Origin of the sequence: Flavobacterium hercynium, assembly GCF_002217285.1 — a bacterium.
In the GTDB taxonomy this organism is placed as follows: domain Bacteria; phylum Bacteroidota; class Bacteroidia; order Flavobacteriales; family Flavobacteriaceae; genus Flavobacterium; species Flavobacterium hercynium.
In genome coordinates, this window is record NZ_MUGW01000025.1 from 115,344 (window position 1) to 173,014 (window position 57,671).

The window sequence follows — 57,671 nt, forward strand, 5'->3', positions numbered from 1 at the left end:
CACACTTAAAGTGCCGTACGGAAAAAGATTCAAACTTACTCTTTCAGACGGAACGATTGTAAGTCTTAATTCAGGAACTACATTTCGCTATCCGGAACAATTTGGTATCAACGGAAAAAGAAATGTGTACCTAACCGGAGAAGCTTTTTTTGAAGTTGCCAAAGACAAAGCGCATCCCTTTGTAGTAAACGCAAATCAGGTTGATATTGAAGTTTTGGGAACTAAATTTAACGTAAGCGCTTATCCTGAAAACCCTACCGTAAATAGTACTTTGGTCGAAGGAAGCATTCAAATGAGCGAAGTCGAAAACAAACAAAATACTGTTTTGCTTCAACCTAATCAAATGGCGACCTGGCAAACCAATTCAAAAAAAATAACAACCAAAGAAGTTGATCCTGTCTTTTATGCTGCATGGACAAAAGGAGAACTTGCTTTTAAAGATACCCCATTTTCAACTATTGCTAAAATGATTCAGCGTACCTACGACGTTGAAATAGTAAACGAAAATTCTAATTTGGCCAAACAGAATTTTACGGGAACTATTAAAATTAGCGAAGCGAGCGTAGAAAATATTTTAGAACTTCTAAAACGTGATACGCCATTTAATTACACGATTAAACAAAAAACCATCACCATTTCCAATCTTCCAAACTAAATAAAACATGACTTTTACTGTACCCCTATTAAGGAAAATTTTATTTTTCTTAGCTCTACTCATATCCAGTTTTAAAGGTTTTTCTCAAAATAAAACGATTACTTTAAATCTAAAAAATAAACCTATAAGTTTGATTATCAAATCGATTGAAGAACAAACCGATTTTAGAATTATTTACAATGCCCGAAAAATAGATACAGAACAGCTTACTGATATTAATGTGACAAATGCTAGTTTAGAAACCGCTTTAACGCAAGTTTTAAAAGGCACAAACATTTCGTTCTACATTCAGAAAAAACAAGTTTTATTAACCAATACACCGGATGCTTCTCTGGCGCCTCAGCAGGAAACAGAGCGTTTTATTATCGGAACTGTTTATGATGCTAACAGCAAATTGCCACTTCCGGGTGCTTCTATTCGTATCAAAGGTACGGGAATGGGCGCTATAACAGACTTTAACGGAAAGTTTGCTTATACCTTAAAAGGAAATAACATTGCTAATCTTGTACTTGAAGTGGGGTTTTTAGGAATGCAAATGCAATCGCAGAGAGCTGAAAATAAAACTGTTTTTACTTTTAATCTTCAAGAATCTACGGATGAATTAAATCCGGTAATCATAACGTCATCTTACGGAACTAAAAAACTAAAAGAGGAAATTGTGGGAAGTATTTCGACTTTAACCGCTAAGGACATTGCTGTAGAACAAGCTTCTGAAAGTATTGATAAAATGGTCGAAGGACAAATTGCAGGGGTATTAGTCGAAAATACATCCGGAGTAGGAACGCCTGTAAAAATGAATATTCGTGGTCAGGGAACTTTAAAACCTTTGAATGGAAATCTTGTAGGAACATCAACTCAACCTTTGATTATTGTTGATGGTATTATTATGAATGAGCAAAAAGGTATTGACAATGATTCTTTTGATGCCGGTGGTGCTTTCGGCGAAAAATTAGCAAACCCATTAGCTTTTATCTCACCGGATAATATTGAAAGTTTTACTGTCCTAAAAGATGCAGCAGCAGTTGGTATCTATGGTGCCGATGGAGCAAATGGTGTTATTTTAATTACAACCAAAAAAGGTAAAGAGGGAAAAACAAAATTTCAGTTTTCTAATCAATTGGGAGTTTCAAGTGCTATTAATCAAATTAAATATTTAAGCGGAGAACAGTTTAATGAACTAAATAATGCTTACAACGCCGCTACGACACCGACTTCTACTCCTATTCCTTATAATGGTGTAAACACCAATTGGTTTGATCTTTTAAACAAAACCGGTATTTACAATAAATATAATTTTAGTGTTTCTGGAGGAACTTCAAAAATTACTTATCGTACCAATCTTACCTATTTGAATATTGATGAGCCGCAATTGGGTAATACGACAAAACAATTAAATGGTGGAATTAATTTAGGCTACAAACAATCTAAATGGGATATTAGCTTATCATTCAATCCAAGCTACGTTAAAAAAGATGCGCCTAATATTTATTATGATTTCGCTTATCTGCCTACTATTTCGCCATACAATGCAGACGGAACTTATTCTAAATTAGGTTTAACAGGTGCCAGCGGAGGAAACCCTTTAGCAGCTATTGAGCAGAACAAAAACGAAGCAGAATCAAAAGCCCTTTTAACAAGTTTAAATGTTGGTTATGAACTGAACAGCCATATCAGATTCAATACCTTATTTGGTTTAGATTATTTAGACAAAGTACAGGATCGTTATTTCTCAGGCGAGAATGAAAGCGGACAGCAAAATGGTACTTTTATATTAGATGGCGTTACCTATCCTACTTGGGGAAGACGATTGTTTAATAAACGAAATTCTACGAAATGGAACTGGCAGGGACAAATGTTATTTGACAAAGAAATTAGTAAGAACAGCACAATTGATGGTGTTGTTGGCTTTGAACTTTCTGAGGAAAAAAACAATTTAAGTTCCGCAAATGCAGCCGGATTTACAAATCCTAATAGTATCAATAATATCGAAGATGCCCTTCGTGATGATGATCCTATAACTCAAATAGATGAGACTAGATCAAGACAGATTTTTAGAAATGAAATAAATTATAGTTCACGTGTTTCTGCTTTCGGGCAACTGAATTATAACTACAAAAAAAAATATTTTGTTTTAGGGAATTTACGACGCGATCAAAGCTCTGTTTTTGGAGATGACAGCAACGTAGCGTTAAACAGCGGTGCAGGTTTGGCATGGATATTAACTAATGAAAATTTCTTAAATGAATCATCCTGGATTGATTTCTTAAAACTGAAAGTAAGTTACGGATCTACCGGAAATTCCAGAATTGGTTCTTACCGTTCTAAAGGATTGTATGGTGTACTGCAAAACGGTTACAATGGTGGCTCGTATGCTACTCCAAGCGTATCTCCTAACGGTCACCTAAGCTGGGAGAAAAATAAAAAATTTAATGCCGGTATCGATTTTAATGTCTTTAAATTTATCGACCTGACACTAGAATATTACTATGATGACTTAAATGACTTAATTGTAAGCCGCGATATTCCAACAGAAACGGGTTACGGATTAATGCAGTTAAATGGTGCCAGTATGTACAATAAAGGTTTTGAATTGACTACGAGATTTAGATGGTTTCAAAAAGGAAACTTTAAATGGTCTTCGTCTTTTAACATTTCAACCGTAGAGAACAAAGTAACCGATTTAGTTGGTTTAGGAAGTGATTACTCGCAATCCAATCTTGCTCTTGCTCAAAAAATCGGGTACAGTACTACTACTATATGGGGAATAAACTGGGCTGGTATTGATCCTGCTACAGGACGTGATTTAGTTCGAAAAAACGGTCAGGTTTATGACTATGCTAATTACAGAACACTTTTTAACGAAACAGACTGGGAACCAATTGGAGACACGCAACCAACAGCTTTTGGAGGTTTTAGCAATACATTTTCATACAAAGGTCTTACTTTGTCTGTAAACGGATCTTTTCAGTTGGGTGGAGATAAATTAGTATCTAATGAAATCATATCTAAATATACGATCATTGTAAACCGAAATATGTCTGTTAATGCCAACGATTACTGGAGAAACCAAGGTGATGTTGTTTCGCAGCCGGCACCAAGCTTAAATGTTGGTGTAGCAAACCTCAGTAAATATGTTTACGATGCTACCTATTTAAAAATTAACAATATAAACTTAAGTTATAGCATACCTGTCAAAAAAACGTTCTTTGATTCTTTGGTTGTTTTTGCCAATGTCTCTAATGCTTTCTACTGGTATAAAGAAAAGAGTCCGGAAGGCATGAACGGAATTAGAGAATTTAGCTTTAATTACCCTCAATCCAGAACAGTTTCATGTGGAATTAATACAAAATTTTAAAAGATGAAAAACTTCAAATACAATATAAAAATTAAATTCGCTTTGCTTTTAGTGTCGGTGTTTTTAATGCAAAGCTGTAGTGATTTCCTTGAACAGGAACCAGGTATGCAAACTTCTATAACAGAACAGTTAAAGAACAAAGAAGGCGTTTTTCAAGCTATGCGTGGTATGTATGGTGAAATCGAAGCGGCTCTTCGTTTTGCCCCTTTTGCTACTTATGCTGACTTACAGGGAGGAAATTTAAAATTTTCACCTTCACCAGAGGGTACCAATAAAAATCAAATTATTGTCCCGACAGGTATAGCAGGAATCTATGGTTTTAATGATTTATCTGAACAGTCTAATTTAGCTTCTTTTTATTCTGCTTGTTATGATATCATCAATCAGACGAATTTATTTTTAGAATTTGCTGATGCATTGCCAGATGCAACGACAGCTGAAAAAAATCAAATCAAAGCTGAAGCCTTAACAGTTAGAGCGTACGCACACTTTTTGTTGAGTCAAGTATATACTCAAAATTATGATTTCACTGCTGATGCTTCTCATCCGGGACTTGTTTACAGTAAGCAATCTATCAATGCAAAACTTACTTATCCTGCTCGTGAAACCGTTGCCACTACATATTCCTTTATTATTGATGATATTACGACTGCAATAAATTTATATTCTGATACTCCATTAATGGCTGGACCCGTTTATTCTTATTTTAATAAAACAAGTACAAAAGCTTTATTAGCACGTGTGTATTTATCTAAAAAAGACTGGAAAAATGCTTACGATACAGCTAATGATATTATCGAAAACTCTGGTGTAGCATTAATGACTTCAGAAAACTACATCGCACAATGGGAACAACCTGATCTTCCGGTTTCAGAAGTTTTGTTAGAATTTTCTATTCCAAGAAGCAGCGAAGGAACGGTTAGCGGTTCTATGGCTTCAACATACGGTTATACTTCTGCTACCATCTATGGTAGTTATGTTGCTTCTGATGATTTATTCAACCTTTATGAAGCAGATGATATTAGAAAAAAACTGTTTCTGGAGCACACCATTGCGACAATCAATAATTTAGTATCAACTCCCGTAAAATACAACTTTACTAAAAAATTTCAGGATAATCCGGGTTACGTAGCTTTTAGATTAAGTGAACAATATTTAATTCGTGCCGAAGCTGCTCTTGGACTTAATAATCCGGAACAGGCAAAAACAGATATTAATACCATTAGAGCAAGAGCAAACGCTACGCTGCTTAATGATACCGATAATCTACAAGAAGCTGTGTTTTTGGAACGCAGAAAAGAACTTTGTTTTGAAGGACATTTATTCCATGATATTGCCAGAAATAAAAGAAATGTTTCCCGTGTTGATGGTTGTGTCTCTGCTAATTGCAGTTTGACTTATCCATCGCCAAAATTTATATTACCTATACCACGCTCCAATATTAATCTTAATTCAAACTTAACACAAAATGAATCGTATTAAAATTATATCCGTATTAAGTATTGTAATAGCCTTATTGGCATCTTGTTCTAAGGATGATTACAGACTAGATAATTCAAATGTTGATCCGTATGTTCGTTTCAATTTTTTAGTGAACAGCAACAACACGCCACTAGAATATCCTGCTGTGAGTACGACTTTAGTACCTGCTAACACCTATGACAATAAATCTATCAAAAAACTAAAAGTTCCGGTAACGTTAAGTTCTCCTACTCTAAAATCTGCCGTAAGTGTAAATTTCAGTGCTGCAACTTCCGGAGATGCCAATAGTTTTAGCGTAGAACCAGCAAGCGAATTATTATTTGCAGGCAATCAGTTAACCGATACTATTTATCTTTCGTTTGATAAAAGGTGGAAAGACAAACAAATGATTACATTAAAATTAGAAAATGCTTCTGATCCTGCAATTCATATCGGAAATCTAAATACTTCGGCACTTAATGATGCTTTTACTATTAATTTAGAAGAAATAGTTACATCGTATTCCTTATCGGCTAATCTTATGAATGTCAAAGGAGAAGTAGGCGAAACAATCGATTTTAAGGTAAACTTCCCTAACGGATTTATTCCTTCTGAAATGGAGAATTTGGACATCTTTAAATTTGATAATGGTTTTGAGTACAAACTAACTCATGACGATTATGGGGACAACAGAAGCTCGATTACTTATCATTTAACGCTTTTAGAGGACATTCAAAACGATGATATTCCGTATGACACAACCATTACATTAGTTAGCACAACCAATTACATCGCAACAGGAAATCCAACACTGCAAATTTCTAAACCAATTAAATCACAAAGGGATATTTTAGCCAATCCGGCTGCTAAATTCTATGATTTATCCAATAAATTTTATTTGACGTATGGAGAATGCTGGTTCGACAAAAGTGGTGTTTGTGCATGGCAGGCTTACAATGCCTTTACGTTTCCGGTTGTAGTACAAAAAAACAGCACCAATGCTATTTTGTATAGTGATAACGGAACTGCCGATCCTAATGATGATATCTACCACGATGCGTTTAAAATTGGATTCAATGTAGCTTCAGGTACCAGTACAACAAACTCGTTTAACTTAAAAAGATGGTTTAGTAACGAAAGTACAGCATCAGCAAGTTCTCCGGGCTTTAACATTACCTCAGCAATTGAATTTTTCCCAGAAAACGGAAACAGTACCACCAACGGAAGTGTGCTGATCATTCCACAATCTATTGCTATTACCGCATCGAGTACGAGTGCAGAAACGGCAGCAGGTGTTAAAAAAGATGCTCATATCATTAAAATTTCCGGTGAAGGAAAATACAAAGAAATCAGCGCAGGCTTGTTCGAAATCAGTTTTGTATTAACCTTAGAAAATGACCTGCTGTTTGGTGGAGAAGTTTCTACGCAATACAGAATGTATAATAATAAAGTATATCCTAAATTAGATCCAATTAACGACGCTTGTCCTAAAGAAGTTACGTTACCGGCTAAAATTTAGTAACATTAAAACAGAAGAACGCCTAAGCATCTTTTTTATTCTCGAATAATCAGGATGCTTAGGTGTTTACCATTATCACAAAGCATTGATTGAAACTAAAATGAAATTGAAAAAACTAATTTTACCCCTTGTTCTCTTATTGAGTTTAACTGCTTACAAAAGCATTGAAGAACCCGAATATATTGATATTCAAGAATTAAGGAAATTGTATTCCAGTGGTGATCCTTCGACATGGCCGGCAGCACAATTACATGAAAATGTAGACAAAACAACATTCCAGGATATTGGAGTGCTTCCTGCTATGCCCTATCCTGCTTACAATCCGTATTCTGAAGAAAAACAAAGTTTGGGTAAAGTACTTTTTTTTGATCCCAGATTATCTTCAAGCGGTCAGATTGCCTGCGCTTCCTGTCATAATCCTGAGTTGGGCTGGACGGATAATCTAACGCGTTCTTTTGGACACGATCGCCAAACAGGAAAACGAAACTCCATGACTATTTTGAACTCTGGTTACGCCACTTCTCTTTTTTGGGACGGACGTGCAAAAAGCCTTGAAGATCAGGCACAGTTTCCTATTGGTGATCCTTTAGAAATGAATGAAAAACTAACGATTGCTGTTGATAAAATAGCAAAGGTAAAAGGATATAAACCTTTATTTGAAGCTGCTTTTGGTGATTCAAAAGTTTCGCTGCAAAGAATTCAATATGCTATTGCTACTTTTGAGAGATCAATTAAAAGCCCAAAAAGTAAGTTTGATCATTTTGTGAGCGGAAAATCAGAAGCTTATACAGATCAGCAGGTAAAAGGATTGCATTTATTTAGAACCAAAGCGCAATGCATCAATTGTCATAACACGCCTTATTTTAGCGACAATCAATTTCATAATGATGGTCAGACTTTATTTGGAACTAAGTTTGAAGATTTCGGACGTTACAATGTTACCAAAGATGTAAAAGATATTGGAAAATTCAGGACACCAACATTACGTGAAGTTGCCAATACAAAACCATGGATGCATCACGGTCATTTTCCGTCATTGCTCGATGTAGTTGAATTATATAATTTAGGAAATCCATCTCCGGTACAAAAAAGATATCTGGGAACAGCACGCGATTCTCTAATTCCTAAATCTGATCCAATGCTTCAAAAACTTAGCTTAAGCAAAGAAGAAATTGGTGATCTTTTGGCTTTTATAGAAACATTGAGCACACCAAATCAAAGAATTATGATACCAGCATTGCCTAAATAATATTGTTTATCCAACTGAAAAAATGTGAATTATCCCCAAAATTCACTTTATAAAAGTCTGTTTCATTAATTTGAAATAGGCTTTTTTCAAACCTAATTATTCAGAATCATTTATCATTTATCTCTATGAACAATCTAGTTGAAAATTTTGCCGTAAGTCTTTACGTGTATCAAATCGCATTTTTAATGCATCTTATTCTGGTTTCATTTTCTATACATTATATTTTAAAAAACAGACAACGATTAAAAAATCCTTACGTTATTATTGTACTATCGATTTTGTTTCCTTTTGTAGTTTCAATTCCGGCTATTGTAATCCTTAGGAGAAAGGAATAATTTTTAACAAGCACAAAATATCGGTCGATCCTATGGATCTTTTTCTACCTATCTATATCTAAAAAAAACCGGATTAAAATCCGGCCCTACGATATCTATCGAGCCACTGGCTCTTTTTTCTATTACAATACCTAAAAGCGGGATTAAAATCTAAACCTATAATATTGGTCGAGCCACTGACTCTTTTTTAGGAAACTTGCTTCTCTTTATAACAACTATAAAAGTTCCGGAGGAACGAATAATTTTGTAGTAACGGATTTTAATCCGTTGATATTAGAACGATCGCAACTAAAGTTCCAGAGGAACGGTCGATATTATATTGTAATCTCATTTCTTTTTTAGTTTGCAAAAATTCATCATTTTTAATTATTCCTTCATCGAGGTATAGAATGTTCATTGGCCACTTCTAAAAACGATATTCATTAAATTTGATTCAGTCGAATATTTAAAAATAGTATTACCATGAAATTAGAACATATTCAAATTCAAACCAACGATATTCAAAAAACAGCTGACTTTTACAGCAATGTATTAGAGTTGCAAATTCTTGAACAAAATTCCAAATCAGTAACAATTCAGGCAGGAGCTTCAATCCTGAAATTTACCGAAAATACCCAATTTGATTCTACGTATCATTTTGCTTTCAATATTCCCGAAAATAAATTGAAAGAGGCAATTCAGTGGTGCCAAAACAAAGTCGGTTTACTTTTAATTGAAGATCAAAGCGTTGTTGCCACTTTTGAAAACTGGAATGCCAATGCCGTTTATTTTTATGATAACAATAAAAATTTACTAGAGTTTATTGCCCGAAATGATCTTAATAATTCTTCAACAGCAATATTCAATTCTAAATTGATTTTGAATATCAGCGAAATTGGTATTGTTGACGAAAATCCATTTCAACTAGGACAAAAATTAAATACAAAACACGGTTTGGATTTCTTTACTAAAAATCAAAATAGTGAATTCTTCTCTGCTTTAGGAGATGATGAAGGCTTGCTTATCATCGTACAACCAAAACGAAACTGGTATCCTACGCAAATTCCATCTGAAAGTAATCCGACTGAAATTCGCATTCAGAACAATAATGAAGTTGCTACTCTAATCTTTAAATAAAAAATAATCGGTCGATCCTCTTCTTCTTTTACTAAGCCGGATTAAAATCCGGCTCTACAATATTTATCGAGCCGATGGCTCTTTTTTTCAGCAACCTAATTCGCTTTTCAATAATTATAAAAGTTTCGGAGGAACGATTCATATTATGTTCAACATGTTTTTAGAATCAGCAAAAAATATCGGTCGATCCTATGGATCTTTTTTCTACTACTATACCTAAAAAAACTGGATTAAAATCCAGCCCTACAATATCGATCGAGCCGATGGCTCTTTTTTATAGTAACCTAATTCTCTTCAAAATAACAATAAAAGTTTCGTAGGAACGATTTATTTTGTAACAACGGATTTTAATCCGTTGATTTTAAAACGGTCAATATTTTATAGCACATTTATTTTGCGAAAAATTTATTTATTACTATAAATCATTATTCAAAATTTAGTTTATTTTTAATCTTCAAATACCACTCGCTTAGGTGAGAATGATCATTATTATTAAAATATAACCTCAACGCAAAAAAATTATGGTAACTCTTAAAACCTGGAAGGAAAAACCAACAGAAGCTGAAGCACAAAAAGTAGTCGAAGACTTTTTTGATTATTTGAAAAAAGGAGAATTAGATAATGCTAAAAACCTAGTAGATCATGTTTATGATGATTGGAATGAATCTATTCACGTAATCTGGCGTGATCACTATCTTATTCATGAATCAGCACAAGATGAATCTTTTGAAGGTAATGAATGGCTAAACAACTTAGAATGGACTCAAAATCTGGGTATTTTAGATGATTTTATGTGGGGTGAAGAAAAAAATGATTCAACATATTTTGATGTCAGTGTAACCTATCTTGGTGAACCTTCCGGATTTGCTGCCCAATTTTATCTGGTACATAAAGACGATCTGTACTTTGTAAAAAGAGATTTAATAGATATGCAATAGCAAAAATCAATTGCAATGACAATGGCAATGGCAAAAATCAATGACAATGGCAATGACAATGGTAAATAGCAATGGTAATATCAATGGTAAATAGTAATAGTAAAATTCAATAGCAATGTCAATGTCAATATAAATAATAATTGTAAATAGCAATGCCAAGAGAAATAGAAATAGAATCATTTATGACAAAGTTCCGGAGGAACGATTTATTTTGTAGCAACGGATTTTAATCCGTTGATTTTAGAACGATCCATATTATGTTCAATATGTCTCTTAGTACAAACATAAAATATCGATCAGCCGCTGGCTCTTAAAAAGCTAAATAATCAAAATAAAAAAACTGTCCGAAAATTACTTTTCGGACAGTTTTAAACAACAATAACTAACTCAATTTAAAACTATTTCTTTATAAAACGCTTGATTGTTTGTTTGCCTTCTTTATCTAAAACCAGAAAATAAATTCCTGTTCTTAAGGCTGAAACATCAAGGCTGTTATCTGTAACGGTTTGTAGCTTTAATACGCTTCCTGTTTGAGAATCGATTACGCTTACATTTCCTCCCGTAGCATTTGTGGTAAAGAAAAGTGTATTCGCTACAGGATTTGGATATATGTTTAAACTAACATCTTTAGCTGTTTCCTCTAAACTTGCCCTTGCTGTCACTGGTTCTATTGCCGAAGGAGCAGCAGTACCAATTCTTGTTATTCTAATCCAGTTGATGTTTACACCACTGTTCTGAATATAGATTCCAAAATTGTACGTTCCGGCATTTACAGTAACGGTTTGTGTAACCGTTTGCCAATTTTGCCAGCCTCCAGTATTCGGAATCGTTACTTCACCCAGAATAATTGTTCCGCCATTCAAATCAGAAGAAATTCTTGCTCCGGTTACGCCACTCGCAATTCTGTATTCAATTAAATACGAACCTGTAGTTGGAAAATTTATGTTATTATACGCAAGCCAGTCACCTGTATCTGTGTATGCCACGTTTAGACCTCCACCACTATCTGTAGTTGCTTCCGTTTCGATTCCGTTCATAGCCGAATAATTTTCTGCCTGAATAAGTGTCGTAGTCTGCATTGTAGAAGTCGAAATCAATTTCCATTGTCCACAAGTTTGACCGTTATCATCCCATTGCTGTACATTAGCACCATTGGCTGTACTTGCTCCGGCAACCTCAACAATTCTACCGCTGTGTCTGGCAATAATTTTATAGAAACCATCACCTGCAGCAACTAATATAAATTGCTGATTTGTTGTTCCGTTATACGGATACTGCTCTACATTGGCACCATTTGCTTTATTGAAGTTGTTTACATCAAGCGATTGCCCACTATGATTGGCAATAATCTTATACAGTCCGTCACCAAGATGTGTAAACGTATATTTTTGATTGGCTGCTGAATTTGCATTTCCCTGCGCTATGTTGGCACCATTTGCAGTACTGGCATTCCAAACATCCATATTAAGTCCGCTGTTTCTGTTTTGCAAAAAGTATGTTGCGTTTCCTAAGTTTGTCACTCCATTTGCAATAACCCGAATAGAACTCACTTTATCATTCCATGTGGTATTAAGGCAAGTATTATTAGAATTAATTACGGTCGAAGCTCCTGCAAAGTTATCATCCTGATACAAAATTGCCTGAAACCCCTGCGTAATGCGAAGCGAAGAAATATCATCGTTAAGAATACCTAATGAATTTAAACGTGCCAGATTATAATCTCCAATCGTTAGTCCGCCTGAGAATCCGGTGTAATTACAATCTTTGTAAACCGTAATGACATCACTAGACGGCGCAATATTTCCACCCGGCGGAATCGTTCCTGTAATGGAATAACTTCCGATAGATCCGTACGCTGAATAACCTCCACTTCCCGCATTTCCTGCTCCAGCACCATCTACACCAATAAAATATTTACCGGCTGGCAGGTTTACATTCATAGAAGCATTAAGAGCAAAAGGATCTGAATTCCAATATGTTCCCATTTCTGCACCGGAAGCATTATACAAACGAATTACAAGATGTAAATTTCCATCTCTGGAAACGGTATTCGCATTTATAGCAACATTTCCTCCTCCTGTAGTAAAACTAAAAAAGTCATAATCAGCTTCGTTCGTAATAATTCCATTTTTTTGATTGATGGCTCCGCTGGCATTGTAATCTAACGTTGCTGCAGAACCTGTAGTATTACCATAGTCATCACCTCTGAAACCTACACCAAATTTAGTGCTGGCAATAGTAGCAACATCATCTTGTTTGTTATTGGCATTGTTATATTCACCTTTGCTCCATTGCACAACGGGTCTGTAATAACCTGCTCCCATAATGGGTGCCCAGGCAGTTCCATCGAGACCTACAAAATAATCTTCTGCAGGACTTGTACGTCCGTCATGTCCCAGATCAAATGTATGTCCAACTTCATGAGAAGAAGCATCTCCACCTGATTTACCGGAAGTAATAAATACCCAGCATGGTACATCATTATCCCAGTTAAACGAACCTATGTATGCCACACCGCCTGCTCCAGGAGCAGCTGTATTAGTTGGCGTAATAACTACACGCATTCTTCTGTTTCTTGGATAAGAATTAAAAACAGCCTCATTCGTAGTTACATTCAAATTAAAAGGTCTGTAATCCTCTGCAACTACTTCCCAATGTTGTTGCACAGCGGCATCGCTCATTCCGGATGGAGCGGCATTAATGGCATTACCATTATTCCAAAGATTTCCTGCCGGCATATTGTAACCATCAAAATCTAAGTAAACGCATCCTGCTGCACCCGGCAAACTTTGCAAATTAAGTAAGGCTGCTGCTACTTGTGCTTTGGCAGTATTGGTTGTTTTATTCGTTGCATTTGTATTCGAAGGAAGATTTTCGTAATCAATACAAACCAGTGTATTAATATCGACTTTCTCTACAAAAGCATTTCCTTGTGCATCTGAATAATACTTATACGCTTCTCTTGTCTTTTTTAGAAGAATATGTCCTTCGAGTGATTTTTCTTTTACTCTGATAAAAAAGGAAGATTCTGCTACATTCTTAATCTCACCAATCAAAAATTCGCTTGAAGCATTTGATTCTTTATAATTAATTTTTGCTTCAAAACTTTTGGAGTTGTCTACCTGAAGCGAAAGTGTTTTGTCTATCGTTTTTGAAGTTGCTGATTTTACCAGCTCACTTTTTATAGTATTTAAAAAAGTTTTACTCGAGCCTAAAGAAGTTTGTGCTATTGCCATACTTCCAAAAGCGGTTATAAAGAGTAAATTAAACAGAAATCTGTATTTTTTTTTCATTTTTTTGTTCGGGTTTTGGGGTTGAAGTGTAAGCTTAGTAATTTGATATCATTGATAAAAAAAAGTACTATCCCTCCTGTTTACAAAGGGATAGCACTTTTAAAAATTTATTTCTTGATAAAACGTCTAACAGTTTTGATTCCGTTTTTTTCTACCAGAACCAAATAGATACCACCTTTTAAAGTAGATACATCTACGCTGTTGTTAACAGGCTCCTGAACAGAAACTGTTGCGCCGCCTTCAGCATTTATAATGCTTACAGTTCCGCCTGAAACTTCTGCACTAAAAGAAAGCGTACTTTCTGTTGGATTTGGATAAACGCTTAATCCCGCAATATCATCCTGACCACTTGGAGCAGCAGCTTTTCCTGCCAGACCTGCACCCGATTTTGTAATTCTGAACCAGTTTAAATTCAAACCTGTATTCTGTATGTAGATTCCAAAATTATACGTTCCGGCATTTACCGTTACCGTTTGAGAAATCGTCTGCCAGTTTTGCCATCCACCTGTATTCGGAATGTTTACTGATCCCAGTACAATTGTTCCTCCGTTTAGGTCAGATGATATTTTTCCACCTGTTACATTACTTGCTACACGATATTCTATGACATAAGTACCTGATGTTGGAAAATTAATATTGTTATACGCCATCCAGTCTCCTGTATCTGCATAACCAACATTTAAACCACCTCCAGTATCAGTCGTAGGTTCGGTTTGAACACCGCTCATTGCCGAGTAGTTTTCTGCCTGAATCAAAGTTCCGTTACCAGTTGGGGGCTGACTTCCAGTTATAACCTGATTAATAGCAGTTAATAATGATTTCGAACCTACTGCATCCTGAGATAACTCCCAAATCATTACACCACCGGCATTCTGAATCGCGAAAGTGGTTTTTTGTTTAATTGTTGGTATTCCGTTATAATAAATTGTGTTTCCTACCTGATCCTGATTTTCAGCACCAGGATATTGGTTTACGATATTAGCATACGAAATTCCCTGATTAGCTGAAGCTCCAAAACCATATCCGTAAAACGGAACACCTATAATGGCTTTACTTGCCGGTAAACCTCTTCCTGTCCAGTAATTAAACTGATTTACAGCCATACTGTATGGAGAGTGTTGTCCAGGACTTCCAGGAGCCCAAGGTCCTGTTGCATCATACGCCATAATGTTAATCCAGTCGTAAGCTGCAAAAGTCGATGCCGGTACATTTGCTCCGCCATATCCTTCTGAAAGTGCTGCTGTACATAATTTATTACCTGAATGTAATTTTGCTGCAAGTGCAATAACAAAACCTCCATAATCTCCATTAATGGCAGGACCTTCTAAATCGACATCAACGCCATCAAAGTTATGAGCTACGACGTAATCGTATATTTTCTGGATAAATGCCGTTCGGTTAGCTGGTTTTATCAAGTTCCAGTAATTATCTCGGATAGCACCTCCTTCTGATATGGCACCACCTCCCAGTGATACAAAAACTTTTACATTCTGAGCATGTGCCGCATTAATAATGGTATTGCTTCCTGAATTGAAACTCAAATAACCGTTGGCATCCGGATTCTCGAAAGCAATGTTAATGTGCGTTAACTTACTGTACTGAATACTGCTTGAAAAAGCATTAAGATCAATCCAATTTGGTACGTAGGCGATTACCTTTTTTTGGGCAATTGACAAATTGAAAACTCCCAAAACTAAAATGACCATCCATCTTAGCTGCAATGTTTTGTAATTGTTTTTCATTGTAATGTTTGTTAATAGATTAATAGATTTGTTTATTTGGGGGAGAAATAAAAGCCTCAAACAAGTCTGATTTTATTCAAAATATTTAAGGCTTTAACCATTTAATGCTATTTTTTAATGAAACGTTTTACTGTTTTTACACCATCTTTTTCAAAAACGGCTAAATACACACCACGTTTTAAGTGAGAAACATCAATACTTTCACTATTGTTTTTTTGTCTTGAAACTATATTTCCAGTCTGAGAATCTACAACAGTTACTGTTCCGCCATTTAATGCTGTAGTAGTATAAAGTGTATTTTCTGCAGGGCTTGGATATACATCAAATCCTGTTGCTACTTCTTCTGTAGGAGTTTCGGTGGCAACCATTTTTCCTGCTAAGCCAGCACCAACTTTTGTAATTCTGATCCAGTTGATGTTCATTCCTGTATTCTGAATGTAAATACCAAAATTGTACGTACCTGCATTAACGTTTACGGTTTGAGAAACAGTTTGCCAGTTTTGCCAACCTCCGGTATTAGGTACATTTACAGTTCCCAACACAATCGTACCTCCATTTAAATCCGATGATAACCTACCACCTGTAACATTGCTTGCTACACGATATTCAATAAGGTAAGAACCCGTTGTCGGAAAATTGATGTTGTTGTATGCCAACCAATCACCTGTTTCAGTATATCCTACGTTTGAACCTCCTCCGGTATCTGTGGTAGCTTCAACCTGAATACCGTTCATAGCGGAGTAGTCTTCTGCCTGAATTAGAACCGATGAACCCGAAGTTGCTGTAACACGAATAGAAGAAACTTTATCATTCCATGTGGTATTAAGACAAGAATTATCAGAATTGATTACTGTCGATGCACCTAAGAAGTTGTCATCCTGATACAAAGTTGCCTGATATCCCTGAGTTATACGAAGTGACGAAATATCATCATTTAAAACGCCTAAAGTATTCAAACGTGCCAAATTATAATCACCAACCGCTAATCCACCAGAGAATCCAGTATAATTACAATCTTTATAAACGGTAACTAAACCTGTAGACGGCGGTACAGAAGGCACTGTTCCCGCATATCCTCCAAAAACAGCAATAACTTTAGTTGGTTGTGGAGAATGTAGCGATGGTGATTGATCTGCAACATCATCATAAGCAAATCCATACGCCAGATTATCGATACTTATTCCCGGCAGGTGCCAAAATTTAGAATAATGATTGGTTGGATTTACCTGATAGAATTTTGAAGCGTCATACCAGTTTTGTTGTCCCGGATTTGGCGTTGTTACATTTACTACATGTCTGTTTATCGCCGCTGTCAATTGCGACTGAATTACAAGATCCAGATCACCATCGACCAATCTTCTGTCCAGAACACCTTTTCCTTCCAGTGCTTCCTGTGTTGTAGGTCTGTTTTGTACTCTTCCTGTACGACCAGCAAAACCTCCTGATTGTCCTACAACTACAAGTTGTTCTCCAACTACTCTTCCTTTGAATACTCCGGCATCTCCGGCATAAAAAATTAAATCTTCATTTTTGTATTTATTCCAAATGGCATCGATATATCCTTTTAGGTAGTTTGCCTGAGGCCCTACACTTGTGCCACCCGTTCCATCTGCGAAAGCAGGTGTTTTAGAAGGTGCTGTAATTTCGCCTGTAGCATCATTTACGCATCCTTGAAATTCTGATGGTACATTCGCTTTAAAAGCGGCTACAATGTCTGCGTGTTTTTTTAATTCACCCACTCGTTTTTGGTAACCATTAGCACCAAACAATTCCATCCCCATTGGATATTTATACGAATCTACTCTTGTTGGATTTCCAAAGAAACCATACTGATTATTTGTCAATTCGATTATTTCATACAAAATACCCTGATTAGGATCCGTTGCATTTAAAGGATTTGGTGAAGTGTATCCTGACGGAGCACCATTGGCACCAAAAAAGTAAAAATACAGCTGTTGTCCTTTGGCTATAAAAACTCTGCAGCCTGCAATAAGCGGCAATGTAAAGGTCTTATTAGGAATCTCGCTCAATTTGGTAAAGCAATTAGCGTATTTTGAATTTTGTCCCGGACCTGTATTTCCTCCAATCGTTGGTCCTGTAACGGTATTGTACTGAGAACTCATTGGCAACACCTGACTTGTTTTGGCATTTACCCAAACATGATTTCCGGTGGTATAATCGATACCTACAATGGCTACATACAATTCGTTATCATTGAATGTAGAAGTATTACTAATGGTAAAAGGAATAGGCCCTTGTCCATACATAAAGCTTGAAAACACTAACAACAGTGCTGTCAGAAGAGAAAATCTTCTAAAGTCATTTTTTTTCATATTTTTAGTTTTTTGGGGTTACGTAAATAGTTACTAAACATTAAGGCTGTTTAATAATCCGTTGGATAAAAACAATACCCAACGGATTATATGACTATTGCTTAATCAATTTTTTAGACCAGTTTTTCTGATCAGATCTAAAGTTCACGATGTAAATTCCTCTTCTTAGTTTACTGATATCAATTTGACTTTCGCTAACCTCAGCATCAAGATGTTTCTCTAAGACAAGAGTTCCTGAATTATCATAAATCGTAATGACTTTATGGTTTAAGTTTTCAGGTATCGAAAGCTGAATAGCATTGATTGCCGGATTAGGATACAGCACAAAAGCCGTTGGCGAAGTCTCAATTTCTTCAGTTGGTATTGCAATTTTTGCTGTTGCAGCAGCAGAACCATAAGCTTCTATTTCAAACAAAGAATACCCATAAGGAGGCAATGCTTTTGTGGTACATAAAATACGAATGTATCTTCCCGTACCGCTTACCGTTAAATCATCGGTTCCGCCATCGCTTGCTGTTTGGTTGCTTACTGTTTCATTTTCTGTGAAAACATTATCGGTAGAAATCTGAACTTTGTATTGCGTTGCAAATGCCGCTTCCCATTTTAATACTACACGATTAATGTTATGATTACTTTGCAAATCAACATAGATCCATTCACTTGCATTGGCAAAACTACTTGACCATCTTGTAACCGTAGCATCTCCATCTGTGGCTTTCGCCGAAGTGTAAGTAGCATTTTCCTCTGAAGAAGCCAAAGTAGGTTTCCCTAAAGCTAAATTGACATTGTTATTTGGCGGAGTATCTGTCGAAACTAAATTAACCGCTCTGATGTTGTCAAAATAATACGTGTTTCCAGAGCTTGTTCCCGGCTCAAATAAGAAAACAAAACGATTTACTTCATTATCAGCAGTTGAAGCATCTGGTGCACTTGCATAAGTGAAAATTACGGTATGCCAAGTATTGGTTTGTTTTACGACTGCCTGATAAACGCTGTGTCTTCCAACAGGAAAATTAGACGGAATCGAAGCACTGCTTTCTGCCTGCCATGAAATTATAGAACCAACCGGTGCAGAAGTGTAAACATCCATAGCAAACTTTTTAGTACCACCTTTAAAATCAGCTATATTATTTAGAGTTGTATTGAATGAAAAGTTATCATACAATTCCGTTGCTTTTCGAACATATCGTCCTACGTTCGACGAAGTATTAATTCCACTTGCATTTGGGTTTGGCGTATTGGGTGTATACGTTCCAATAGCATCTCTAAACGTAATATTGTGTGTGTTTTGATAATCTTCATAAACTACACCCGGTGTAAAAGTATCCGGTAATTTTGTAGAACCGATTCTGATATTATCAAAATAGTAAGTATCACTTGTATAAGAACCGGAGTTAAACAATAAAACCATTTGGTTTACTGCCAGGTTTGAGGTTCCTTCATCAGGACTTGAGTTATAGTAAAAAGTCAGCGTTTCCCATTGATTTTGTTTGGTCGTAATCGCAACATAATTACTATTTCTGCCTACCGGAAAATTAGCAGGAAGTGATGTAGCACTGTTCTCCAGATTTAAACTAACTACAGTCCCTACAGGAGCCGAAGTATAGACATCTATCATGATTTTTTTAGTCTGATTTTTTAGTAAACCGGCATCTTCAATAGTATTCTGAGTATTAAAGAAAAGTACATCGTATTGTTCTGTTACATTTCGAACATAACGAGCCACATTTGCCGATGAGTTAACCGAATTACTTCCCGGATTTGCTACAACACTGTATGTTCCGGTTGTAGTTCCTTTGATAATTTTATTCACACCATCATAGTTTTGCAAAATGTCTGTGGCGATAATTGGTTTTTCGGGAGCGGCTCTGGTAAGTAAATTATCAAAATAATAGGTTGCTCCGGAATTTGAATTCGATTCAAAAAGAAATACTACGGTATTAATTGTCAAAGCACTTGTATTGACATCGATTACTTTTTCAAATTCAAATTCAACAGTTTCCCATTTGTTTTGTACTGTAGTTGTTGCTTTGTAACCACTATGTCTTCCCGATGGGAAATTGGTAGCTGTTGTTACCAAACTGTTTTCGAGCTGCATAGAGATTTTAGTTCCTACCGGTGCTGAAGTGTAGATATCAAAAGAAATTCTTTTACGACCAAAAACATAATCGTTAGCATTGGTGATCGTTACATTTTTGATATTCAATACATCATATTTCTCAGAAGTGTTACGAACATATTTTCCAACCAAAGGTGACGTATTAACTCCCGTAGCTGATGGATTCGCAACCGCTTCTGTCAATACTCCCGTTTTAAGTCCGTAGACAATATTTCTGTTTGACTGAAAATCTTCATGGATTCTTTCTACAGGTAGAGGAACTTCTGTTGTAACTGCCAGTTTATAGGATTTGGCATCACAACCTGCAACTGTAGCAACAACAGCAACATCGCCTCCGGTAGTTCCCCAATTTACCGTTATCGTGTTTGTTCCCTGTCCTGAAGTTATACTTGCGCCTGCAGGAACTGTCCAATTGTAGTTGGCACCTGCAATGGCATTTATAGAATATGTTTTATTGTTTTCGTTGTGATAGACTTTTGCATCTCCTAATACGCCATACGTAAAACTTCCGCTGTAAACACGAACGTAATCTACTTGAAGCTTTGCAGGAAAATCACCTGGAACAGGCGCAACTCCTGCACCGTTTACACTCGTATAAGGTGTTCCTAAACTTCCCACAGCCAGATTTAGAATAATGTAAAACTCATTATCGTTAAAAGGCCAGCCACCGTTTACTGTTGTATTAGGTGTCGCTGTATGAAACAAATTACCATCAATAAACCATTTAATACTATTTGGAGCCCATTCTACAGCATAGACATGAAAATCCGAAGATAAATCAGTTGGAGATGTATAACTTCTGCCCGTATAATGATAACCGCCACCATCGTAGTGAATGGTTCCGTCTACCGATTTTGGATTACGGTGTTTGGCTTCCATAATGTCTATTTCACCCGTGTAAGGCCAATTGCCTATACCACCGGCAGGAAGCATCCAGAAAGCTGGCCATGCTCCCATTCCGCTTGATAATTTCATTCTGGCTTCTATTCTTCCGTATTTTATAGCATACTTCCCTTCTGTTGTTAACTTTGCGGAAGCGTAAGGCTGTTGCGGAAATTGAGCGTTAGGCTCATATTTTGCCTGAATGTTCAAATAGCTGTTATTGCCTTCTTTTACAATCGTAGCCTGATTAGGATCATAACGTTGTGCTTCTGCGTTTCCAAATCCACAAAGTGAAGGACATCCGTTTCCGGAAATACTTTGCCATTTGGTACCGTCGATCGTAGTACCATTAAATTCATCTGCCCAGATTAAAGTATTACACTGAGCGTGGAGTTTTAGAAATGGAGCTACTAGAAGCAGTCCCAGGATGATACATTTCTTTAGTAAATAGTAAGTCTCTTTCGGTGGTCGGCCGAAAAATAAGTCTTTTTGTTTCATTTCTTTTTTGTTTTTTGTTAGTAAAGGTTCTTAACAGCACAACTAATTTATTTGTAAAAAATAGACTGTTATTTTATTAAGAGCTCACAATATTAACACTAAACTATAGAAATGTGAGAGTTTTAGTATACGGTTTGACTACGGTACTTACAAAAAAATGTAGTATTTAGGATTCAAATACCGTAAAACTACTTAGGTTTTTACCTATAATAAAAGCACTAGAAATTCAAGATAAACTCAGTAATATTAGTATCTGACGGAAGCTGTAATTTTTTTCTGATACGGTATCGGGTGTCTTCTACACCTCTTACGGAGATTCCTAAAAGGGGCGCAATTTCTTTTGTATTGAAATTCATTCGTAAATAAGCACACAAACGCATATCCCGAGGTGTCAATTCAGGAAAACTTGTTTTCAGGCGTTGCATAAAATTATCATGCAGCTGATTAAAAATTTCTTCGAATTCATTCCAATGCTGATCACCTTGCAATTCGTGATCGATAATACGGTTGATTTTCGTCAGTAAAGCAAAATTTACATTCGAATCATTCTTCTTATCGATCTGTCCAATCAGTTCTTTTATTGAAAGCAGAATTTCATTTAAATGAATCAAATTGACGGTACTCGAAGCTACTTTGGCATTCTTCAGATTAATGGTCGCTTCGAGGTTTTCGCGCATTATGGCCATATTTTCCTGTTCCAATGCTAATTTTTGCTCGTTTAATTCCGCACGATTTTTTAGAAGCTCTTTTTCCTGACTCAAAATCAATTGCTCGCGCTCACGTTCTGCAACATTCTTTTGGTATTTAATGATCGTATAAATCAAAACACCAAACAAAACTAAGTACAACAGGTATGCCCAGCTTGTTCGGTACCAAGGCGGTAAAATTTCGAATTTAAAAACGGCTTCTTCACTTACAATATCATAGCAGTTCTTAGCTCTAACGTGAAAAATATATTCGTTTTCGGGTAAATTGGTGTATTCTTTTTCTGTTTGAAGGTTCCATTCCGACCATTTAGGTTCAAAACCTTCCAGCCAATATTCATATTTTGTAGCTTCTGCTTCGTCATAAAAAAGAGATGCAAAAGAAAAATGCAATGCATTATTCGCATGTGGCAATTCAAAATACATCTCTTTTTTCTCCGTATCATTTTCAGCATCTGAACTGGTAGGCAATATATCGTAACGGCTTGAAAACAATAGGCTGTCTTTAGGAAAAATTGATTTTACCTCAGATATTACCGCTTTATACTTCGTTTGATACTTTTTAGTCTTGGTACTATTATAATGAATTAGACCGTCTTGTGTACCAAAAAATACATCTCCGCTTGTAGTAGTCTGTATGTTCTCAAACCCCGGAATGTACAAATAGCGAAGTTTTCTAAAAGGTAATTCTTCGATCTCAAACTTCCCTCCTGTCGTTTGTGTCATCTTTCCAGTGTTCTCACCAGAGACAAACCAAATATTCTTTTGATTGTCTTCTTTAAGCAAACGAATATGATTATTTAGACCAAGGTATTTGCTGAACGCATCATCCTGAACCATTTTTTTTGACTTCGCATCTTGTTTGTAAACTCCTTTTGTTGTTCCAAAAAGTATCTGATTGTTGATACTAAATGCATTCAAAAACAAACTCGAAGGAAAACCTGCTTCCTGATTGTAAAACTCCACTTTAGAAACGGCATCAAAGGTGGCATTAAAATTTATTTTAAAGATTCCTTTATAACCATGCGCGATCCAGATGTTTGCTTGTTTATCTGTTATAATTACACGGCTACTTTCTTCAAAACCTTTAATCTGATGTTGATACACCCAAGAATTATTAACCTTTTTTAATAAATACAAACCGCTATAACCTCCAACAAGCAATAAATCAGGGCGATTCGGAATTAGTATACCTTGCCAGGCACCATCAGTCTTGGCTAGTAATTGAGCCGTATTTCCTTTTATTTCAAAGATTCCATTTTTCTCGAAAGCCAGAAGTGAATTACCAAAAACGCCAACATTCCATACGTTCTCTGACATTCCGGAAATAGGCTGAAAATGTACATTTTCGCTTTTTCCGCTTTTATAGGCTTCCCAATCCAGCCAAAAAAGACCATTATCTGTCGCGATATAGAGTTTGTTTTGATAAATCTGACTGCAATAAATTTTGGTTTCAGAGTTGGCGGTATCGAGAATCTTAGACAAAGGCGAAGAAATCTGGATCAGTGAAATCCCTTCTTTCATCGTAACCCAAAGATTGCCTTCTACATCTGTCTTTAAATTAGTTACATATTCGTTTTGCAGTCCTTTTTGTTTGTTGATATGCTGAATCAATTTTCCTTCACTATCCATAACTACCAATCCAGCCTGACGTGTTCCTATTCCGATATAGCCATCTGAAAGTTGGGTAGCAATGGAAATCTGATTTTTTTTCAATAAAGCATCCGCTTCGGTCACAAAGGGTTTTAATTCACTATTAGCAAAAATAAAAAGTCCTTTCTTTTGAGTAAGAAGAACCAATCCCTGTTCCGTTTTAAAAATATTCCGAATTTGTAAACCTGCTAATTGTGTAGTATTGGGTATCTCTTCTAAACTATCTTTTTTAAGTTTCAAAAGTCCTTTGGCATTATCCAGAATGTAAATTTCATCCTCCAATTTAAAAAACGAGTCAAAGCCAGCTTTAGACTGTATTACTTTGATTTTATGGTTCTTATAAATAAAGATCCCTTCACTGCTGAAAAAAATTATTTCGTTGCCGCGAACAACAGTTAGTGAAACGTCTCCAAAATTTCGGGATTTTGCCGGAAGCAATTTTACTAATGACGTGTATTTGTATTGTCCGTTGGTTTCCTGATTTGCGTATCCAAAATCACCCTGAGCACCAACATATATTTTATCTTTTTTATCAATCGCCAAAGACCGAACCATACTTTTATTTTCCGGCTGGGTTACAATATGCCATCGTACGCCATCAAACTGCATAATTCCGAAATGATTCGCAAAAAACATCATCCCTTTAGAATCCTGCAAAATATCGCAGTTTTCTGAAGCAGCCTTATATGTTTTCGGACTGTAATTGGTAATGAAAGGAACCCCCGTTTTTTTTATTTGAGCATCTATTTTTGCAGCAAAAACAAAAATAGTTAGAACTAAAATTCTAATTTTAATTTTCGTCATTTTATTACTTTCTGTAGGTTAATTTTTGTGACGTTTCAAAGCCACGATCTTACAAAAGTTTCCGGGGAAAAAACTAATTTTAAGACCAAAAAATTATTTAATCCAACGCTTTTAAAATTAAAATTTGACAATCTAAAGCGCTAAAAAAAACAAATCCTATAATCAAATATATAAAATTTTATTTTAATGCAACAAATTACATAAATTGATATAAATACAGAAATAAAAAAAACAAACTATAAGTATTGAAAAATGTGAGAATTGAAAATAAAATTACAAATTTAAAAGAACAGCCAGTTCAGGATAATTTTCAAATAATATTGCACCTTCTTCTTCTAAATCTTCATTATTGAATCCGTTTGTAAAACCATATACTTTAAATCCGCCTTGAATACCGGCTTTTACTCCTGCTTTACTATCTTCTATAACCACACAATCCTGAACATCAAATCCCATTTGCTTAGCTGCGTGCAGAAAAATTTCCGGATCCGGTTTCCAGCTGTTAATTTCATAGGAACTGTAAATTTTATTTTCGAATTTATCTAGTAGACCCGCTACTTCCAGATTGAGTCTGATTTTTTCTACGGGACCACTGGAAGCCACACAATAGGGAATTTTAAGATTGTCTATAAAACTAAAAACACCTTCCATAGGTTTTACCTGCGTTTTAAAAGCTGTAAAACTTTTTTCCCGGTATTCTGACTCAAAATTATCAGGAAGCTTGCCGCCAATAATATTTTCGATATGTGAAAAACATTCTTTTAAACTGCGTCCATTAAAGTAACGATAAGCATCTTCTATATCCATTTCAAATCCATGTTCCGCAGCCATCGAAAGTAAAATTCCGTTACCAATTTTCTCGGTATCAACCAGAACACCATCACAATCGAAAATAATACATTTAACTCTCATCCTTTTTTGTTTGTTTAATTGCTTTGTACACTTTTACAGAGTTGCTGCTATTTTTGAAACCATCTGTATTATAAAATCAGCTTGTGCAGGATTTATCTTTTTTAAAGCATCAGCTGTCTGAAACCATTCGGCTTTATCTACTTCAGGAAAACTTTGAAATTTTCCGGATTTAGGCGGCCATTCCATTTCAAACTCATTACTTTTTACGAGCGTAACATCAATATCAAATTCTAAAGCCCAGGCAAAAACAGTTTTACCCGATTTCAACCTAACGTATTCTAATGCTATATAATCATCATCGCCTTCAAGCTCAAAACCTGTTTCTTCCTGAAATTCGCGTTGAGCAGCAATCAGCGGATCTTCACCTTCAATAAATTCTCCTTTTGGAATCGACCAGCTTTCTAAATCTTTATTTTTCCAAAATGGACCACCGGGATGCACAAGCAGAAAGTAAACGGTCTTGTCTATAAATTTATAAAGTAGTATGCCTACACTTTGTTTCATCTTTAATAAAATTTTAATTTAAAGATACCATTTAATAATCGGATTTACCTTAAAAATAGATTATGTATTAAACAATAAAAAAACAAAAAAGATGAGCGTTACTACTCATCTTTTTTGTTTTTAATTTATAGATTATTATCAGCTTCGCTACAGACATGATAAATATTTCGTAGATTTAATCCCCATTTCTAAGTAATTGTCAAGGTATTTGAACGATTAGTAGATATAACCGCTTCTTTTGCTGATTTTTTTAAATCATTGTATTGGCTTTCTCTGACGATAGTTGTATTATCAATAAGAGAACTCAATTTGTCATTTTTTTTATGATCACTCTTTATCTTTTCAAAATCTGTTAAATGACTATCTCCCACTACATAACCTGTATTCAAAGTAGCAAGTAGAGGTTTTCCATTCTGAAAATCTTCATTATTATCAGACATTCCTTTAAGTTGTGTTATAGTACGTGCAATACTAGCTACCGCATGCATTCTACTTAATACGCTTGCCTCACCACCATATTTAAGATTTGCAATATTTTTAATCAGTTGCTCACCCGGGTTTTTACTTTTTAAAGGATCATTAAATTCATCGCTCAATAAGTTACTGATTTCTGTAATCGAAACATCAAGTAATTCCTGTAAACCTTTTTCAATATTACTTGTTGTTTCACTTATCCAGCTATCTATGGTAGCCGGCGGTACTAAAGTACTATTAACATTATTTTCATCTGTAAGTGTAATTGATGGCGGCAAAACATGGACTCTTCCAAGTAATCCATCTGATTTTTTTAATTCAGTCCATTTATTTTGTATTGCTATTGATAATGAACCAAGTAAAGCCTCTGCATTTGCCACGCCCATCAATTCAAGTATTTGATAACCGGATTTATTAGGGTAACCTGAATTAACAGAGGCTTTTGGTATTGAGTGATTACCTAGTGCTGAAAGCGTTCTTAAGAAAACTGCGTTATCTCTCACTTGAGGATTTTCTATATGAGTTCTTTTATCTTTCGGTGCAATATTACTGCCAACACTTGCAGTACTTCCATATCCAATTATATAATCCTCTGCTCCCCAGCTTTTTTCATTCCCATTAGAAATACTTTCAGCAGTAGTCATAACATTTTTCAGTCCTCCATTTGTACGCATTTGGCGCTCTAATTCAGTTTTAAAATTACCAGGCGGAACAAAATCATTATGCTGAATAAGAGCAGCTGCCAGTTTACTTGGCTCTGAACTCATTGTCCAGCCTTTTCCAGGATTAGTGGAAAAAAAAACATCCTTCCTTACTACATTTATTTTGGGTTTACTATGAGATTCTCCTACAATTACAGAAGAGACCTTTTGCATCACAGTTTGTTGCGCTGGAGGTGTATCATTAAGTTTTTTCTTGAGCTGTACTTTATCTTTTGTAATTAACTCGCCAGCGCTTTGAGATTTTATTCCCATTAGATCTGCCTCATTTTCTAATCCTGTATCATCATTAACACTGACTTCTCCTTTCATTTGAACAGTAGGTTTTACTCGACCTTGTTTTTGCTGTACAACATGCCATGCTTCATGAGGAAGATATTTTTCCTGCCCGGTGGATAGATGAATATCTGTTCCCTGAGCATAGGCGTGTGCATGCAACTGAGCAGGTTTATCAGAATTGTAATGCACATTTACATCACTCATTGAGTAACCAGAGAGATTTTCAATACCGTTTTTTAAATTATCAGGTAAACCTGTCTTGTTTTCTTCTTTTTCAACTGGTTCAAACTTCCCTTGCAATGTTTCTTGTATATCTTTTTTTTGTTGAACTGTTTGAGAATTAAAATTATTAGCTATATCCTGAAGATTCTTGAGTTGCTTGACACGCGGACTATTGTTAATTGTTTCTTGTAATCTCCTTTGCGCAATATCTTCAGGTCTGTTGTTTACAAGCTCAAAAGAAGATGCTCCATTGCTTTGCTGCTTTGGTACACTGCTGGCAGCAGCTTTACTTTCATTCTCCAATGTTTTTTCTACGCGTGTATTCATTGTATAATGTTATCTTTAAATTAATTATATATGACAAAATCGCTAAAATTCTATTTATTTATGGATACTATATATTGAAAAAGCAATTAAAATAAATGCCAAATAGCTACTTAACAAAAAATCAAATTGATTTATAATTTATTAAGATACTAAAAGTATAAAATAGTATTCTAATTTTAACAAGTATATATACCTTTTTTTGTTTTAATAAAGGAGAGTCTATGAAAAATAAATATATTTGAGTTAAATTTCGATTTTCACCTTATTAGAAAGTATAAGAACCTATTAAAAACTATTTAGTGCAGTTTACAATTTTTAAGAAAATAATAAATCCATTAAAATATCTAATTCAAAAAAATCACACGAACGAACTAACGATTCATAATTCATAACTAAATCAAAAATATTTTGAAAAAACACCTTTTACTAACCGCCCTCCTGGCAAGTAGTTTTGCTGTTCAGTCTCAAACCAAAACAATCACTGTAACCAATTCTCTTGCTATCGACCGTGAATTCGAAACTATAGAACTTACCAAAAAATCTTTAGGATTACCTGCCACAGTAAAACTGGAGAACTATGCTGTTAAAGAAGCAAAAAATGATGTAGTACTAGAAACTCAGGCTGTCGACAATGATGGTGATGGCATTATGGACGTACTTTTGTTTCAACCAAAAATAAGTGCTTCTTCGCAAAAAGATTTCGAAATTGTATTAACTCCAAATACTGCAGTTTCTCAGGATATAAAATGCTATTCACGCTTTGTTCCGGAACGCACAGACGATTATGCATGGGAAAACAATAAAGTTGCTTTTAGAACTTATGGTCCTGTAGCACAAAAAATGGTTGAAGACAAAATTGAAGGCGGAACACTAACCAGCGGTATTGACGCCTGGCTAAAAAGAGTTGAATATCCGATCATTAATAAATGGTACGAAAAAATGACCTCAGGAAAAGGAACCTACCACAAAGATACTGGTGAAGGACTTGATAATTATGCTGTTGGAGATAGTCGCGGAATTGGTGGAATTGCCGTAAAAATCGATAACAAATATTATTTTTCTAAAAATTTCATAAGCTGGAAAACGATTACTTCGGGTCCTATCAGAACCAGTTTTGTTTTAACCTATGCCGATTGGGATGCTAATGGTAATAAAATAACCGAATCAAAACACATTAGCCTTGATTACGGAAGCTATCTTTCACGCTTTGAAATAGCCATTACAGGCGCAAAAACAATCTCTGCCGGGATAACACTTCATGATAAAAAAGGACAAACAGGAAACAATATCAAAGAAGGTTGGCTAAGCTATTGGGAACCTCTGGATGATTCTGAATTGGGTACCGGAATTGTTGCTTCAAAAGGAACAATGCCTACTTTTGATAACTATGTTACCGAACAAAAAGAACTTAGTAATTTATACGGAAACATTATTGTAAAAAACAATAAGGCGGTTTATTATGCCGGTTTTGGATGGAAAAAAGGAAGTCCGTTTCAGACCAAACAGGAATGGGAAGCTTATTTAAGTACTTTTGCCAGTAAAATCAATAATCCGCTTAGCGTGAAGATTAAAAAATGATTTTCTTTACCCTTTAAAATTCAAAATCAATAACTAAAAACAAAATAGAATAAGATGATCGTAGATTCATTACACAATGCTTCAAAATATTACAGCTTACATCCCAACTTCAAAAAAGCTTTTGATTACGTAAACCAAAATGACATTTCTCAGCTCGAAGACGGTGCCATTGAAATAGGTGAAGGTTTAAAACTTATTGCCATTTCAGGTCAAGGCTCGACTAAAGAAGAAAGTATTAAGGGGTTTGAATGTCATGATAAAAACATTGATATTCAAATTTCGATACAAGGACCTGAAACATTTGCATGGAAACCAAGAGAAAAATGCGTCAATCCAAACGGAACTTACAGCGACGAAAGAGACGTTCGTTTTTTTCATGACAAACCAGATACATTTTTTGAATTACAGGAAAAACAATTCGCTATTCTTTTCCCGGAAGACGTTCACTCTGCAATGATCGGTGAAGGAGCGCTTAGAAAAATTGTGATTAAAGTTGCGGTTTAATTTAATGATTGAAAGATTGAATAATTGAAAGATTCTAATGGGAAATTCTTAGTTCTTAGTTCTTTAAATTTTTCAATAATTAAATCTTTTAATTTAAAATAACAACGATCTAAGAAAGTCTAACGATCTAAAAATCTAAGAAGTCTAAAAAAGTCTAAGCAAGTCTAAAAAAAAATGAATTCAATATTTAACTTAGAAGGAAAAATTGCCTTAATTACTGGTGGTGCTGGTGTGTTGGGAAGCAGTTTTGCTCATGTTCTTGCCAAGCATGGCGTTGTTACCGGAATTGTTTCGCAATCAATAGATAAAGCAAATAAAATTGTTGCAGCAATAGAAAGCAATGGCGGAAAAGCTTTTGCAATACAGGCAAACGTATTAAAAAAAGAAGACCTTGAAAAAGCAAAATCTTTTATCATCGAAAAATACGGTCGGTTAGATATACTTATCAATGCTGCAGGAGGAAATATGCCGGGTGCAACGATTGCTCCTGATCAGGCTATTTATGATTTACAAGTAGAATCTTTGCAACAGGTAGTTGACCTTAATATTATTGGAACGATGTTACCTTCTCAGGTTTTCTCTGAACTATTCGCTCAGCAAAAAGAAGGTATTATCATTAACATCTCTTCAGCAACGGCAGAAAGACCTTTAACAAGAGTAGTTGGTTATTCTGCCTCTAAAGCAGCGATTGATAATTTCACAAAGTGGATGTCGGTTGAACTGGCTACAAAATATGGCGAAGGAATCAGAGTAAATGCAATTTCTCCGGGCTTCTTTATTGGAGAACAAAATAGGTCTTTATTACTTACTCCCGAAGGAAAACTAACACCACGAGGTGAAAAAATCATAGAATCTACTCCAATGAAAAGATTTGGAACTCCTGAAGACATCGAAGGTACATTACTATTTTTATGTAGCGACATGTCTAAGTTTGTTACCGGAACGATTATTAAAATCGATGGAGGGTTTTCTGCCTCAAGCATCTAATTAGCAACTTGAATTAATATACAAAAAAGAGCAGGAATTGTATGATTTCTCTTTATTATTCTCTTACTTTGTATGAACTCACAAAAAAAATTATATCATATGAAAAAATTTAGTTTACTGGCAATTACTTTATTACTTGCCTTTTCAGTTAATGCTCAAGACGTTAAATTTGCTCCGCTTGACGCTAGTCCGGTTGATATTGCATATTTCCCAAATAAAGCAGTAAAATTCAAAAAAACAGATAATCCTTCACCTTCTGTCAAAGTTATCTATGCAAGACCTTCTGTTAAGGGACGTGAGATTTTTGGAAAATTAATTCCGTTTGGTGAAGTATGGCGCGTTGGTGCTAACGAAAATACAGAAATCAAATTCTACAAACCTGTTACGATCAATGGTGTTGCTGTTGCAGCGGGAACGTACAGCTTATTTGCTATTCCTGAAAAAGATAAATGGACAATCATTATCAACAAAGAACTTGATTTATGGGGCGGATACGCTTACGATGAAAGTAAAGATGTTGTAAAAATCACGGTTCCGGTTAAACCTGTATCAGCAGTAATTGAAGCTTTGTCTATTGCTTTTACTTCTAAAGGTGATGTAACAAATTTGGTTATTGGATGGGACAAAACAACTGTTGAAGTACCGATCACTATTAAATAGATTTTTAGATTTTTAGATTCACAAAAAAAACTCCTTGCGGAGTTTTTTTTGTTTTTATGCGATTGGTTCTAAAATTTTATCTAAAGTAATGGGCAGATTTCTAACTCGTTTTCCTGTGGCATTAAAAACGGCGTTTGCGATTGCGGGTGCCATTCCTACTAAGGCCGTTTCACCAAGGCCTTTTGTTCCCATTGGATTACTGATAGGATCTTTTTTATTGACAAAAAATACTTCTTGTTTTTCTATATCTGCATTTACCGGTACATGATAATCGGCAAAATTATTATTTATCGGACGACCAAAACGGTGATCAATTTCTAATGATTCCATCAATCCCATTCCAATACCGCCAACGGCTCCTCCGTACATTTGTCCCGCAGACGTTTTTTGGTTAATTACGGTTCCAATATCGGCACAGGAAACGACATGCGCCAATCTGATTTTCCCCAAATTAGGATTTACCAACACTTTTACAAAATGTACAGAAAAAGAGTAAATAGAATATTTTTTGGCTTCTTCTGATCCTTTTGATTCATTCTCTACCGACAATTCATCTAATTGATTTGTGCCAAATAAAGCCTGAAGTGTTATTGTTTTTTTACTATCTTTTTTAGATGTAATCGTTCCGTTTGCAAAAGCAAGATCAGTAATAGGTACACCTTTAAAGGTTTTGTTTTCAGCAGCCAATCCCAAAGCTTTACTTACCAACAAATTACAAGCATCATGAACCGCAGATCCTACGGAAGATGTTGTGGCAGAACCTCCTTGTGTTGGTCCTTTCGGAAGTCCGCTTCTACCCATTTCAATAACTACATTTTCAGAAGGTATTCCGGTTATTTCGGCTCCAATTGCAGTCATCATCGTTGCTGTTCCGGGTCCCATATCGTTTACACTACATTGCAATACCAAAGAACCATCTGCTGAAAATTTTGCTTTTACCGCTGTAGCATTTCTAAAAGATCCAAAAGTTCCGGTTCCCATTCCGTATCCTACAAACCAATCTCCTTCTTTAACGGATCCAGGTTTATTTTTACGGTTTTTCCAGCCAATTCTTTCCATTCCGGCATCATAACATTCCAAAAGATATTTACTGCTCCATGGTTTGTTTAGTTCAGGATCTTTATCAGCGTGATTTTGTTTTCTAAAATCAATAGGATCTAAATTCAATTTATGCGCTAATTCATCTATAGCGCTTTCTAAAGCAAATGAACCTGTAGCTTCTCCCGGACCACGCATCCAGATAGGTGTACAAGTATCTGTTTCTACAATTTTGTAACGTGTAGAAACATTTGCACAATCGTACATAAAGCGTGACATGTTTACGGTAGCTTCTGTAAAATCTTCATAGTTGGAAGTTTGTGCCACCGCTTCGTGTGTTAAACCGGTAAGCTTTCCTTCCTTGGTAGCTCCTAAACCCATTTTTTGAATGGTATACGGACGTGATCCTACGTTGGTAAACATTTGCTCACGATGTAACACTAACTTTACAGGACGTCCAATCTTTTTGGATCCTATTAGCGCCGCAATTTCATAGGGCCAGGTATGCAATCCCATTCCGAATGCTCCACCCAGATATTCTGAGTGCACCTCAACATTTTCCGGTGCAATGCCAAAAACATTTCCAACACTTTTTCTAGTGCCTTCAACACCTTGACTTTTTGTGTATAAAATGGGTTTATTTCCTTCCCATTTAGCAATTATATTCGCTAATTCCATTGGATTATGAACTTCCGTCGGAATGATATATTCTTCTTCTAAAAAAACTTCAGCATTTTTATAACCATCTTCAATACCACGATTATAATCTTTGGCACGTTCTGGAGTTTTTCCTTTCTCCTTTACTTTCTGAAGTTCTGTAGTATGTTCTTCTTTAAGGTATTCTGCTTTAATTAGACTTGCTGCATATTGCATACGCTCAAAAGTATCAGCAATCACTAAAGCAATAGGCTGATCGTAATAACGAATTGTATCGTCTTTGAAGATTTGAAGCGGCTGTCCTAAATTACCACGCTCCTTTGGATGCTCGTAACCAGCGGGTTTATCTACATTTAGGTGCGTAATTACAGCTAATACTCCCGGAGCCCACTCTGCTTTTTTAGTATCTATTGATTTAATACGTCCTTTTGCAATGGTACTTCCAACCAAAAAAGCATACGCCACATTTGGCGTTTTATACTCTGCCGAATAAGTAGCGGTTCCTGTAACTTTGGCAAATCCGTCAACTCTGTTTATATTACTTGTCTTGCTCATAATTTTACTTATTTAGCGGCTGCTATCGTTAAGGCTTCTGTAATCGAGTTTGGTCCAAGAGTAAGTTTAAAATCATTATCACCGAAACTTCTGGCACCTTTCATGGCTAAAGTGGCTGCTTGTTTAAAAGTTGCTTCCGAAACTGTTTTGCCTTTTAGAAATTGTTCTGCTTCTAAAAGTCGCCACGGTTTATGCGCTACTCCGCCCATTGCTAGCCTTGCTTCACTTATAATATTGTTTTTGATGTCTAAACCTACCGCCACAGAAACTAATGCAAAAGCATAACTTGTTCTGTCACGTACTTTTAGATAATGAATGTTTTTAGTAAAATTATTATTCGGAATTTCAATTGAAGTGATGATTTCTTTGTTTTCCAGCGTATTATCTTTTTCAGGTGTATTTCCCGGAAGACGGTGAAAATCTGTAAACTTTATTTCTCTTTTCCCTTTTGGCCCTTCAACAAATACTTTTGCATCTAATGCCGCTAAAGCGATACACATATCACTAGGATGAACGGCAATACAACTATCTGAAGCTCCAAAAATGGCATGCATTCTGTTTGATCCTCCAATGGCTCCGCATCCGCTTTTAGGAACGCGTTTATTGCATGGCATATCAGTATTATAAAAATAAGAACAACGCGTACGCTGTAACATATTTCCTCCTACTGTAGCCATGTGCCTGATTTGTTGTGATGCTCCGGCTGCTAAAGCCAATGCCAATAATGGATATTTTTCTTTTATAACTTCATCTTCGGCAACCTGACTATTTTTAGCCAATGCGCCAATGGTTACTTTTCCGGTAAGAAATTCAATTTTCTTTAAATCAATACCGTTGATATCAATTAACTTGTCTGGAGCGACAACATTTTTTTTCATTAAATCCACCAAATTGGTACCACCGGCAATAAACGCGGCTGAACTTTCTTTAGCAATACTGGAAACGGCTGAATTTGAGGATAAGGCTCTGATTATTTGAAAGTTTTTCATAGTGCTTTCCCTCCTTCCTTAACTTCTGTAATAGCATCTACGATATTATGATAAGCGCCGCATCTGCAAATGTTACCGCTCATATATTCTCTTATTTCTTCTCTGGAGTTGGCGTGACCTTCTTTTATACAGGCAATACCTGACATGATTTGTCCCGGCGTGCAATATCCACATTGAAAACCGTCATTTTTAATAAAAGCTTCCTGCATAGGATGTAGTTTCTTTCCTTTTGAAAGTCCTTCTATCGTAGTTACCTGTGCATTTTGCTGCATAGAAGCAAGTGATAAACATGACAAAATTCTAACACCATCTACATGTACAGTGCAAGCGCCGCATTGTCCGTGATCACAACCTTTTTTAGTACCGGTAAGGAATAATTGTTCTCTGAGTAAATCGAGCAATGTAGTTCGGGGCTCAACATTTAAGTTATGTTTCGTACCGTTTACTTCTATAGAAAGCGGAACCGTTTCAAGGTATTCTGCAATCTTCTCATCCCATTTATTTTCAGAAGCAAGCACAAAAGAAGGCGGTGCTAATGCAAATGCTGTTAAAAGGCTTGATTTCTTAATAAAGTCCCGACGTGACGAATTTGACTCCTCTTCGACTACTTTGCTCTTAATTGTTCTTTTTGCAGCCATGCATATTATCTTTAAATTTTGGAAAAAGTACATCTTACTCTCAACAAATTTAAGGAAGCTACGCGACAAAAAGTTATAAAATTCACATATTTTGTCTTTACAAAACTTAATTTCCTTCTTAAAAACACAGTTTAATTTACAAATTGTACTTTTACTTTATCAATTACTTAATCATGTCACACCAAGATCACATCTATTTAGACAATAATGCCACAACGCCACTTGACAAAAGAGTTCTTGACGCAATGCTTCCTTATCTGACTGATTCGTATGCCAATGCCGGAAGCAGTCATCTTGCGGGATTAACTGTAAATGAAAGTATTCAAGAGGCTGCCTGGCAAACTGCTAACTTAATTGGGGCAAACGAAGATGAAATTATTTTTACATCGGGAGCTACAGAAGCGATAAATTTAGCAATTAAAGGTTTGTCTGATTCTCCGAAAAAACACATTGTAACAATTGCCACAGAGCACAAAGCTGTATTAGAAACATGTCGCTATATGGAGACTATTGGCTTTGCCGTTAGTTATTTATCTGTTAGCTCTGAAGGACTTTTAGACCTTAATCTTTTAGAAGAAACAATTACTGATAACACACTGATTGTCATTGCAATGTTTTCTAATAATGAAATTGGTGTCATACAAGATATTGCCGCTATTTCACAAATGGCAAACAACAAAAATGCGCTGTTTATGTGTGATGCAACTCAAGCTGTTGGAAAAATTGCTATTGACGTAAAAAAACTCAGAATTGATCTTTTACCGATTTCTGCACATAAATTTTATGGTCCAAAAGGAATTGGTGCTTTGTATGTTTCTGCAAAAGCAAAAATAAAACTGCAGCCTCAAATACATGGGGGTGGGCAACAACGCAAATTGAGAAGCGGAACACTAAATGTACCCGCAATTATTGGTTTAGGTAAAGCATGTGAAATTGCTTTAAATGAACTGAAAAAAGACGAAGAAAGAATCAAAAAACTAAGAGATCATCTCGAAAAAAGTTTACTAAAAATTGAAGGTTCGTTTGTAAATGGAAATACTTTAAACAGAATTTATAACACCTCAAACATTTGCTTCCCAGGCGTCAATTCGGAAAGACTTATTATTGCCTTAAAAAACATTTCAGTCTCCAGCGGATCTTCCTGCTCTGCTGCCACTTCTACACCTTCTCATGTTTTAAAAGCTTTAGGTTTGTCTGATGAAAATGCATTAAGTTCGATTCGGTTTAGCCTTGGACGCTTTACCACTTTAGCCGAAATTGAGGAAGCAATCGTGAGAGTTACTTCTTTAATTGAACAGTTATGAATTATGAGTTATGAGCTTTTAACTCTAGAACTAAGTACTAAGTACTAGGAACTAATTCACAATTGAGAATAGTCCTCTAACGTATCTATATCAATATTTCCTTTCTCGAACGGAACGGCGATTGTATCATCTAAAAATCTGTTGATGACTTTTTTAGCGCCTTCCTGACCTATTAATTCAAATAATTCTTTAAAATATTTTTTCTGAAATAATACAGGTGTTCCTAAAGTATCCGCATACGATGAAGCAATTATACCTTTGGTGTTTTTTTGATATGTTTTTATAAGCTGACTAAAAATTGTACTTGTCACATACGGCTGATCGCAAACAGCAAAAATACAGGCGTCTGTTTCAGGAAATACGAGTAGCATTTCTTTTAAACCATGAACAATAGAAGATGCCATTCCCGACTCCCAATCAGGATTAGAACTACTTTTTACAGTTGTTTGCGTAATTTCGTTTTGTACAATTTCCCTATTTGCTCCTGTAACAACAAGTACTTGTACATTGGACACAAGGATAGCTTCGCGAATTGTATTTTGTAAAAGCGTTGTGTTTTTATACGGCAATATTTGTTTAGGACTTCCTAATCTCGAAGAACTTCCAGCAGCCAGAATAACAATACCAACGTTGCCTTTTGCTTTAATTGTCATACGAAACCGCATTATGTATTTTTCCTGCTTTATATTTTAATGAAGTTCCTTTTTTACCGCTGATTACTGCTTTAATTTCAGCAACGACTGATAATGCAATTTCTTCTGAAGTTTCAGCACCAATATCCAAACCAACTGGTCCGTAGATTTTATCAAGCTGCTCTTCGTCTAACGTTATTCCGATATTTTGTAAATCATCCAGCATGCGGTTGAGCTTTGTTTTGGGGCCTAATAATCCAATATACTTGCAGTTTGTTGCTATGAGTATTTTCAGCAGTTCTAAATCATACTTATAATTGTGCGTCATTAAAACAAAGTACGTCTGATCGTCGATATGAATTCCATCTAAAAACTGCTCTGGTTTTATGACTTTTACTGTTTTCGCTTCCGGAAATCTGGATTGTATCGCATGAGTAGCTCGCCCATCTCCTACTATAATTTGCCAACCCAAAATATTAGTCATTTTTACAAGAGGCTGTACATCATTACCTGCACCGGCAATAATAAGTGAAATTGGCGGACTAATGTATTCTAAAAGCGCTTCATTGTCATTGGTATCTAAAAGCTTTTTTATTAGAGTGGTTTTCGCATTCAAAACTTCAGCTGCATTTGGTAAAAGTGCAGAAGCTACTTCGTGCGTAAATAATACTTCTGAACCTTCTCTGTAAAACAACGTGGTTCCAATTTGAATGGCTTTTCTTTGTAATGAAAAAACAGTAAGTATTACAGCGTCTTTTCGATCTGTTTCTAATTGCTGTAAAAGCTGAATGGGATTATTGATTTGCGTATCATCAATATATTCAAAGAGAATATGAACAATACCGTTACATCCTAGTTGCAAACCTACTTCTGAGTCGTCTTCGTTTGTAGTATTGTAGGTAATAAGTTTGTTTTGTTGCTGATCTATAGAAAGAAGCGCTTTTCGTAACGCATCGCCTTCTAAACAGCCTCCGCTAATGGCTCCTGTAAGCAATCCGTCTTCAGTAACAAGCATTCGTGCACCAGGCTGTCTGTATGACGAACCTTCTACCTTTACAACTGTTGCCAAAGCCGATTTTTTACCTGACTTCTTTGCTAGTGTATACGCCTTTAAAATTTCACTTATTTCTTTCATAGTAGATATTCTCTAACAAAAATAGATAATTATAATTTGAAGAAAGGTGCAATCAGATAAAGTATTAACTCAAAAGTATTTCTTCTATTATAGTTAAATAGCAATCAATCCCATAACCAACGCAGTTTTTACTGCTTCAGTTGTATTAGCTACTTTCATTTTCTCAATGATATTTTGTCTGTGTCGGCGAACTGTGTATACTGAAATATTCAACTCGTTAGCAATTTGCAGGCTGCTACTTCCTTTGGCTACCAAGCTAAGTGTTTGTAATTCTCTTTTAGAAAGTAATGCTTTTTCAAACTGTTTGTATTTTTCAGCTGCAATGATTTCTCCCGTCTGAATGTTTACTATTTTTCCATCAATTCCCAAACGAGGCTGTACATCAATCGAAGGTGCATACAAGCAAAGTGCAAGCCAAACACTGCCATTACTTAATGTTTTGAGATAAATGGTACGATGATTAATATAACTGCAATGCTCTGATATATTTTGTGTTCGAATTCGGCTAAAAGTGCTGTACTTTTGAGAATCCTCGTATGGTACGGTTTTTAAAAACTGAAAATAATTGAGTTCTAAAATGTGTCTTTCTATAACATCTTCAGGATGAATTTTACTAAAGATGCATTCTTCAAAAGCGGAATCGATAACAGAATTTTCTTCAGGTAAACCAAATACATTCCCAAAATTACCCGCATATATATAACTGCAATCTGCCTGAAAATCTGATAATACTGCTACACACTGATCGATACTTACATATCCTGACACCAACTTTTTGTATGTCTCAATATCATTTGCTTCACTAATCGAAAATGTTTGCTCTAATAAAGTGGATGTTAATTGATTTTCAATCGATGCATTTGACATGTCCGGGCTTATAAATTGGTTAATTTTACGTATTGTGCCTTTTAGCAGGCAATGGTATTTTTGACAAACTAAAATAGAATTTTTCTACTTCTAAAAAAAACATTTTATGAAATCAAACTTTTACAGCATCTGCACTCTTCTTGGATTATTTATTTTGACAAGCTGCGGAAATAACAACACTAAACCAACATCTGAAACTCAATCTAAAATTAGTATTGATTCCGGATTTGTAAATGGTTCTCCGTGTGATATCAACCTTGCCAACATTCATTTTACAAAATCAATTAATGGTGCTGATACACTTGCAAAAATTAATTCGAATGAAAAAATAACATTTCGTGCAGGTGAAAAGTCGGATTATTTTTCTGATCCTGATGGAAAACTTTCTAATAATACAGCTCCTATTTTACTTTCAAAAATTGACAATACTAAACCCTTTACGTTAACGGCTAAAGTGACACCTGAATTTACCGAAAAAGGATTGTACAATGCTGGCGTTTTATACTTATATGTTCATGATAATTTTTATCAGAAATTCTGTTTCGAACAGGACGAACGAGGCAATCATCGTGTTGTAACGGTTCGAACAATGGGTACCTCTGACGATAATAATCATGATGTAGTAACAAGTCCTGCCATTTACATGAAGATCTCATCTGACACTAAAACTGTAGCGAGTTATTATTCGCTGAACAACAAAAACTGGCAAATGGTACGTTTATATAAAAACAATTATCCTAGTGAATTCTGGGCTGGAATTAGCACCCAATGTCCTGTAGATAAAGGAACACAAAGTATTTTTGAAGAAATCAGTCTGCAACAAAAAAGCGTAAAAGATTTTCGTTTAGGAATTTAAGAAAATTGTGAGTTGTGAGTTGTGAGTTGTGAGTTGTGAGCTGTAAATTGTGAATTGAGAATTTTACGCTGAGAAAAAACTAATCACGCATAATTCATAACTTAAAAATTTATAAATCACGTGCAACTCACAATTCACAACTCACAACTCACAACTCACAATTTATAACTCTTTCAAGGTAAGTGTATAATTTAAATCTGATTTGTTTTTTTCTCTTTTGCGGTCTAGAGAATATAGTTTGTTGGGAGCTCCTGCATTATAGCCAAAGTAGAGTTGTTTTTCTTCAGGGAGATTCCAATTCAGTATATAAATTGTTCCGTTTGGATCTTGTTCAAGTCCTCTTTCCAGATTAAAATTTCCTTTCTGAAAAAATTTTTTTTCCGGTGATTTTCCTTTGTAAACAGTAGTTAATTCAAACTTGTGACTTTCCATAGTACCGTCTCCATGATATATTTTCAGGATTGTTTGTATTCCGGCGCAATCAGCGCAAGGCAACACACCTTCGTATGTAGAGGTTTCTTCTAAACTTTTGGTGTCTGCAATAATAGAACTTTGCATATCGGACAAGGGAGCAGCATACATAACTCTTTCGCTTCTTCTTGAATTACAAGAAAAAACGAAGCTTGAAATTAATAGTATTAAAAATATTTTCTTCATGTAATTATATTTTTAAATATTGGATCACAAAGAATACACTAATTTTCAATTCTTCGAATTTGTACTCTTTATATTACGTTGCTTTTGAGCTATCAAAAATCAACCCATTTTTGAAAAATTATTTTAAAAACCTTATTATCTAACTTTTATATGATTAAAATTTAATAAGACAACATGATTTTATATAACTAAGTTTTGTATTTTAGTTGATCAAAATAAATTATACATAACCTTAAACCAAAAGAAAATTATGGGAAAATTTGTAATTACTAAAAGAGCCAACGGGGAATTTCAATTCAATTTAAAAGCCGGAAATGGTCAGACGATCTTAGCTAGTGAGGGCTATACAACAAAAGCAGCTTGTACAAACGGAATTGAATCAGTGAAAAAAAATTCGCAGGTTGACGAAAGATTTGACAAAAAAGAAGCTAAAAACGGGAAACCATATTTCAACCTAAAAGCGACAAACGGTCAAATTATTGGAACAAGCGAAATGTATGAAAGTACCGCTTCAAGAGACAACGGAATTGCATCAGTAAAATCGAATGCACCGGAAGCAACTGTAGACGATCAGACAGCTTAAAAATATATAAAAATAAAAACGAGGCTTACCACCTCGTTTTTGTTGCTCTTCTAAAATTGACCAAACCTCTTTTTATAGCGTTCCAATTCTTGCTCAGTTTGGTATAGTAATTTTTCTAAAAGCGAAATTTTATCTTCGTATAACTTTTTTAAAGCTTCGCTGTTATCCGAATTAATTAAGATACTTCCATTATTATTTCCTTTTACTCTATTAAAGTTATTAAAGTAGCGCTGACTATCAAAACTAATAATATCTTCAACACTTATCTCCAGTATACGGGCAATCTCGACCAATTTTTCGAATGATAATATCGTTTTACCTTTTTCAATTTTACTATAACCTGCCTGCGTAACTCCTAATTGATCTGCCATGTATTCCTGAGTATAATTTTTTAACTCTCTAATGCTTTTAATTTTGTTTTTTATTGAAGCTGCCATAAGATTATTTGGGTGGTATTGTATAACCCAACAGCCAAATAGAAGTATTTGGGGGTAGCTGTTGTAATTATACCTTTTAATGCGTAAATGCGACTACAATTGTAATTTGATACTGCAGTTTTTTTATTCTTTTCTTGTAGTAATAAAGAAACCATATACAATAGCAACGACAATAAAAGCCAATTCGTATTTTGGTATATCTAATAGTAACATTTTTATTTTTAGTGTATTAGGTTTTGCTCCTGCAATATATGATCGAATTGTATGTTTAAATACTGATCGATTTGTTTTCCTATTGCCGGTCTGTCTGAAGGATTTATTTTTACTCTGGTCTGGTTTTTATAAATATCCCGGACAATTACATAATATTCGAAATCAATACTATTATGAAACCGCAATATGATAAGAATGGTGTAAGCTAATAAAGTTGGAATAATGTAATACAACTCTGCTACATCTGAAAAAACCATAAAATAATACGCTAATGCAGTAATGGCTGCAAAAGCACCATTTTCAAGAAGGTAAGACTTCTTTTTTTTAAGTAAACCAAGCTCCACAATTTCATTAAAATTGTACTGCCATCGTTTTGATCCATAATGAAATTGAACCTGATCGTGAGTAAGAGTAAAGAACATAGTAATTAATCGTTTAAAGGCACATAAAATTGTTGTAATAAAAACTTACAAAGCATCCCTTAAATTGCATTTCTAACTTTAGCATTAAGAAAGAAAATCCAATGTAACGTAACACTCTGCTTCGCAATATTACGCATTATCCTATTTTTTTTTCTTAAGAACTTCCTTATAGAATATAACTGAAAGTTGTAATTAAATCTCGCTTATCAATTTTTACTTATCGTTTGATTCTGTGATTGGCTGATTTTACTTATATAATTTTTTAATCCTAATTCTTATGAATCTGACTCCTATCAACATACAAAAAAATAAAGGCTGCTTCTACCAAAAGAAACAACCTGCGTTATTCTAAATCGATTTTGTAAAATATTTTAATGAATTTCGACCTAAATGTGTAAAAACAATATCTTTAACAATCCCATACTTATTAAATCGGAACTATTTCAAAAAAAAGACGTTAATAAATGGGCTGCTGCTTCAAACTTTATTCCTATTAGGTATAAAAAAAGCTACAAATTAGTGTTGCAATAGAAAATATTATTTTATCAGTAAAAAAAAGGCAAAAAAAAACCTCGTTTATAATTTATAAACGAGGTTTTGAATTCCTACAAAAATATTATTTTTTTGATTCTTCGATAGAAACTTTTCTGAATTCTTTTAAAAGTTTTTCAATTTCTAAAGTTGACTTACGTGCTCTAGGTCCAGCAGCTTTAACACCTTTCTCTGTTAATGATTCAGCCTCTGCTTTGAATGTGTCGATTTCGGCGTTGATTTTTAATAATAGATCTTTCATGCTTATACTTATTAAATTAGGGCACAAAAATAGAAGTTTGATCGATAGTTACAACAAAAAAGCTGTTAAATTTATGAATGTTTTTGGCTTTACTATTTACATTAAATCAACATAAAAGCTTAAAACTTAATATTCAATACTTTACAAAACACTTTTTCACCTTACTACTTCATAATCACTGCTTAGTAATTAAAAAAAACTTTTGTTTTACTATCGTATTTGGAAATTTATTGTAGTTTTTTGTAAGGTAAAGATTCTAGTTTTTTCGAACAAAAATCGAAGAACAAACTAACCTATGCCTATTTTACATTTACACTTGTCAAAAATGTATTCAAATATCATAATGCTTTGTAATCGTATTATGATTCATATTCTCTAATTTTCAAAATTTATCATATCTATACCTTAATAATATTTATTCTATTGCTTTCTACAAAAGTGATCAGCTCCTTCATATTACGACCGTCACTGGTATCGTTAGAAATTGAAATAATATGTGAATCATCTTTAATGTATAGAAAGAAAAAATCTTTTGTTAACACCGCTTTCTCTATCTGACACCACTGGTAGGTAAAAGTTCCTAATGGAGCTTGTACGTAAATGTTCGAAGCGGCAAAATTTAATTTGTACTTTCCAATAAAATCTGTGTACAAAACAAGCTTGCTTGTTAACTCGAGAATTACTTTGCAAATTGCATTTACAGAGAAACAGTAAAATGTAATAGACAAAATTATTAATACTAAATTTTGAAGTTCCCATTCTATGAGGTCATCTTCTGTTTTCAAAGTGAAAAAATTAAAAAAAATAATGTAGAATAAAATTAATATCAAAAAAAAAGTGATTTTTTCTTTGCATAAGCGCCTAAAATACATATTGTTCAGCTTTCTGATTTCAGTAAGATTTAACTCAAATTCTAAAGAAATTTTAGAGGTGTTCATATTAATTTAAGATAATAGCAGTTAGTATTAATTTTACAGGTCTGCTGATCCTTTCTTTCTCAAAAAAAATCAATAGTACACATGTAGGTTTTGTACAAAATTACTTAAACTTAAAAGTAAAAGGCATTTTTACAAACGCTAAAATTACCAATATAGGACATAATTTTTCGTTCTAAAAACACCTTAAAACAACAACTAAAAAATTAAATATCAACAACTTAAAATCAATCAAAAGGTTTTCAATGGACTAACAATTCATAAATTACACATCTTATTAAAACGGCCTGATTCATCTAACTTTTAACTTACTTTATGACTTTCTGTATATCCTTTAAATTGAATTGATATTTTACCTCCAAGACTACATTGACAAGATGAATCCTGAGTTAGCAGTTTAAAATTATTAATATTATCTTTTAATGCCGTTTTTTGCCATTTTGCAGGTACCGGACAACACGAACTTTGCGTAATACTGCACACCCCAAAATTTGGAATATTGAGTTCCGGAACTATATCACTCTCCGTCGCGATACGCTTGTTTTCGATTAGGCAAAAATCCTGACTCATTACTTTTAACTGACTTGGTTTTGCTCCTTTATCACAAAGCAAAATTGCTTTTTCTGTTACTTTCTCCGACATATTTTTCTATTTACGATTTAATACATTACCCCAAAAATTTATACTCGTATTTCTTTCTTCATAATTTTCATGACATTCGTCCAGGAAACGCTCCCACTCTATTTTGGTATATGATTTCCCTTTATACGTTTTAAAATAAGCGTTATCTTCTTTTTCTTTGCTTTCTAACGAATACAAGTACTGATCAAAAGGAGGTGTCAATTGATTATCATGAGAATAATAAGCGGTTTCAAATAAAACATCGCCTGTTGTTCCATCTATCAGAATATAGTCTCTTTTACCAATTGAATCTTTCGATGGCAAATAAACTTCATAAACAGGTTTCTTAATTTTGTCCTCAATTCGCCGGCTTACAACGACATTTTGTTTGTTATCATCGATGTCAATATCATGTTCTTTTTTAATTTTCAGAATTAATTCTTTTAACGAAAAACTGTACGGTTCATCATGATCTGTCTCTTTAATAAGGATCCCATTTTCATTATAAAATTTTCCAATAGCAATTGGAAATTGATTAAAACACATAACATAAGCTCTTAAAACAGCTGATTTTTTATCATAAATCCATGTTTTGGTATATCTATTAAAAGTTAAACTCCTCTTTATTTGTATTTTATTTTTATGAGAAGTAATGCGTACCCGCTCATTTCCTTTTTTCAAAAACTTATCATTTTCTGATGAAGTCCAGTCTTGATCAATCTCCCAGTCTTGATATTTAGCTATAGTAAAATATTCCATTTTATTTTGGTTTATAGGATTAGTATTGCTGTTCTATTTGCCGTGAAGCAGGACATAATGATACCAGGCATACCATTATGAATATCTTAATCATTTAATTAAAAAATAGTGCCATTAAATGATATTATCATTTATGATTTTCCATTGCCAGTACCATGTCGAATAAGCTTCTTTACTATATCCCATTACATTGTTTGTAGCACTTGTAGGATTGGATACTGGTTGAATAGTATTAGCTTTTCCATTAGGAAAAGTATATTTATAATTAGATGTATGAGACGGTATTACATCATGGTCCCGATGTGAATGATAAAGCCCCAGACCATGAAGCACCTCATGAGCTAATACATGTTCATAACCGCTTGATACATCTGTATACATTATAACATTTGACATCCCTACAGCTTCAACCTCGCCGAATGTACCTACATCATTTGAACTGACTCCAAATTTGAAAATGGTAAAATGATCCTCATATTTTTCATTCTCCAAAGCACCGGTTGCATCTTTAGACATAAAAAAAAGTTCTTTACATTTTTCGTATAAATCTGAATTTAGTACACTTTTTCCGTTCGTAGCAATCATATGTTTTATACTTGATCCTGATAGAAATTTGCCTGAATTTGTAAAATCCGGATACTCACTTAAATCCAAAGTAGTATCCTCCATAATAGGCACAATTAGAGCTTGATGTAAAGTCTTGTATAAATTTTCTTTTTCTTCGGTAGAAAATGATGCATATTCTGTAGGCAATGATGGATCTGTAGCAGTCCAAATGCCTACTAAAACAAAATTCTCTTCATGGCGCGCTGTTTCATCATTTTTAAGAACTTTTAGTCTACCTGCAAGTTTTCGCTCTACTATATCTGTAGCAGCAGATCCTCCTGAAGCATTAGAAGCTATTTTTGGATAAGCATAAATATCAATATACTGATCGCGATCAAGATCCTCCAGGCAGGTTATTTTTATAGTAATGTTTTTATCTTCGAGTCCGTTTGTTTTTGTATTCTCGCTAAGCGTATCCGTATCAACTTCTAACAAATCATCATCATATTCAAACTCTAACTTCTCCAGGTCTTCCTCGATATCAATAAGCAATTTTAACTCAGCTTCATAAGGAGGCATAACTAAAGGTATATCAGTCAACGAGTCTACAAAATCTTCTGAAAATAAGGTTAGATAAGGTACAAAGTATTCTGTCGGGACAGATGCTGCTCCTGCTGCAGGCGTCGTTTTTCTTGTAATGGGTATGGACTCATATTCCAGTTTTAGTTTTTCAAAAGCTTCTACATTCGTGAGATTGGTTTTACCGTCTTTGTAACCGCTTTCAATAATACTTTCATAATCGGGTTCTGTGCTTAAACCATTGTCTTTTTCGCGAAGCCAGTCAAAACCGAATTCTCCTTTCCAGCTTGAAAGTGGTCTAAAATAAACTGTAGCGAGTGCAATATGCTCTACAGGAGCAGCCTCTATTGTTTCAGGCGAATTGGTAAAGCTATTACCATTAGCACCGTGTATTTTTGCAGTACCCTGGCTGTTGATAATGGCCTCTTCATCAGAATGTACTATTACCTGTTCTTTACCATGCGTTTTGACTACTTTACCTTCGATATCAATCGTATCGTTACTGTTTATTAAAACTTTACCGCTACATAAATTCATAAAACCCTTTATGTATTGCTTCATTTCTTTTCCGCTGATATAAATTTTACTCAGTGCGTTAAGTATATAATCATTCGTCGTAATCTGAGTAGTTTCTGATGCGTTGATAATTAACTTCTTAACATCGATTTTTAAAATATCTGCTCTAAAATCGATAGTGTGATCTCCATTCAGCCCCATTTTACTGTTGGAAGCATCCTGAACTAAAATACTTCCTTCACCATCATTCATTACCAAGCGATTACCGCTTCGTGTGGCTAATACTTTAAGGTCATTATTTGGGGTACTGAAACCGCTTTTTTCTTTATTATTGGTCATAATACCTTTTACAACAGGCAGTTCTGCATTGCCTCCCTGAAAATCTACCAAAACAGTATCACCAATCTCAGGAATAATATGCGAACCTCTGCTGCTGCCTCCGTAATTTTGAAGTAATGGAATATAAGGTGTGGTTTTATTTTTAGCTTGTTGCCAGGGCATTTGTACCTGAACGCCACTTAATCCATCAGGATCAGCATTGGCGGTTACTATTGCAGTCTGACTTGTGCAATGTGGCAATAAATCGGGATTGGTTTGTGGAGAGAAAACGGAACCATTAAAGTTTACGGCTGTAAAATGATTTTCGTAAGTTCCCTGATCTTCGCAAAAATGTGATATAGCTGTTACACAATACGTGCTTTCGAGCTGTACATCAACACCTTTTATGCGAACTGTATTACCAAGTGTAATTCCGGGAACCTCGCTTGTTGCTTTTATCTCCATTAATTCACCCAAAACCGAGCGCATCTTATTTTTAGCATATTCTTCTAAAGTTGATTTTCCCCGTCCGCCAACAGCATTTTGATTCAGCTGTAGTTGTGATTTCTGATTAAAAACCGTAGCCGATTTGTTTAAAAAATTCTGATGAAAACCGTCGCATTCATTGCGATACTGCATGATATCATCTTTTGCATAATCTCCACTGCGATTATCGTTTTCTATAACTTCAAAAAGAGAAGGAACTACTTTCATCGTATAATCAAATTGTTGCATGTTTGTACCATACACCAATGTTGGTTCACCTCCCGAAGTTCCCGGAGCACCAAAAACCATCACACGGCCGTTGTCGTAAAAGTAATGTCCGTACCGTTTGGCAAGACTGTTTAAGAAATCAAAAGTACTTTCATTATACTGAACGGTATACGGCAGGAGATTCTTGTAAAACGGAAAAATATTCAGATCGATATCGTAGCCCGCTTTGGTCTCGGTTACAATATCGTTTAAGGATTTGTTGGTAAAAGAGTTGCATTTCAAACCATCATCTAAAAGTACAGAACAACTGTGACCCGAAATAAATAGCGTTTCTTCGAGATCCTCAATTCTGGATTTTCGTGTTTTGATTTTGGTTACAATGCCCGAAAAATGCAGTACGTAATCGTTACAGTTTGTAAAAAGCATCAGATCCTCTAATCCTTCAACGGGTTTGATTTCGATGGTAACTTTTTCGCCATACAAACGTTGCGAGACGGGCATAACGCTTTTAAATTCTGACACCAAAAAGTCTTGCCTTACTTCTACTGAAAAGGTATTGTGAGCATGAATCTTCTGATTGATTTTTAAATTACTGAAATTCGTAATCGTAATGTCACCAATTGTAATGGTTACGTTGGTTTGCAATGCCATAGCATTTATTGATTTAAAGTTTGGTTATTAACATGCTATTCAAACTTTAAATCAATTGCTGAGTGGTATTCAAAAAGAGATAAAATAGCATGTGTTTATTTCCCTAAATTAAGAATAAATATTAAACAGACAAGGGAAATAATATTATTTAACAAAAAAGGAATCAGTTACATTGTAAGTAGTGTATTGAAATTTTAAATTATTTCTTTTTACAGATATAACAATTCTTTTTACGGGGTATTAATACTTCTAAAAATTTAGCGCTTTTTTTAATCTTCGTTATTATTAAACCATTTTTCTTCAAAGTCTTCCCATTCTGTTTTAGTATACGATTTACCTTTGTACGTCTTGTAATAAGAGTTGTTATTTTTATCTTTATTTTCTTCGTCTAAAAAATAAAAATATTTACTGTAAGGAGAGGGAAATTTCACATTAACTCTACACTTAGGATAATAAAAATCAGTTTCAAGTAAAATCTCACCTGTCGCTCCATCTATTAAAAAACAATCCGTCATATAATGAGGATTATTTTTGGATCCAATTTCAACTTTATAATAAGTTTTTTTATCACTAAAACTTACAAATCTTTTTGTCCTAATATTTAGTTTTAGATCTGCTATGTCCACATTACATTCTTTTTTAATTTTATCACTAACTTGTGCTAGTGAAAAAATATAAGGTTCGTCGTTATTTTTTTCTAAAATCAAACCACCATTTTTATAATAGATTTTATCAACTCCTATTGAAAGATCATTTAAGTAATTTTCTTCTCTAAGTATTGTTTTAGTAGAATCATTATATACTTTTACTTTTCGATAGAGATTTTCTACAGAGGTATTTTCTACATGTATTTTGTGATTATAAAATGATATTGATAAACGTTCATTTCCTTTTCTTAAATATTTATGACTTTTGGATTGTGATTTAGACTTGTCCTTTTTCCAGCTTTTGTATTTTTCCATGCTAAAGAATTCAATGTTTCTATTGTTGTCCTTTAATTGTTGACTTTTTCTCTCTTTCTCTTGCAAAGCGAGCAAGTACTGATCATATGGAGGAGGAACTGTATCACTTTGTAAATTGGAGCATATAGTTTCAAACAAAATATCACCTGTTGTTCCATCAAGTAAAACATAATTAATCTTTGCATTGTTGTTCTTGGACTGCATACGTACTTCGTAAAAAATCTTTGAAGAAATTCTATCTTCAGATTTACGTACTGTAGCTCCCTGAGTTTTGTCTTCTAAATCAATACTATACTCTTTTTTAATTTTTTCAACCAGTTCAATTATTGAATAATAACTCCAATATTCAATAGAAGTATACATAAAAGGAGCACCTTTGTCATCATATTCTAAATGAGAATGCATGTTAATGTCATAAAATGTCATAGAACGATGCTCTAAATGCTTGTCTTTTCCGTAATAATATGATTTTATTACATGTGTTTTTTTTGTGAAACTTCTATTTACATCTATTGTATTATCGTAATTATCTATAGTAATACGTTCGCTACCTTTTTTTAGATTTTTTTTATTTTCTCTCGTTTTACAATCTGTATCTATTTCCCAATCTTTGTAGATATCTGCATTAAAATATTCCATTTTATTTTTCTGTTGTGCTAAGCCATTAAAAGCTAAAACTAAGCACCAAATCATCACTAATTTATTCATCCTATCGATTTTTCTTAAAAATGTTATCAAGAAAAAAATTTCCTCCCTTTTTTCGTTCTTCGTAATCTCTAAACCATTCTTCCTCAAAAGCTTCCCATTCTTTTTTAGTGTAGTTTTTGCCTTTGTAGTTTTTGTAAAAAGCGTTGTCTTCTTGTTCTTTTTTTTCTTTGATCTCTAAATATTGGTCAAAAGGGGGCACTGCATGTTCATCATATCTGGAGAGAATAGTTTTAAATAATATTTCACCTGTTGTGCCATCAATTATAATACAATCCATTTCATAATTAGGAGATTTTTTAGACCGCATATAAACCTCATAATAAGGCTTTTGAGCATCGCCTTCCAACCATCGGTCTGCAACAGCATTTTGTCTTCTGTCTTCCAAATCAATATCATATTCTTTTTTAACTTTTTCAATAAGTTGCTGTAATGAAAACTTATAGGGTTTGTCGTTATCTATTTCATAAAGATGTACACCTTTTTCATCGTATGTTTTTTCTATCCCTATGGAAATTTGATAAAACTCCATAACAAAAACACGTAAAATACCGGTTTTTTTATCGTAAACATATGTTCTTCTGTATGGGTTTATTACGGAGCTTCTCTCTATCTGTATTTTGCCTTTATGGGACCATATTTGCACTCGTTCGCTATCTTTTTTGAGAAATTTATCATCTTCTGCTTGAGAATAACGGTTATCGATTTCCCAATCTTTATATTGTTCTATATTAAAATATCGCACTTCGTTTTTATTTTGATTATTTTTAGTTTTTTTAGATGTCGCTTTAATTTGACTATTACAACTATATGTTGTTATTATGAATAATAGAAAAAGTACTTTTTTCATCTTATAAAATATTAGAATTTATAATTTTCCATTGCCAACGCCAAGTTGTAAATCTAAGAGAACTGTAGCTCATTATATTGTTAATATTGCTTGAGTTGATAAAAGTATATTTATAATTAGCTCTTGTTGTTGGTATTATCTCGTAATCACTATGAGTGTGGCATAATCCTAAGCCATGTAAGATCTCATGGGGTAATGTATCATTACTATCCACATAAGGAAATTCAACGGAATATATAATTACGTTGCGGGTTCCAATACTTTCAACAGCGCCAGCTAAATTTAATTTATTGGATGAAACTCCAAACTTAAACACAGTAAAATATTTTTGATATTCAGCATGATTTAAAATGCTGTTTAAATTTTTAAATCGTAAAAATTCATCTCTGCAATCTGTATATAAAGCTGAATTATACTTAATTTCTGAAATTTTATACTTTATTTTTGATTTTGTTATATGTTTACCTTCGTAGGTAGCATTTTTTAAAAATCCAAGATTATTTGATAAATCTAGGGTTGTTTCTTCAATAAAAGGGATAATGAGTGCCTGATGGAGTGTGTTGTATAAAATTTGTTTTTCTTTGGGATAGATTTTTCCGTTCTTACTAGTTTTTATATTCGTTTCCACCTCCACGAGCACAATCTTCTCCTCCCTTCTCACAGTACTATCATTCCTAAGCACTCTAATTCTTCCCGCTAGTTTTCTGTCTTCGATCGTGGGTTGTATTTTTTTGCCTGCAGCATTGGTGCGGGCTTTGGGATAAGCATACAGATCAATATTATAATCGCAGTCAAGGTCTTTTAAACAGGTGAATTTTATGATGGTGTTTTTTTCTTCCAGACCATTGGTTTTGGTTTTTATAGGCAATACTTTACTGCTTACTTTAAACAAGGTTTCATCAAACTCAAATTCAAGTTTTTCAAGATCTTCTTCAATGTCGAAAAGCAATTTTAATTCGGCTTCATATTGTGGCTTTATAGCTGTTGTGGCTGGCATAGCATCTACAAACTCTTTGGAAAAAAGCGTGAGATACGGTACAAAATATTCTGTTGTTCCGGCTGTAGCGTCTTTTCTGGTGATCGGGATGCTTTCATATTCTTTTTTTAGTTTTTCAAAAGCCTCGATTTTGCTTAGATTGGAGATGCCATCTTTGTAACCGCTTTCGATAATGCTTTCATAATCGGGTTCCAAATTTAAACCATTGTCTTTTTCGCGAAGCCAGTCAAAACCATATTGTCCTTTCCAAATCGGAGAAGGTCTAAAATAAACTACCGCAAGGGCAACAGCTGCTGTGGGAACAGCTTCGATTTTCTCGGGGGTATTGGTAAAATGGTTTCCGTTTGCACCATGAATTTTTGCGGTACCCAAACTATTGATCATCGCGGCTTCATCAGAATGCACCATCGCCTGTTTTTTACCGTGTAGTTTAACCACTTTTCCTTCGATATCAATCGTATCATCGCTGTTTATCAAAACCTTACCACTGCACAGGTTCATAAATCCTTTGATGACTTGTTTTAGTTTTACACTGCTAATGTATATTTTACTAAGTGCATTAAGGGTATAATCGTTCGTCGTGATTTGGGTACTTTCTGAAGCGTTGATAATGAGCTGTTTTACATCAATATTAAGTGTGTCGGCTCTAAGTGAAATGTTATGATTGCCGTCTAACGTTATACTATTGTTAGAAGCGTCCTGAAGCAAAATGCTTCCGGCGCTGTCATTCATCACGAGTTGATTACCACTTCTGGTGGCGAGTACTTTGAGGTCGTTGTTTGGTGTGCTGAAACCACTTTTTTGTTTCGCATTGGTCATTATGCCTCGAACCACAGGCAATTCAGCATTATTACCCTGAAACTCTACCAAAACAGTGTCACCTACTTCGGGTATAATATGCGAACCTCTGCCAGCTCCACCATAATCCTGGAGTATCGGAATATAAGGCGTTGTTTTGTTTTTTGCTTGTTGCCACGGCATTTGCACCTGAACAAAACTTAATCCATCGGGATCAGCGTTGGCGGTAACTATTGCCGTTTGGCTTACACAGTGTGGAACTAAATCGGGATTGGTTTGAGGAGAAAAAACAGAACCGTTTAAGTTCACGGCAGTAAAGTGATTCTCGTAAGTTCCCTCGTCTTCGCAAAAATGCGTTATGCTTGTTACACAATACGAACTTTCAAGCTGAACGTCTACACCGGTTATACGTACTGAGTTGCCCAGTGTAATTCCCGCTACTTCACTTTTTGCGTTTACCTGCATTAGCTTGCCTAACACAGCACGCATTTTGTTTTTGGCGTATTCTTCGAGAGCTGTTTTACCGCTTCCTCCGGCAGGATTCTGATTGAGTTGTTGTTGCGCTGTCTGGTTAAAAACAGCATTGGATTTGTTTAAAAAATTCTGCTGAAAACCATCGCATTCGTTACGGTACTTTAGTGTTTGATCTGTCGAAAAATTTCCTGTACGATTGTCGTTCTCCATAATTTCAAGCTGAGAAGGCAACACTTTCATTTCATAACTAAACTCCTGCATGTTCGCGCCATACACCAACGTGGGTTCTCCGCCCGAAGTTCCCGGAGCGCCAAACACCATCACACGACCATTGTCATAAAAATAATGCCCGTATCGTTTGGCAAGACGATTTAAAAAATCAAAAGTAGTTTCGTTGTATTGTACCGTATAGGGTAGGATATTCTTGTAAAACGGAAAAATATTCAGATCAATATCATAACCTGCTTTGGCTTCGGTTACAATATCGTTTAAAGACATATTATGGAAAGAATTGCATTTTAAACCATCATCTAAAAGGATCGAACAACTGTGACCCGAAATAAAAAGGGTTTCTTCGAGATCTTCAAAACGGGATTTTCGTGTTTTGATTTTGGTTACGATTCCCGAAAAGTGAAGCACATAATCATTACGGTTTGTAAAAATCATCAGGTCATCCAATCCATCAATGGGTTTGACTTCGATTGTTACTTTCTCACCATACAAACTTTGCGAGACTGGCATGACACTTTTAAATTCGGGAACAAGTAAATCCTGACGCACTTCTACCGAAAAGGTATTGTGAGCGTGAATCTGTTGATTGATGATTAAATTACTGAAGTTGGTGATTGTAATGGCACCAATTTTAATTGTTGTGTTGGTTTGTAAAGCCAAGGCGTATATTGATTAAAGTTTATAGCTGATAAAAGGTTCATCAAACTTTAAGTCAATAATAGAATTGAGTGGTATTCAAAAAGCAGATCTAATTTGGATTAGATTTGTTTGGTGCAAACGTACTAAAAAATAAAATAGCGTAAGAAAAATATTTCTCACTTCACAAAAATGTAATTTTATGTTATAAATTTAGACAATTGTCTATTTTCTGCTAAAAAGAAACTATTTAATTCCTTTTTTCAGTTTTTCTAAAGATGGATTATCAAGAAGTTTAATCTGACTGATTACTATTTTAGCGATTTCAGTTGCACCCAATAACGAAAGATGTGTATCATCTGCTTTGTCTTTATCGTAATACGGATTTTCACCTGCTTTAAAATGCAAATGCAATTGCTTTGATTTTTCAGGTCCGTACGATTGTTCTAATCTTTCTGTCCAATATTCTAAATCGATAAAAGGTACTTTGTATTCTTGTGCCGCTAATCTGGTTTCTAAGGGATAATCGCCATGTGTACTGATTAGAACACCTTTTTCATTAAAGCTTCTTCTCGCGATAGAAGTTAATAATACTGGTATTGCTCCCTTTTCACGGCTTTCTTTTACAAAACGAATTAAATTGTATCGGTACGCAGTGTGCGGATTGGTGTAGCGCAAAGAATCTTCTATTTTTTCATCATTATGCCCAAATTCTATAAAAACGTAGTCGCCTTTTTTTAATTTTTTATAAACAGAATCCCATCGCATTTCGGCAATAAAACTCTTGGTACTTCTGCCGTTCACGGCTTTATTTTCAATTACTATATTTTCTTTGAAAAAAGACTGAAAAACTTGCGCCCATCCATGTTCAGGATTGCGATCCGGATCTTTTTTATTGGCCATTGTAGAATCTCCAATACAATAAACAGTTGTCTTTTGTGCCATACAATTCATGGCTACTAAACAGAAAATTAAGATGTAATATTTCATTATAAAAATGGCTTAGTAAGATTTCTAAACGATTATTTTGCAGCAGAGGGAACAGTAGCTCTTTGACCTATAAAAACTTCATTCATTATAACATTTTCGGCATTCTCACTTGAAATTGCGTTTTTTACCGATTTGATTTCAATATTATTCAAAGAGATGTTTCGAATTTTCTTATCAGGGAAACCCTGAATCACAATGCCTGATTCTCTTGCTTTTGTACACACAATATTCGAAAAATGAACATTGGAAATATCCGACTGAAAACCTTTGCCTTCACCATGATAATTGGCTGTCATGTACAAGCAATCTTCAACTTCATCTAAGGTTATATTATTCACAAAAACATTTCTGATAAAACCGCCACGGTCTGCATTGGTTTTAATGTAAATACCTCTTTTTAAATAACCAACGGTTTTACAGTTTTCAACAAACACATTCTGAATTCCGGCCGACATTTCGCTGCCTAAAACGACACCGTGAAGCCCTTTGAAATGACAGTTTCTTATTACGATGTTTTCACTTGGTGTTGCAGCATTGGCACGTCCTTCATGATCTCGTCCGGCTTTTATAGCCACATTATCGTCTCCGTTATCAAAGGTCACATTTTCGATTAAAACATTCTTAGCGTACTCAGGATCAATACCATCGTTATTATGATTTAATGATTTGTAACTTATTCCGCGCACGGTAATGCTTTCTGATTTAAGCAAATGCAGACACCAAAACGGAGAATTCTCAATTCGGATTCCTTCTACCAAAATATTTTTACAATTGAAAAACTGAATCATTTGCGGTCTTAAAAAATAACCTTCGCCAAATTTTCGTTCTTCTAAGGATGCATTGTTATGGTTCATATCCCGACTTAAGTTTTTGCCGGCACCTTCTTTTGCTTTAAAGCTTTTCCAAATGTTTGCGCCTTCTCCGTCAATAGTTCCTTCTCCGGTTATGGCAATATCAGAACATCCGTACGCATAAATTAGCGGACTGTAATTGTAGAGCATTGTACCTTCCCAACTCGTTAGAACCAGCGGTAAATAATCTTTTGGATTATCACTAAACTTAATCTTAGCTCCTTTTTCGATTTTAAGATTTACGTTGCTTACAAAATGAATCGGACCATTAATTTTATAAATTCCTTTGGGTACAATAATGGTTCCGCCTTTATTTTTTTTACAAAGTGCCATTGCTTTATCAAAAACAGCTTTGTTGTTGCTTACAGAATCTCCTTTTGCACCAAGTTTAGCAATATTGATTTGATACGACGGAAAAACAGGAAGTTGGATTGCCGCAACAATTGAATCTACTTTTGCTGTTGGAAAATTTTTGTTTTGGGCAAAAGACAAAAAGGAAATCAATACCAGAAAGAGATATTTATACTTCATAACTTTAATTTTGTTTTTTAATTCTCTTTCTACATTATTTCGAATACCAGTTTGGTATATCATCTTTTAGAATATTTTCAATCGTATACACCGATGCTTGCTTCTTCGTCAGCTGATGCGACCACGAAACTCTTTTATTGGGCTGAAATCCTTCGCCTTTGCAATTGTACTCCGCATAAAAGGCTGTTTTTTCAGCTTCCGGTTTCGACCAGTTTTCCCAACCTTCCGGTTTAATGTGCTTTGCCATATCGCAATCTATAAAAACGGTTTTGGCATAAATGCGCCAAGGTCTTCCGAGATATACTTCTTTGGTTTCTGCATTCGAAATGATTTTGCAATTCTTAAAAACAAATCCAAAAGCTGTTCCTTCGGGTGTTGAAGCTGCCGTAATATAAGAATCCTTGATACT

Annotated in this window: 43 protein-coding genes (2 of these 43 cut by a window edge); 14 read left to right on the forward strand and 29 right to left on the reverse strand. The window is 34.7% G+C overall.

Annotated elements, in window-relative coordinates:
- The 5 genes from B0A66_RS12750 to B0A66_RS12770 all read left to right on the forward strand — a co-directional run.
- On the forward strand, positions 1–655 hold the 3' portion of the coding sequence (locus B0A66_RS12750; protein WP_089050225.1) for a FecR family protein. The gene continues 452 nt to the left of window position 1, outside the view; the window shows 655 of its 1,107 coding nt (coding positions 453–1,107); its start codon lies beyond the left edge, outside the window; it ends in the stop codon at positions 653–655.
- A 130-nt stretch (positions 656–785) separates the two neighbouring features.
- Positions 786–4,010 (forward strand): SusC/RagA family TonB-linked outer membrane protein, encoded by a 3,225-nt coding sequence (locus tag B0A66_RS12755; protein ID WP_244283465.1) that lies wholly within the window; start codon positions 786–788, stop codon positions 4,008–4,010.
- A gap of 3 nt (positions 4,011–4,013) precedes the next feature.
- Positions 4,014–5,492, forward strand: coding sequence for a RagB/SusD family nutrient uptake outer membrane protein (locus tag B0A66_RS12760; protein ID WP_089050227.1), 1,479 nt, complete (start codon positions 4,014–4,016; stop codon positions 5,490–5,492).
- Positions 5,479–6,990 (forward strand): hypothetical protein, encoded by a 1,512-nt coding sequence (locus B0A66_RS12765; RefSeq protein WP_089050228.1) that lies wholly within the window; start codon positions 5,479–5,481, stop codon positions 6,988–6,990. The genes B0A66_RS12760 and B0A66_RS12765 overlap by 14 nt, the downstream gene beginning before the upstream one ends.
- Before the next feature lie 100 nt (positions 6,991–7,090).
- Positions 7,091–8,239: a cytochrome-c peroxidase gene (locus tag B0A66_RS12770; protein ID WP_089050229.1), complete on the forward strand. Its 1,149-nt coding sequence runs from the start codon at positions 7,091–7,093 to the stop codon at positions 8,237–8,239.
- 594 nt (positions 8,240–8,833) lie between these two features.
- On the opposite strand, the gene B0A66_RS22865 is transcribed toward B0A66_RS12770, so the two are convergent.
- Entirely contained in the window at positions 8,834–8,971 is a 138-nt protein-coding gene (locus B0A66_RS22865; RefSeq protein ID WP_165766614.1) for a hypothetical protein, read from the reverse strand.
- Positions 8,972–9,036: 65 nt separating this feature from the next.
- Here B0A66_RS22865 and B0A66_RS12775 point away from each other — a divergent pair, with 65 nt between their 5' ends.
- Complete coding sequence (locus tag B0A66_RS12775; RefSeq protein WP_089050230.1) at positions 9,037–9,690, forward strand: VOC family protein; 654 nt, start codon at positions 9,037–9,039, stop codon at positions 9,688–9,690.
- Between the two features lie 521 nt (positions 9,691–10,211).
- The gene (locus B0A66_RS12780) at positions 10,212–10,628 is read left to right on the forward strand and encodes a hypothetical protein (protein ID WP_089050231.1); all 417 of its coding nucleotides are present in this window, start codon (positions 10,212–10,214) and stop codon (positions 10,626–10,628) included.
- Positions 10,629–11,026: 398 nt separating this feature from the next.
- On the opposite strand, the gene B0A66_RS12785 is transcribed toward B0A66_RS12780, so the two are convergent.
- The 8 genes from B0A66_RS12785 to B0A66_RS12820 all read right to left on the reverse strand — a co-directional run bounded on the left by B0A66_RS12785 (position 11,027) and on the right by B0A66_RS12820 (position 28,093).
- Positions 11,027–13,921, reverse strand: a complete 2,895-nt coding sequence (locus B0A66_RS12785; RefSeq protein WP_244283467.1) for an RICIN domain-containing protein — start codon at positions 13,919–13,921, stop codon at positions 11,027–11,029.
- 107 nt (positions 13,922–14,028) lie between these two features.
- Positions 14,029–15,663 (reverse strand): glycosyl hydrolase family 18 protein, encoded by a 1,635-nt coding sequence (locus tag B0A66_RS12790; protein WP_089050232.1) that lies wholly within the window; start codon positions 15,661–15,663, stop codon positions 14,029–14,031.
- A gap of 107 nt (positions 15,664–15,770) precedes the next feature.
- The gene (locus B0A66_RS12795; RefSeq protein ID WP_089050233.1) at positions 15,771–17,996 is read right to left on the reverse strand and encodes a beta-1,3-glucanase family protein; all 2,226 of its coding nucleotides are present in this window, start codon (positions 17,994–17,996) and stop codon (positions 15,771–15,773) included.
- Positions 17,997–18,090: 94 nt separating this feature from the next.
- Entirely contained in the window at positions 18,091–21,495 is a 3,405-nt protein-coding gene (locus B0A66_RS12800) for a family 16 glycosylhydrolase (protein ID WP_089050234.1), read from the reverse strand.
- 218 nt (positions 21,496–21,713) lie between these two features.
- A complete protein-coding gene (locus tag B0A66_RS12805; protein WP_089050235.1) occupies positions 21,714–24,656 on the reverse strand; it encodes a ligand-binding sensor domain-containing protein in 2,943 nt (980 codons plus the stop codon).
- A 273-nt stretch (positions 24,657–24,929) separates the two neighbouring features.
- The gene (locus B0A66_RS12810; protein WP_089050236.1) at positions 24,930–25,568 is read right to left on the reverse strand and encodes an HAD family hydrolase; all 639 of its coding nucleotides are present in this window, start codon (positions 25,566–25,568) and stop codon (positions 24,930–24,932) included.
- 33 nt (positions 25,569–25,601) lie between these two features.
- On the reverse strand, positions 25,602–26,072 hold the full coding sequence (locus B0A66_RS12815) for an NUDIX domain-containing protein (protein WP_089050237.1): 471 nt from the start codon (positions 26,070–26,072) through the stop codon (positions 25,602–25,604).
- Between the two features lie 188 nt (positions 26,073–26,260).
- Complete coding sequence (locus B0A66_RS12820) at positions 26,261–28,093, reverse strand: eCIS core domain-containing protein (protein ID WP_089050238.1); 1,833 nt, start codon at positions 28,091–28,093, stop codon at positions 26,261–26,263.
- Positions 28,094–28,501: 408 nt separating this feature from the next.
- Here B0A66_RS12820 and B0A66_RS12825 point away from each other — a divergent pair, with 408 nt between their 5' ends.
- From B0A66_RS12825 to B0A66_RS12840, 4 genes are all read left to right on the forward strand, one after another.
- Entirely contained in the window at positions 28,502–29,671 is a 1,170-nt protein-coding gene (locus B0A66_RS12825; protein WP_089050239.1) for a DUF4861 family protein, read from the forward strand.
- Positions 29,672–29,725: 54 nt separating this feature from the next.
- Positions 29,726–30,175 (forward strand): YhcH/YjgK/YiaL family protein, encoded by a 450-nt coding sequence (locus tag B0A66_RS12830; protein WP_089050240.1) that lies wholly within the window; start codon positions 29,726–29,728, stop codon positions 30,173–30,175.
- Between the two features lie 174 nt (positions 30,176–30,349).
- On the forward strand, positions 30,350–31,162 hold the full coding sequence (locus B0A66_RS12835) for an SDR family oxidoreductase (protein WP_089050241.1): 813 nt from the start codon (positions 30,350–30,352) through the stop codon (positions 31,160–31,162).
- 99 nt (positions 31,163–31,261) lie between these two features.
- Positions 31,262–31,822, forward strand: a complete 561-nt coding sequence (locus B0A66_RS12840) for a DUF2911 domain-containing protein (protein ID WP_089050242.1) — start codon at positions 31,262–31,264, stop codon at positions 31,820–31,822.
- 54 nt (positions 31,823–31,876) lie between these two features.
- On the opposite strand, the gene B0A66_RS12845 is transcribed toward B0A66_RS12840, so the two are convergent.
- The 3 genes from B0A66_RS12845 to B0A66_RS12855 are packed head-to-tail and all read right to left on the reverse strand — an operon-like array spanning position 31,877 to position 35,699.
- A complete protein-coding gene (locus tag B0A66_RS12845; protein ID WP_089050243.1) occupies positions 31,877–34,072 on the reverse strand; it encodes a xanthine dehydrogenase family protein molybdopterin-binding subunit in 2,196 nt (731 codons plus the stop codon).
- Between the two features lie 8 nt (positions 34,073–34,080).
- Complete coding sequence (locus B0A66_RS12850) at positions 34,081–35,061, reverse strand: FAD binding domain-containing protein (RefSeq protein ID WP_089050244.1); 981 nt, start codon at positions 35,059–35,061, stop codon at positions 34,081–34,083.
- On the reverse strand, positions 35,058–35,699 hold the full coding sequence (locus B0A66_RS12855; RefSeq protein ID WP_089050245.1) for a 2Fe-2S iron-sulfur cluster-binding protein: 642 nt from the start codon (positions 35,697–35,699) through the stop codon (positions 35,058–35,060). The genes B0A66_RS12850 and B0A66_RS12855 overlap by 4 nt, the downstream gene beginning before the upstream one ends.
- 173 nt (positions 35,700–35,872) lie before the next feature.
- Here B0A66_RS12855 and B0A66_RS12860 point away from each other — a divergent pair, with 173 nt between their 5' ends.
- On the forward strand, positions 35,873–37,003 hold the full coding sequence (locus B0A66_RS12860) for a cysteine desulfurase family protein (protein ID WP_089050246.1): 1,131 nt from the start codon (positions 35,873–35,875) through the stop codon (positions 37,001–37,003).
- 56 nt (positions 37,004–37,059) lie between these two features.
- Here B0A66_RS12860 and B0A66_RS12865 read toward each other — a convergent pair whose 3' ends face one another.
- The 3 genes from B0A66_RS12865 to B0A66_RS12875 all read right to left on the reverse strand — a co-directional run bounded on the left by B0A66_RS12865 (position 37,060) and on the right by B0A66_RS12875 (position 39,637).
- Complete coding sequence (locus B0A66_RS12865) at positions 37,060–37,656, reverse strand: nucleotidyltransferase family protein (protein WP_244283469.1); 597 nt, start codon at positions 37,654–37,656, stop codon at positions 37,060–37,062.
- On the reverse strand, positions 37,646–38,770 hold the full coding sequence (locus B0A66_RS12870) for an XdhC family protein (RefSeq protein ID WP_089050248.1): 1,125 nt from the start codon (positions 38,768–38,770) through the stop codon (positions 37,646–37,648). Before B0A66_RS12870 ends, B0A66_RS12865 begins: the two co-directional genes overlap by 11 nt.
- A 93-nt stretch (positions 38,771–38,863) precedes the next feature.
- Complete coding sequence (locus B0A66_RS12875; RefSeq protein WP_089050249.1) at positions 38,864–39,637, reverse strand: response regulator transcription factor; 774 nt, start codon at positions 39,635–39,637, stop codon at positions 38,864–38,866.
- Between the two features lie 106 nt (positions 39,638–39,743).
- On the opposite strand from B0A66_RS12875, the gene B0A66_RS12880 reads away from it, so the two are divergent.
- Entirely contained in the window at positions 39,744–40,493 is a 750-nt protein-coding gene (locus B0A66_RS12880) for a DUF1349 domain-containing protein (RefSeq protein WP_089050250.1), read from the forward strand.
- A 162-nt stretch (positions 40,494–40,655) separates the two neighbouring features.
- Here B0A66_RS12880 and B0A66_RS12885 read toward each other — a convergent pair whose 3' ends face one another.
- Entirely contained in the window at positions 40,656–41,150 is a 495-nt protein-coding gene (locus B0A66_RS12885; protein ID WP_089050251.1) for a copper resistance protein NlpE, read from the reverse strand.
- Positions 41,151–41,400: 250 nt separating this feature from the next.
- Here B0A66_RS12885 and B0A66_RS12890 point away from each other — a divergent pair, with 250 nt between their 5' ends.
- Positions 41,401–41,733 (forward strand): YegP family protein, encoded by a 333-nt coding sequence (locus B0A66_RS12890; RefSeq protein WP_089050252.1) that lies wholly within the window; start codon positions 41,401–41,403, stop codon positions 41,731–41,733.
- Between the two features lie 50 nt (positions 41,734–41,783).
- On the opposite strand, the gene B0A66_RS12895 is transcribed toward B0A66_RS12890, so the two are convergent.
- The 13 genes from B0A66_RS12895 to pelA all read right to left on the reverse strand — a co-directional run.
- Entirely contained in the window at positions 41,784–42,170 is a 387-nt protein-coding gene (locus B0A66_RS12895; RefSeq protein WP_089050253.1) for a helix-turn-helix transcriptional regulator, read from the reverse strand.
- A 221-nt stretch (positions 42,171–42,391) separates the two neighbouring features.
- Complete coding sequence (locus B0A66_RS12900; RefSeq protein ID WP_089050254.1) at positions 42,392–42,805, reverse strand: hypothetical protein; 414 nt, start codon at positions 42,803–42,805, stop codon at positions 42,392–42,394.
- Positions 42,806–43,421: 616 nt separating this feature from the next.
- Positions 43,422–43,598 carry a histone H1 gene (locus B0A66_RS12905; protein ID WP_089050255.1) on the reverse strand — a complete coding sequence of 59 codons (177 nt, stop codon included), beginning with the start codon at positions 43,596–43,598 and terminating at the stop codon, positions 43,422–43,424.
- A gap of 398 nt (positions 43,599–43,996) precedes the next feature.
- Entirely contained in the window at positions 43,997–44,383 is a 387-nt protein-coding gene (locus B0A66_RS12910; protein WP_123868239.1) for a hypothetical protein, read from the reverse strand.
- Between the two features lie 453 nt (positions 44,384–44,836).
- Positions 44,837–45,175, reverse strand: a complete 339-nt coding sequence (locus B0A66_RS12915; RefSeq protein WP_089050257.1) for a DUF4280 domain-containing protein — start codon at positions 45,173–45,175, stop codon at positions 44,837–44,839.
- Between the two features lie 6 nt (positions 45,176–45,181).
- The gene (locus B0A66_RS12920; RefSeq protein WP_089050258.1) at positions 45,182–45,913 is read right to left on the reverse strand and encodes a hypothetical protein; all 732 of its coding nucleotides are present in this window, start codon (positions 45,911–45,913) and stop codon (positions 45,182–45,184) included.
- Positions 45,914–46,027: 114 nt separating this feature from the next.
- Positions 46,028–49,237 (reverse strand): phage baseplate assembly protein V, encoded by a 3,210-nt coding sequence (locus B0A66_RS12925; protein WP_089050259.1) that lies wholly within the window; start codon positions 49,235–49,237, stop codon positions 46,028–46,030.
- 269 nt (positions 49,238–49,506) lie between these two features.
- A complete protein-coding gene (locus tag B0A66_RS12930; RefSeq protein WP_089050260.1) occupies positions 49,507–50,907 on the reverse strand; it encodes a hypothetical protein in 1,401 nt (466 codons plus the stop codon).
- Between the two features lies 1 nt (position 50,908).
- Positions 50,909–51,754: a hypothetical protein gene (locus tag B0A66_RS12935; RefSeq protein WP_089050261.1), complete on the reverse strand. Its 846-nt coding sequence runs from the start codon at positions 51,752–51,754 to the stop codon at positions 50,909–50,911.
- A gap of 1 nt (position 51,755) precedes the next feature.
- Positions 51,756–54,914 carry a contractile injection system protein, VgrG/Pvc8 family gene (locus tag B0A66_RS12940; RefSeq protein ID WP_089050262.1) on the reverse strand — a complete coding sequence of 1,053 codons (3,159 nt, stop codon included), beginning with the start codon at positions 54,912–54,914 and terminating at the stop codon, positions 51,756–51,758.
- A 222-nt stretch (positions 54,915–55,136) separates the two neighbouring features.
- The gene (locus tag B0A66_RS12945; protein ID WP_089050263.1) at positions 55,137–55,880 is read right to left on the reverse strand and encodes a rhamnogalacturonan acetylesterase; all 744 of its coding nucleotides are present in this window, start codon (positions 55,878–55,880) and stop codon (positions 55,137–55,139) included.
- A 32-nt stretch (positions 55,881–55,912) separates the two neighbouring features.
- Positions 55,913–57,325, reverse strand: coding sequence for a glycoside hydrolase family 28 protein (locus B0A66_RS12950; RefSeq protein ID WP_244283470.1), 1,413 nt, complete (start codon positions 57,323–57,325; stop codon positions 55,913–55,915).
- Positions 57,297–57,671: the end of a pectate lyase gene (pelA, locus tag B0A66_RS12955; RefSeq protein WP_089050264.1), read on the reverse strand. It continues 1,632 nt past the right edge of the window; the window shows 375 of its 2,007 coding nt (coding positions 1,633–2,007); its start codon lies beyond the right edge, outside the window; the stop codon is at positions 57,297–57,299. The genes B0A66_RS12950 and pelA overlap by 29 nt, the downstream gene beginning before the upstream one ends.

What these genes read in the sequence shown, in the direction of transcription:
- B0A66_RS12760 (WP_089050227.1), top strand. Translation starts at nt 4,014, where the DNA reads ATGAAAAACTTCAAATACAATATAAAAATTAAATTCGCTTTGCTTTTA.
- B0A66_RS12765 (WP_089050228.1), top strand. Translation starts at nt 5,479, where the DNA reads ATGAATCGTATTAAAATTATATCCGTATTAAGTATTGTAATAGCCTTA.
- B0A66_RS12770 (WP_089050229.1), top strand. Translation starts at nt 7,091, where the DNA reads ATGAAATTGAAAAAACTAATTTTACCCCTTGTTCTCTTATTGAGTTTA.
- B0A66_RS22865 (WP_165766614.1), bottom strand. Translation starts at nt 8,971, where the DNA reads ATGAACATTCTATACCTCGATGAAGGAATAATTAAAAATGATGAATTT.
- B0A66_RS12775 (WP_089050230.1), top strand. Translation starts at nt 9,037, where the DNA reads ATGAAATTAGAACATATTCAAATTCAAACCAACGATATTCAAAAAACA.
- B0A66_RS12780 (WP_089050231.1), top strand. Translation starts at nt 10,212, where the DNA reads ATGGTAACTCTTAAAACCTGGAAGGAAAAACCAACAGAAGCTGAAGCA.
- B0A66_RS12785 (WP_244283467.1), bottom strand. Translation starts at nt 13,921, where the DNA reads ATGAAAAAAAAATACAGATTTCTGTTTAATTTACTCTTTATAACCGCT.
- B0A66_RS12790 (WP_089050232.1), bottom strand. Translation starts at nt 15,663, where the DNA reads ATGAAAAACAATTACAAAACATTGCAGCTAAGATGGATGGTCATTTTA.
- B0A66_RS12795 (WP_089050233.1), bottom strand. Translation starts at nt 17,996, where the DNA reads ATGAAAAAAAATGACTTTAGAAGATTTTCTCTTCTGACAGCACTGTTG.
- B0A66_RS12800 (WP_089050234.1), bottom strand. Translation starts at nt 21,495, where the DNA reads ATGAAACAAAAAGACTTATTTTTCGGCCGACCACCGAAAGAGACTTAC.
- B0A66_RS12805 (WP_089050235.1), bottom strand. Translation starts at nt 24,656, where the DNA reads ATGACGAAAATTAAAATTAGAATTTTAGTTCTAACTATTTTTGTTTTT.
- B0A66_RS12810 (WP_089050236.1), bottom strand. Translation starts at nt 25,568, where the DNA reads ATGAGAGTTAAATGTATTATTTTCGATTGTGATGGTGTTCTGGTTGAT.
- B0A66_RS12815 (WP_089050237.1), bottom strand. Translation starts at nt 26,072, where the DNA reads ATGAAACAAAGTGTAGGCATACTACTTTATAAATTTATAGACAAGACC.
- B0A66_RS12820 (WP_089050238.1), bottom strand. Translation starts at nt 28,093, where the DNA reads ATGAATACACGCGTAGAAAAAACATTGGAGAATGAAAGTAAAGCTGCT.
- B0A66_RS12830 (WP_089050240.1), top strand. Translation starts at nt 29,726, where the DNA reads ATGATCGTAGATTCATTACACAATGCTTCAAAATATTACAGCTTACAT.
- B0A66_RS12835 (WP_089050241.1), top strand. Translation starts at nt 30,350, where the DNA reads ATGAATTCAATATTTAACTTAGAAGGAAAAATTGCCTTAATTACTGGT.
- B0A66_RS12840 (WP_089050242.1), top strand. Translation starts at nt 31,262, where the DNA reads ATGAAAAAATTTAGTTTACTGGCAATTACTTTATTACTTGCCTTTTCA.
- B0A66_RS12845 (WP_089050243.1), bottom strand. Translation starts at nt 34,072, where the DNA reads ATGAGCAAGACAAGTAATATAAACAGAGTTGACGGATTTGCCAAAGTT.
- B0A66_RS12850 (WP_089050244.1), bottom strand. Translation starts at nt 35,061, where the DNA reads ATGAAAAACTTTCAAATAATCAGAGCCTTATCCTCAAATTCAGCCGTT.
- B0A66_RS12855 (WP_089050245.1), bottom strand. Translation starts at nt 35,699, where the DNA reads ATGGCTGCAAAAAGAACAATTAAGAGCAAAGTAGTCGAAGAGGAGTCA.
- B0A66_RS12860 (WP_089050246.1), top strand. Translation starts at nt 35,873, where the DNA reads ATGTCACACCAAGATCACATCTATTTAGACAATAATGCCACAACGCCA.
- B0A66_RS12865 (WP_244283469.1), bottom strand. Translation starts at nt 37,656, where the DNA reads ATGACAATTAAAGCAAAAGGCAACGTTGGTATTGTTATTCTGGCTGCT.
- B0A66_RS12870 (WP_089050248.1), bottom strand. Translation starts at nt 38,770, where the DNA reads ATGAAAGAAATAAGTGAAATTTTAAAGGCGTATACACTAGCAAAGAAG.
- B0A66_RS12875 (WP_089050249.1), bottom strand. Translation starts at nt 39,637, where the DNA reads ATGTCAAATGCATCGATTGAAAATCAATTAACATCCACTTTATTAGAG.
- B0A66_RS12880 (WP_089050250.1), top strand. Translation starts at nt 39,744, where the DNA reads ATGAAATCAAACTTTTACAGCATCTGCACTCTTCTTGGATTATTTATT.
- B0A66_RS12885 (WP_089050251.1), bottom strand. Translation starts at nt 41,150, where the DNA reads ATGAAGAAAATATTTTTAATACTATTAATTTCAAGCTTCGTTTTTTCT.
- B0A66_RS12890 (WP_089050252.1), top strand. Translation starts at nt 41,401, where the DNA reads ATGGGAAAATTTGTAATTACTAAAAGAGCCAACGGGGAATTTCAATTC.
- B0A66_RS12895 (WP_089050253.1), bottom strand. Translation starts at nt 42,170, where the DNA reads ATGGCAGCTTCAATAAAAAACAAAATTAAAAGCATTAGAGAGTTAAAA.
- B0A66_RS12900 (WP_089050254.1), bottom strand. Translation starts at nt 42,805, where the DNA reads ATGTTCTTTACTCTTACTCACGATCAGGTTCAATTTCATTATGGATCA.
- B0A66_RS12905 (WP_089050255.1), bottom strand. Translation starts at nt 43,598, where the DNA reads ATGAAAGATCTATTATTAAAAATCAACGCCGAAATCGACACATTCAAA.
- B0A66_RS12915 (WP_089050257.1), bottom strand. Translation starts at nt 45,175, where the DNA reads ATGTCGGAGAAAGTAACAGAAAAAGCAATTTTGCTTTGTGATAAAGGA.
- B0A66_RS12920 (WP_089050258.1), bottom strand. Translation starts at nt 45,913, where the DNA reads ATGGAATATTTTACTATAGCTAAATATCAAGACTGGGAGATTGATCAA.
- B0A66_RS12925 (WP_089050259.1), bottom strand. Translation starts at nt 49,237, where the DNA reads ATGGCATTGCAAACCAACGTAACCATTACAATTGGTGACATTACGATT.
- B0A66_RS12930 (WP_089050260.1), bottom strand. Translation starts at nt 50,907, where the DNA reads ATGAATAAATTAGTGATGATTTGGTGCTTAGTTTTAGCTTTTAATGGC.
- B0A66_RS12935 (WP_089050261.1), bottom strand. Translation starts at nt 51,754, where the DNA reads ATGAAAAAAGTACTTTTTCTATTATTCATAATAACAACATATAGTTGT.
- B0A66_RS12945 (WP_089050263.1), bottom strand. Translation starts at nt 55,880, where the DNA reads ATGAAATATTACATCTTAATTTTCTGTTTAGTAGCCATGAATTGTATG.
- B0A66_RS12950 (WP_244283470.1), bottom strand. Translation starts at nt 57,325, where the DNA reads ATGATATACCAAACTGGTATTCGAAATAATGTAGAAAGAGAATTAAAA.